This window comes from Polaromonas sp. JS666 (assembly GCF_000013865.1).
Classification (GTDB): Bacteria; Pseudomonadota; Gammaproteobacteria; order Burkholderiales; family Burkholderiaceae_C; genus Polaromonas.
Map to the genome: position 1 here is coordinate 283,172 of NC_007950.1, position 54,836 is coordinate 338,007.

A 54,836-nucleotide genomic window follows, 5' to 3' on the forward strand; every position below is an offset into this window, starting at 1 on the left:
CGAAGCATGAACACTACAGCCAGCGTGCCCTGATCGCCCAGCTGTTTGGCTACCGCCTGTGGTCCAGCGAGTTCCAGGACCACCTGGTTCCAGCAGGCCGAGCAGATCGCGCGCCGAGATGTCGGCCCTGCATTCATTGTCGCCGAACTCATCGACTACCTGCGCAGATTCAAGGTGGAGCGGCCCGGATACACGACCATGCAGACGGTGATCAGCCAGACCCTGACTGCCGAACGCCATCGTCTGTCCAAGTTGTTGTCCTCGAAGCTGGACGCCGCGACGACGACATCGCTTGCGCACTTGCTGGTGCGCGACGACACCCTGTCCGAACTGGCCGCGCTCAAGCAGGACGCCAAGAGTTTCGGCTGGCACCAGATGGTGCGAGAGCGCGAGAAGCGCGCCCGCCTGGAGCCCCTGTACCTCGTGGCCAAGAGCCTGCTGCCGACGCTTGCGATCTCGCAGCAAAACCTGCTGTACTACGCCAGCCTGGCGAACTTCTACACCGTCTTCGAGCTGCGACGGATGAAGCCGGAACAGGCAAACCTCTACTTGCTGTGCTACGCGTGGCAGCGCTACCGCCAGCTCACCGACAACCTGGTGGATGCGCTGGGTTACCACACCAAGAAGTTCGAGGATGAGATCAAGAATCTGGCCCAGCAGGCATTCATTGAGCAGCAGCTCAAGCGTCAGAAGGAATCGCCCCGGCTCGGGCGTTTGCTCCTGCTGTACGTCGACGACGCCTATGCCGACACGACACCCTTCGGTAAGGTTCGCCGGCGCGCGTTCAAGATCATGCCGCGTGCAAAACTGCAGCTCGTCGGCGAACGCATGAGCACCAGACGCAGCAGCCAGCTGACGCTGCGCTGGGAGGCCGTCGACAAGGTTGCTGCTCGCGTGCGACGCCATTTGAGACCGCTGTACGAGGCGCTTGAACCGACGGCCGCCAACCCCGAGAACCCCTTCCTCGCCGCTCTGATTTGGATGAAGGACGGGTTTGCGAAACAGCAACCGCTGTCGCAACGACCGGCCGAGGAGTTCCTTGAGAAGACCGTGCCCCCGAGCCTGCGCCTCTATCTACTGACCTTCGACGCCGCAGGAAATGCCACCGGGGTGCAGCCCGACCGTTACGAACTTTGGGTCTACCGCCAGTTGCGTCGGCATCTGCACTCGGGCGAAATCTATGTGGACGACAGCCAGCAGCATCGCCACCTGAGCGCCGAACTCGTCTCGGCCGACCAGCAAGCGGCGGCCTTCGAGCAGATGGACATCCCTTGGGTGCGTCGGCCGCTGGCCGAGCGGCTCACGGAGCTGACCACGGAACTGCACACCCAATGGCTGGCCTTCGATCGCGAACTGCGCACGGGCGAACTGGCACATCTCGACTACGACGAGGCCAGTGCAACATTGACGTGCCGGCGCCCCAAAGCCGAGAACGAGGACACGCCCGACGCCTTCTACGACCAGTTGCCATTCTGCGACGTGGCTGATGTCCTGCGCTTTGTGAACCAGGAGTGCCAGTTCCTGTCGGCGTTGACGCCGCTGCAACCGCGCTACGCCAAGCAGGTCGCCGACGAGAACAGCTTGCTGGCGGTCATCGCAGCGCAGGCCATGAATCACGGCAATTTCTTGATGTCGCGTACCAGTGACATTGCGTACCACGTGCTGGAAGCCACCCACCAGCAGTACCTGCGACTGGCCACGCTGCAGGCGGCCAACGACCGTATCAGCAACGCGATCGCCGAGTTGCCGATCTTCCCTCACTACTCGTTCGACCTGGAGACGCTGTACGCCAGCGTCGACGGCCAGAAGTTCAGCGTCGCACGGCCCACCGTGAAGGCGCGGCATTCGCGCAAATACTTCGGCCGCGGCAAGGGCATGGTCGCCTTCACGCTGCTGTGCAACCACGTGCCGCTACAGGGCGGGCTCATCGGAGCGCACGAGCTCGAGGCGCATCACGTCTTCGACATCTGGTACCGCAACACCTCGGACATCGTGCCGACCGCGATCACCGGCGACATGCACAGCCTCAACAAGGTCAACTTCGCCATCCTGGATTGGTTCGGGCCGCGCTACGAGCCGCGCTTCACAGACCTCGACAAGCAGCTCGGCGAGATCTATTGCGCGGGTGACCCGGCGCAGTACGCGCACTGTCTGATCAAGCCTGCTGGGCAGATCGACCTGCCGACGATCGTCAACGAAAAGGCGAACATCGACCGCATTGTCGCCACGCTGGGCCTGAAGGAAATGACCCAGGGCACGCTCGTCCGCAAGCTGTGTACCTACGACGCCGATCCAACGCGGCAAGCGGTCTTCGAATACGACAGGCTGGTTCGCAGCATATACACGCTGCGCTACCTGCGAGACCCGCAGTTGCAGCGCTTCGTGCACCGCTCGCAGAACCGCATCGAGTCCTATCACCAGCTGCGGTCAGCCATCGCGCAGGTCGGCGGCAAGAAGGAACTCACAGGACGCACCGACCTTGACATCGAGATCAGCAACCAGTGCGCCAGGTTGATCGCCAACGCGATCGTCTACTACAACTCCGCGATCCTGTCGCGCCTGCTGACCACGTACAAGGCCAGCGGGAACGAGACGGCGCTGGCGCTCATCACATCGACATCGCCCGTGGCCTGGCGGCATGTGCACTTGAATGGGCGCTACGCGTTCCGCGACGGCGGGCAAGCCATCGATCTGGACACCATCATCCGGGCGCTGAATCTATAGCGAACGCATCGGCCGCGCCATCTGGTCATGGGTCGCTCGGCGACGATGCCGCAGGGCCTCAGCCGAGGGAAATGAAGACCGGCGGAATTTTCTGAGGTTTGAGCTTAGACCCCCAGACTTCTGCGAAGAACCTCTATCCGTTTGAAAATCAAGGCCTGTCCGTGGGATAGAGTCAAGATCAACTTCATGACCCCAAATACCAAAAGCGCTCACCTATATTCATAGGCAGGCGCTAGCGATTTTCCAGATATCTGACATCCCTGCCCCCACTATGTTGCATTTCCACCCGGGGGCAGCGCACATGCTCGAGTTCGTTGTCGCCGCAGCGACTGACTACGACACTGATTGATCAGCCTACATGGCCCATTTGTATCTACACTTTGGCACATTTTCGATGCCGCTAATGGTGGGAGCGCCCTGTACCGTTGCTTACGCTGAATCTCCCACCGGCATAACAACTTACGCATCGGGATGTGGATCAATTGCCATGGGTCCTGGGGCAATAACATTCGCTATCGCGGCTTGAGTGCTTTCAAGCATTGCGCCAGGTCCATGGAAGACCATCTCAGCCTGGTGCCCGTGTTCATGACACTGACGGATGGCATCGCGGCATTTGCCCCGCAGGGCAAGGCCAAGCCTTACGGCATGGGATCATTGCCTGCTCGTGTTCGAAAAAAAGCCGTTCCAAAAATGCTCCCATACCCAGCAATTCAAAACGAGGTGCCCTCAGGGGTCTGGCCTTTCTCGGTCTGGACAGGCCCTATTTAAATTCGCCGATGCTGGTCCGGCCCGAGCCCTCAAGGAGGGCAAGTCATGAGGTCGCTGCAGGTTAAACAACCGGCATCCCTGTCCCTGCGCTACCTCTAGTTTGGTTCGACTACACATCGCGCGCGTGCCGCCAGATTGTTCAATGGGGAACAAAGTTTTGGGCGACGCGGATCCGGGCGGGGTCAAATCGAGCGGCAATTTTTGTCTGCCCACCCTTAACCCATTGGACCAACCCCATGTCAATAGTGACCAAGCCGACAGCCAAACAACTCGATAAACTCTCGGCGACGCAAGTGCTCGCGCTGGGCCAGGACTATCTGGGTATGCTGGGCGCCGCGCAGGCCGTGGGCCTGAAGGCCGGCAAGGACAGCTTCCTGGGCAGGCTAGGCAGCACGCCTCTTCTTTGCCCCAGGCGTTTGTGCAAGCCCTGAGCGGCGCGCAGCTCAACGCGTTAAGGCAACACTGAACAAGCCAGTGTTTTTGGACCACCCATCGATTTCTTTGCGTAATGTGGACTAGCCTGGGTTCAGGTGCGCGTCATTCGACGAATTACGCCCCGAATTCGAGGCCCTGGGCGCATTTCGCGCTCACTGCGGGCGGACTTATGCCGCCAAGCGTGCACGCGCCAAGTAGATGTTGGCCAGCCCGAGTGCAACAAACGCCCGCGTGGCGTTCTTCGCAAGGCCGCGATAGCGAACCTTGTTGAATCCCCACAGCCGCTTGACCACCGCGAACACGTGCTCGACGCGCGCTCGGATCCTGGACTTGTTTCGATTCTTTCCGCGCTCGACCTCATCGACCACGCCGCCCTTGCGGGTGCGCTGGTTGGTGAAGTCCTTGGCTTGCTGCGCCTTCGATTCGATCTGCGCCTTCTGGCTGGCGTAGGCGCTGTCGCCGTATACACGCTGCTCGTTGCCGTGCAGCAGATCGGGCAGCGGGTGCTTGTCATGCACGTTGGCCGGCGTCACCATGGCGCTGTGCGTCAGCCCCGTCTGGCTGTCCACCCCGATGTGCATCTTCATGCCGAAGTACCACTGCTGGCCCTTGCGTGTCTGGTGCATCTCGGGGTCGCGCGTTTTGTCGGCGTTCTTCGTCGAGCTTGGCGCCGCAATGATGGTGGCGTCAACGATGGTGCCTGTGCCGACTTTCATGCCCTGGGCTTGCAGCACCTCGCCCACCTTCGCAAACAGCGCCTCACCAAGCTTGTTGGCTTCGAGTTTGCGCCGAAACTTCAGCAGCGTCGTGCCGTCGGGCACCCGCTCACGGCCCAGGTCGATGCCCACGAAGCGCCGCAGTGCCGCGCTGTCCAGCAGCGCTTCCTCGCAGGCCTCATCGGCCAGATTGAACCAATGCTGCACGAAGTACATGCGCAGCATGCGCTCCAGACCGATCGGCGGGCGGCCATTGCCCGCCTTGGGATAGTGTGGTTCGATCACCGAGCACAACTCTTGCCACGGCACGATCTGATCCATCGTGCCCAGAAATGCATCGCGCCTGGTCGGCCTGCGGTACTGTTCGAATCCGGCCCCTTGATCGGCGGACATGGCGAGAGTTTGTTGCTTCATCGAACCACAACGCGCCACCCCGCCGACGCGTGGACTTAATCAGCGTTGCCTTAAGCCCTACGGCGACCTCAAGCCTGAGGTACGAGTGGCTCAGGTCATTGGGCAAGAAGCAGGCACAGGATTTGCTCAACGGAGACCAGACATTCCTGGGCGAGCTTGGCGGCGGCTTGGGGTATGGGTACCTGAGTGCTGAGTTTGTAGGTGCGCTGCAGGTGAGCCAACTGCTGCAAATCCGCCAACCCGCGCAATTGAGCAAGGAGGCACTGGCAGGCCTGAGTGCAGAGCAGGCTAAGGGGCTGGTCGGGAACATATCCTTTCTGTCCAACCTCTCCAGCAACGCAGCAGGCCTGACGGCAAAGTTCCTGCAGGCGCTGAGTCTGTCGCAAGTGGGCCAGATCACCGCGAGCATGAGCAGTGCGATGACGTCCGATCAGATCAAAGCGCTAGTGTTCCAACCCAAGGACCACAACTCCAACCCCAACGGCTACTTTCTGCTCAACGCATTGAGCGCAGCGGCGGCAGCGGCGTTGACGACAAAGGCGCTTGGCAACCTGGACGGCTCGGATGCGATCTTGCTCAGGGTGCGGACGGGGATGAGGACGACAACGTTGCTGTCTAACCTGCAGGGCAACGCACAGGGGCTCACCGCCGCCTTCATAGGGTCACTGGACACGGCGCAGCTGAACTTGCTGACACCAACTGCAGTGGCCGCGCTGACGCCATCGGCGCTGGGCGCGCTCGATGCAAACGATGCAGCGAACTTGCAGCAGGCCGCAGGGCCGACGTTTGTGGCAAGGCTGCAAGCCAATGCCAGCGGCCTGAGTACGGCCTTCCTGGGGGCGCTCACCACAGTGCAGATCGCGGCGATCAGCGCTACAGCCATGGCCGGCCTCACGGCTGCGCAGCTCGGCTCGTGGACCACCACCCAGATCAAGGCGCTCACCACAGTGCAGATCGCCGCGATTACCAAGGCGGCCTTTAGCGGCCTGACGAAGGCGCAGCTCGACTCCTGGAGCACCGCCCAGATCGGCGCCCTGTCTGCTGCTGTGGTGAGCGGTATCACAACCGATCAGTTCAAAGCCTGGTCAGGCGCGCAGATCAGCGCACTGTCTACTGATGCGGTGAGCGGCTTCACGGCCACGCAGCTCGGCTCGTGGAGCGTGACCCAGATCGATGCACTCAAGCCAGCGCAGATCGCGGCGATCACCCCCGCCGCCATGGCCGGTCTGATGGCCGCGCAGCTCGGCTCGTGGAGCGTTAGCCAGATCGATGCGCTCAAGCCAGCTCAGATCAACGCCCTCACGGTCGCCGCCATGGCCGGCCTCACGGCCACGCAGCTCGGCTCGTGGACCACCACCCAGATCAAGGCGCTCACCACAGTGCAGATCGCCGCGATTACCAAGGCGGCCTTTAGCGGCCTGACGAAGGCGCAGCTCGACTCCTGGAGCACCGCCCAGATCGGCGCCCTGTCTGCTGCGGCGGTCAGCGGTATCACAACCGATCAGTTCAAAGCCTGGTCAGGCGCGCAGATCAGCGCACTGTCTGCTGATGCGGTGAGCGGCTTCACGGCCACGCAGCTCGGCTCGTGGAGCGTGACCCAGATCGATGCGCTCAAGCCAGCGCAGATCAACGCCCTCACGGTCGCCGCCATGGCCGGCCTCACGGCCGCGCAGCTCGGCTCGTGGACCCCCGTCCAGATCAAGGCATTCACCACAGCGCAGATCCCGAAGATCACGGCCGCCGCCATGGCCGGCCTCACGGCGGCGCAGCTCGGCTCCTGGACCACCGATCAGATTGGCGCCCTGACAGCGACCCAGGTGCCGTTCCTGGGGGACGCGGTGCTCGCGGCCTCCGAAAGCCGGCTGAGCCCGGCGCAGCTGGGCTCGCTCAGCCTGGCCCGCCTGGCCGCCGTAGCGCAATTGCTGACGCCAGAGCGCCTGGCGCACTGGAGCGAGATCGGCCTGCTCCCCTACCTGGTCCCTCTGATGGGTCAGCCCGCCTTTGACGCGGTGGCCCTGAAGGCCCCGCAAGCGATGTTGGCCTATGCCCTGGCCGAGCAGATCCGCGGTGCCTCCGGCGCCGCCCTGCAGGCGCTGGCACCCTTGATCAACACCGCCGACAGCCTGGAGCCGCTCAAAGCCCTGCTGCAGGCGCCCAACATCACCAAGGCGTCCTTTCTGGCCATTGGCTATGACCTCGTTGCAGACGCCCTGCAGACCTATGATGACCTGGCTCTGTCGGTCACCGAGCAGGGCTGGTTCAATGCCTCTGGCCATGGCCGCATCCTCAAGGACATTGCCAGCCTCACCCAGGCCGATCTGGCCACCAAGAAGTACGAGTGGGTGGCCAAACACATCTCCGAGCTGAGCCATACGCAGCGCTCCTGGCTCACCATCGGGCAACTGGTCGATACTTCGCCGGCAACGATTGATCTGTATGGTCAGGCGGACAACTTTATTACGGCACTGGCCCTGGCGAAGCCCAAGCTGCAACAGCAGCTCACGAAATCGCCTTTGTACAAACTCACTGATGCGGAATTCCAGGCCCTGGACGGCAAGCTCCTGTTGCAGGACATCGCTGTCCACATCATCTTTACCAATCCAGCGGCAGGTACCTGGGATTGGCTGCGCGGAAATGACACTAGCCAAACCAACTCGCTTTTTGTGCTGAGCGGCATGCTCGATGACCGCCACATCACGCTGATCACGGCCGAACAGTGGGTGGGCAAAGATGCCGACGGCCAAACATTACTCGACCGCATGATTGGCAGCAACTTCAGCAGCGAGAAGCGTCCTCATTACCTGCCTCTAATTACCGCCGACACCTGGGCAGCTCCCGTGGCCGACCCCGCCAACCCGGGCTCGACCATCCCGCTGATTGATCTGCTGCCGGCAACGCCCGAGGTTATTCACCTGCTGTCCGCACAGTTGCTGGGCACTTCGGTGATAGATCCGTTTGATTCGCTCCCCATCCTGGGCAGCGAGGACGGTGATGACAACGATGCGGACGGTGATGCGTAATAGCGCGGTGAATACCGTACTTGACAGCGTAGGCGATCAGATGGTGATGCCGTCAAGGCGTTCCTGAGCTTCCATCGGGTCAAACTCGCTGGGGTCGAATGCGCCCCCACATCGTTGGAGCATGGCCTGATGTTCAGGGTGTTGTGGATCACGAATGGCTTCGAGGAATTCTTCATAGCCCGGTGCACCACCAATGTCTTCTGGTGGACAGGCGTTTCTGCCGGTCATGCACATCGCCGTGTCCAGCGGCACGCCCAGATCCACGATGCGCTCCAACTTGACCTTGTGAGCCCAGTAGTCGCCATAGTCATAGACCCAGGTGAATGAAGTCGAACCTGCCAGGGCCTTCACCAGGGATACGCGGGACTCATCCTCGACGCCGGGCTCCATTTCCTCATCGGCCTGCCCATACATGGCATCCGCAAAGATGAATTCATGCAGGTGCCCGCCTTGCCAGCCCATGACCGCCAGCAAGATGTGATGAAGCTTGGAGAGCTTGATGGTGCTCGGCACACCGATGCGTCGCCACACAGCAGGTTTGACGCCTTTGAGCTCTACCCGAAGTTGATACGACTTCGTTGACTTCGAACGAGTCTTTGCTGGAAGCTTAAAAAGTTGCGCAGTCATGCGGACAATTTTCGCATCCGTGCCAGATGCCTGGCAAATCGCAGAGTGCGCTCAGGCTGCCAACGGCAGGGGCTGCGCAACACCACGTCCCAGATGCTTGGCCACTGCCCAGGGAAGCAGTTCATCAATTCGGTTAATGGGATGGTCTGCAATGCGCTCCAGCACATAACGCAGGTAGGTCTGTGGGTTGATGCCGCACAGCTTCGCTGTGCCAATGAGCGTGTAGATCACCGCTGCCGTGTGCCCCCCGCCATCAGAGCCAAAGTGCAGATAGTTTTTTCTGCCAATCGCGACCCCTCTGAGGGAGCGCTCGGCAATATTGTTGTCCGCCTCAATGCGCCCGTCATCAAGGAACTGCGTTAACGCCCGCCAGTTGCTAAGGCTGTACCCAATGGCCAGCGCCATGGGTGATTTGGCCGATATTTGACTCAGCGCGGCGTGCAGCCACTCGTGCATTTCTTCCAGAACCGGTCGCGTTCGTAATTGCCGCTGACTTCGTCGAAGTTCGGCGCTCTGTCCCCGGATGTCAGACTCCACCGCATAGATTTTGGCAATCCGTTGCAAGGCCTGATGCGCCAAGGTGCCAGGTAAAAGCTCCTGCTGCTTGTGGATTTCAAAGTGCTTTCGTCTCGCGTGAGCCCAGCATGCAGCTTCTACAACGCTGCCATCATTAAAAAGCGCGTTGTATCCGGCAAACGCGTCGACCTGCAGCACACCGCGAAACCCTTTGAGATGTTGCCTGGGGTGTTCGCCCCGGCGATCCTCTGAGTATTGGAACCATACGGCTGGATGTGCGGTATCACCCCAACTGCGGTCGTCCCGGACATAAGTCCAGAGGCGGCCCAGGTGGGCCTTGCCTTTGCCCCCACCCAGTGCACGCGTGGGGGTGTCATCACTGTGGACCTTGTAGGCCTGCAGCGCATAGCGGCCGACCGCCTGCGCCAGGGGAGTCAGCAGCGCGCCCCCGCTGCCCACCCAGCCACACAGTGTGGAGGGGGCCAGGATCACGTCTTCGCGTGCACTAATTTGGCTTTGCCGGTACAGAGGGCAGTGGTCGGCGTATTTGCTGACCATCACATGTGCAATCAAACCGGCGCCGGCCATGCAGCGATCAATCGGACGGCTCGGTGCTGCAGCCTGGGTCACCGTGTGGCATTGGGTGCAGGCAAACTTCGGGCGGATGTGGCGAATGACTTTGAAGCTGCCGGGTTCATAGTCCAGCACCTCAGAGACGTCCTGTCCAATTTGCTGCAGACCTGTTCCACATGCACCGCATTTGCAATCGGCGGCGCAGGCACTGTGGATCACCTCTTCGCGGGGGAGATGCGCAGGCAATCCAGGCTGGACCGGCTTTGCAGATTTCGTGCGGCGCTTCTTGCGTTCATCTTCGAGGTCAGCAACATTGCTGCCTGTCGCACCGTCTTTTACATCGTCAGTTGGTGCACCGGCAGTCACCAGCGGTGCGAGTGCCGCGCTCAGGAGTTCAAACTGGGTCTGGGCGGCATCCATCTTCTCGCTGGAGCGGCCGTAGCGCATGCGCTTCAAGTGGGAGACTTCAATCTTGAGCTTCTCTATCATCTGGCGCAGTGCCTTGATCGTGACGTCGCGCTGTGTCACATCCTGCGTCAAGGAATCAATGGTTTGGAGCAGCGCCTGGGAACTCATAGGGCATGACTTTGCCAGCAAATTTGCCAATGGAACAGAGCACTTTCACTGTCAACCAAACCACTCATTCCTGCAGTGCAAAACGCCTACATCGCACGCGTCGGTTGCGTCGTGCGAACCGGCATTCGCCAGTCAATTCCTTCGAGCAGCATGGACAGTTGCGCTGGTGTCAGAACCACCGAACCGCTCAAGGCCTGTGGCCATATGAAGCGGCCTTTCTCAAGCCTCTTGGCAAACAGGCACAGCCCCTGTCCATCCCACCATAGCAACTTTACGATGTCACCGCGCCGACCCCGAAACACAAAGACATGGCCGCTAAACGGATCCTGCTCCAACGCGCCTTGCGCAAGGGCGGCCAGGCCATCAAAGCCACGGCGCATGTCGGTCAGTCCGCCAGCCAGCCAAATCCGCGTGCCCGACGGCAAGCCGATCACGCGGTCTCCCGAAGTGCCATCAGGACGCTGCGCACACTGGCGGGATCGACGCTGCCACGCAGCAGCAAGCGGGCACAACCAATCTCAACCTCGATGACGCTCTCCTTGCTCGCAGGCCTAGCGGTTGCGGGTGCAGACACGGCTAGAAACGATTCTTGATGTTCGACGGACACAGGCAGAAGCACGGGCTGGCGAGCTGCCATTGGGGAACGTTTGCGCTCTAGTTTGGCACGCCTCCACTTGAATACCAAATTGGCATTGAGGCCATGCTCCAGGGCAACGGCGGCCACAGATGCGCCGGGTTGTTCGATCAGTTCGAGAAGCTTGCGTTTGAAGGCCGCACTGTGCCTGCGCTTTGTGTTGATGACAGGGGATGAATTCGACTCTTGCATGGTGTGCACTCTGGACAGTTAAGTGCACACCTCCAATGGAGTGCATCTTCTGCCCATACTGCCCGCCACCTCAAATCTCCGCAAGAACGGTATTCACCGCGCTATTACGGTGATGCGGGCACCGATGGCCCCGCGCCCTCCGTCTACCACACGGCCCTGATCAACCTCTTGACCGATGCGCAGATCGCCGCTATTGATCCGCAGGCTTTGGTGACGCCCCTTGACGCCGCCGTCGATCCCGATGACCATGGGCGTCAGTTGGCGGGCAAGAAGTACCGCACGGTTCTAGACAAGATGAATCGCAAACAACTGCTCGCGCTCACAGCTCGAGAGCTAATGACAGAAGTGACTTTTCCGGATGGCACAACAAGGCCATTGATTACGGCCTTTCCTCTCGACAATGGCGTCGATTTGTCGTATCTCGAATCTTCGGTGTTGATCTATCGAGTTAATGGCGTTCGGCTCGTGGACAGATTGAACTCACAGCAATTTGCGATGGTTTCCTCGGCCCAGTGGGCGGATCAATTCGTCGCTTCCGACGAGATGCAGACCGGTTCCGCTATCAACTTCCTAGCCAAAGAGCAATTTGACCTTCTACTGGAGGCAAGAGGGGCTGCATTGCTGCTGGCCCCGGTAAGGAACCACACCACTTACCTCATTCGGCTACTCGATGATGAGCGATTCAATCAGGTTTTTCATTACCCATGGACCAACCCTCAGGATCTTCTGACCCTTTTTGCGGAGGCAGACACCCGGCAATTGTATACACTTGATCGTCAGGCATTGGAGTCTCTCATTGAGGCTGGATTGCTGAACCAGCTCGATGGTACCGGGCAACCTTTGTTAAGCGATGTCCGCTTCAATGCGCTCAATCGCCTTGCATTACTCGGCAATGAGGCTGCTTTCTATCCAGACGCCGGGCGGTTTGACGCTTATTTGCAGCAATTCAATGGGGCTGAAACCTTGGTCAACAGTGTTCTAGACGGACACATGGGCGCCAGCTCTCTTGCCCGGCAAGACGTGCAGCGCCTGACACCTGAACAGGCTGCAAAAATATACAAAAAGTTGGGGGCGAAAGAACGAAGCTACTTGACTGTCGCCCAAACCACCTATCTGCTAACTCAGCCAAGCACCGGCATCTCATTCGACATCATCAAGGATTTCGATCGAGCAGTTCAAGTTGCCACCATAGAGCTCTGGCTAGGAAAAATTTTTCAACAAAAGTATCGCCGAGAATCTTTCGAACGTTGGGTACAACAAATAGGGCTTACTTTTCAGGACGTCGCACACCTAGGGTATGCAGTAGAAATGCTGCCTATCGAAATGCGTACTATCTTAGTACGAAGCATGACCATTGACGATGTTCTTGCTAACCTGTGGTGGTTTACGCGGCAGGAAATTGAGGGAATACCCGTCCCCTTCTTCAGCCAGCAGATCGCGAGTGGAGAAACAAGCCTTTTACAGGCATTGGACACCGCTGGGGTTCTCAATATAGCCATGTGGATGATGCTTGGGAGCGATGTAGATGAAGATGAGATAGTCAGTGGACTGCGCCCAACACAAATCTCTCTCTTGGAGCCTAAAATTCTTTCGCGTATTGCAAACGACCTCGGGAATGCGCAAATTGCAGCATTAACTTTCTTTCAGATTGACCAGTTACAGCCCCGCACCGCACACCGATTAGCACCATTTCTCAGTGGGCCTCAGACCGTCCGGCTTTTCCAACGCGACGACGACGATTATGACAGCTATACACTGAACGCTGACTCTTTCGCATATGTAGTCAACCACAGAGTTGAGGTATCTGAGCAGATAAATCTTTGGTTGACGAGAGAGATTGAGGAGTTAAGCGATGGGACCTCCCCACATTTCAACCATCCGCCGTTGGTCGCCGCGTTGTATGAATACTTCAGCGACGCGCAGCGCTTGCTGGTTTCAGTGGCCGCCATTCAAGGCATGACCCGGGACGAGGTGGCCCAAATGCTCGACGCTGTCCCGCTGGCGCAGCACATCGCATCGCTGACACCGACGCAACTGGCCATGATGGACTCGCAGCGCCACTTGATCGTCAACACGCTGACCCCAGCGCAGTTCGCGGCCCTGACCGTGGATCAGCTCAGGGGAGTTGATAGCGAAAGCGGTCAACCGCTCGCGACCCTGTTGGATGCCGCGCATTTGCGCCTGCTGACGCCTGGAGTTCTTGCCGGGATATTTGACCAGTTGGGGATGGAGCAAATCACCATAGCGGTGGTGCAGCGCCTGGAGGTGGGACCTTGGCTTCTCGATCTCTTGACCCTGCCAGCGTTCCTCCCCGACTATGTTGCGTGGCTCTCGCCGGAGCAACTGCTAACGATAGTGCAGATAGTGGACTCTAACCAATTTGTGCTCGGACAGGCCCTGAGTCCTCAACAGATACCCTATCTCACCGTTGCGCAGTTGACGGCAAGACTGGATCGCACCACAAGCCTTCATCGGGCGGGGCCTTTGGTCCGCGAACTCCGCGAGGCACAGGTCACTGCGCTGACGCGGGCGCAGATTGCGAGTGGCGTGCTTTTTGAGATGATGCCCGCGCTTCAATTTAGAGACCTGACGTACCAACAGGTACTCGGCGCCCTGGAAGATGAACACTTTCCGATTGATTATTTTGGATCTTCGTTAATTCCACTGTGAATTTTTTCTAGGCCATCGCCAAGTTCAACTTGCCACAATGAAACAGAATCCTTGCCCGGTAGTTGGTGAAGTTGCGAAACCCACGGGCATTTGCCTTGATGAGTTGGATGGCGCTGTTGAAACCTTCCGCACAGGCATTGCTGATTCTGTGCTGGCTGAAGTTGAGTAGCCCTTCTTCGTGGCGCCTGAGCATCTTGACGACCTTTTTGACAGGCTCCAACTTGCTGCGCATCGCGTTGTTCGACCAGGCTTTGAAGAAGCGTTTGGCAGCACCCTTGTAGCTGTAGCTCCAGAACTGGGTGAAGTTTTCCTTGATACACCAAGCTCTGCTGGTTTTCAGATTGAGCTGGTTCAAGGCCCGAAACGAGATGGCTTCAGCGCTGCGTCCATCGGGGTACTTCTTGAGCCATGCCCATTTGCTGCCAGCCAAGGGGGAGGTTCCTGCTTGGGACAACTTGCGGTGCTCCTGCTTTCTCACCGCATCCACTGCCTCGCCGAGGTACTTGGAGATGTGAAACTTGTCATGCACGATGTCCGCCTGCGGCATGCATTGTCTGGCGGCACTCATGTACGCCGGCCACATGTCCATGGCCACCGCCTTGACCGACAGGCGCTGCGCCGGCGTGAGTGTTTCCAACAAACCAACGGCCGCTTCAAGCTTTCGCTCTGGCACCAGGTCCAGCACCCGCGAGCGGTCAATGTCGGTCAGAATGCTGGCGTAGGTGTGCCCCCTCTCGGAACTCTTCTCATCGATGCCAAGATGCGAAATCTCTTCTTCGGTGCGCCGCAGCATGCCTCTTTCCACGGCACTGACCATGATGGCGTTGACCGTGCTCCAGGACAGTCGTGTGAGCGTGCATACGGCTTGCGTGGTCGGACAGGCCTCAAGCAGTTTGATGACAAAGCCGGCCATCAGCGTGGTGACCCGGCTGTAGCGCTCGGCCCAGGGCACCGTCAATTCCTCGACCGTGCCGTCACCGTATTTGAGCTGGGGAATACGTGCCTTGATGACCGTCTCGAACTGGCAGGTATCGAGGTGGCGCCACTGGCGCTCGCTCCAACCATTGACGTGTGCTCTCTTGGTCGCATCAGTTGGGTCCGCCCACACCTGGCCCTTCTTCAAAACAACTTCGACCACCACACGCTGCTCCGCCAAAGACAGGTCCACCTTCTTCACCGACCAGGGCGACTTCAGTCCAAGAAGATGTTCATACAACGCGGTGTCCTTCATATTGATCTTGATAATTTTGAAAAAAAGGATTTTCCTGCAGCGAGCAAAAAATCACAGTGAAATTGATGAAGAACCATTATTTTTATGAGCTAAGCCCGCACGTTGTCGGTGATCTGAACAGCAATCCTGCAGCCGTCGATCAGTTCGGTCTGACCGAACCCATTCACACATACCTGCAAGGACTGGAAGTATTCAGGCTCTATGGAGATGACCTGGGCGCCGTCTACGAATTCCTGTCCTACGCACAGCAGCTACAACTGACGAGGGCGCAGGTGCAATCAATCCCGGCGCAGCGGCTGGCGCATATATTTCTGGCCCTGACGGATGACCACCTGGCGATGCTTACCCCTGCGCAACTGGGGGGGGCGAACGGTATGGTTAGCTACCTCAGTCCGCAGGAAATTGGCCAGCTCAAAGGGCCGCAACTCCTGGCTGTCGGTCATTTCTTGTCGCGAGATCAAATTGCATCACTTTCTCTCAGCCAGCTAACGCCAGCGTTTGTTGCCGCCATGACGACGGCGCAAATCGCAGGTCTGACAGTCAGTCAACTGAGCCAGCAAGTCGTCGCGGACATGCGGGGCGATCAGGTCGGTGCCCTCAGTGAAACCCAGGTGCTGCGACTGGCCGAGGCAGGGGTGATGCTCAACCAGGTGCAGTTCGACGAACTCGCGCCAAGCATAGTCGCCTACAACCTGACCGAGTTCGAGCAGGCCTATGGAGACGTGCTGCTGGACAACTATTTTGTTAATTTGGACGCATCCAGCTGGTCGACTTTGGAGCAAAGAGACGACTTGCGGTCCGATGCGCCGCATATGCTTGAGTTCCTCACCCACACACAGCAGCACAATGCAAGTTTCGTGGACGTCATCCGAACCTTCGACGTGCCCGCCTGGCTGGACCCGGTGCACACGAACGACGCGCCACCTGTGGCGCTGCTGGCCCCGGACCTTGTGAACAACATAAGCCCCACCGTGCTGACAGAGGTGGTGGAGATTGGCACTCAGTGGGAAGATGTGGCGCATCAGCTAACGCCAGATCAGTTGAGGGCCATGCCTCAGAACCTATTTATGACAATCAGTGCAACCTTTAACAATGACAACCTGCAATTCAGAGACCCGGCCAGCCAGGCCACCGTGCAGCAACTGTTCTCGCAGTATGGACCGCCTCCGTAGCAATCAGCCGTCACGGGCTTCACGTGCATCCGCATTGAGACCCGCTTCAGGGGTTCCACGGTTGGGTCGAGGACTGGCGCGCCGACCTTAGGCTCCGGTGGGTGATCCACGGTTTTCACCGTGGCCCTCAGTCCGGCTACCATCGTCACGTTTCCAGCCCGGTTCTGTCGCAATAAGCGTAAACGACAATCCAGCTCATGCTTGATTTCCGCAAGAGTTCGATTATTGGTGCCTTGCGCAAGGTGCTCATTCGTAAGCGGCCAGTTCTCCCACCTTGCTAGACGTACCGACGTGGGCGATGCTGTCCATCTAACTTTAGATGGGTGCGTATGGATATCAAAGAGAAGCCGCGCCGGCGGCACAGCAAAGAACTCAAGGCGCGGGTTGTGGCTGCGTGTGCGGTGCCGGGCGCATCGGTTGCTGCGGTAGCGCAGTCCAACGCGCTGAACGCCAATCTGGTGCATCAGTGGCGCCGAGGTCGAGGTTTCACCTTGGAACCGGCCGCTACGAAACCAGCGCCGGCCCCGCTGTTGCCGCCGACCGAAAACTGACCCACTTGAGGCTACTGTGCCGACTCAAAACTGACCCAGGTGTTTTACTTGCCTTGCCTATTTTTTGGGCAGGGAAAAAACAAGGTGATCACCATGGAAATGTTGGGAAGAATTCGACGCATGCATCTACGCGACAAGGTGTCGCTGCATGAAATAGCCAAGCGCACGGGACTGTCGCGCAACACGGTACGGAGCTGGCTGAGGATGCCACAGGAAGTGCAGGTTCCGACGTACAGCCGCACGGCTGGGTTTAGCAAGCTCAGTGGTTTTGTTGCCGAACTGGAGCAGTCGCTCAAAGCCGACGCACTGGCCCCAAAAAGGACAGACGTACAGCACGCGCATTGTTTGCGCAAATCAAGGTCAGTGGCTACGCCGGAGGCTACACCCGCGTCACCGACTACATCCGAGCCTGGCGCGCCAGCGCTGGCAAGGACGTCAAGGCATTCGTGCCACTGAAGTTCGACCTGGGCGAAGCATTCCAGTTTGACTGGAGCGAAGAAGGCATGGTGGTGGGCGGCATCTATCACCGCATGCAGGTCTCCCACATGAAGCTGTGTGCCAGCAGAGCCTTCTGGCTGGTGGCCTACCCCAGCCAGGGCCACGAAATGCTGTTTGACGCCCATACGCGGTCCTTCAGCGCGCTTGGAGGGGTTGCCCGACGTGGCATCTGGGGTGCTCTTGTTTTTAGTGCGTTTTAGGACGTTTCAGGAGCCCCTATCCATGCGGGTTTCCAGGGGTCGGTATCTCGCAACCCGCATGGATGCTTGATTCTCTGACCCCCTCACTCCGGAAACCCGCATGGGGCCTACATTCCGTGTTGGCGGCACGATTTCAAACAGTTTGTAACTGTCCCGGCCTTGACCGCCCGCAAGCCGATAATGCCCAGCTCAAAAGCAAAATCAAGGATTCCAGTGGAACATTGGAGAGCGCCCTTCCTGGGACTGCGTGACATCCCGGCAGCCCTGGACGACTTCGAACTCACGACCTTTTTCTCGTACAGCGCCGCCGAACTGGCGGTCATCCGGTCTTTACGTAAACCGCTGCATCGGTTCGGCCTGGCCATCCACATGGGGTTCATCCGCATGAGCGGACGCACCCTGGATGCGGTGGACAGAATCCCGAAAGCGCTGTGGAGCCATCTTGGCACCCAGCTCGGCATCGAACCGCCCGAGATGGGCACGCTGCGTTCCCTCTACATGGAGCGCATGCGCACGCTGTCCGAACACCAGCAACTGGCCTATAGGACCCTGGGGTTCCAGCAAATGACGGAACACCAACGACGCTACATGGTGCGCTGGCTGCGCGAAACCCTCACAAGAAACAGAATCGGTTCCGGCTGTTTTTATGCTGCCGAAGAAGTTGGATTGATCTGGAAGCCGAGCGCGGCGGCGCGGCGCTTGAGGGCGGCGATTGAACGCTGGCGCTGCTGTTCTTCGTAGCGTTGCTGCCCCTGGTCAACGAAGCCTTCACCGCGGGTCAGCATGAAATACACCATGCGCGCGAGCTTGTGCGCCGTGGCGGTATTGGCCCGAGGCTTGTCCATGCGGCTGCACAGTCGCCGATAGAACGCCCCAAGCGCGGAGCCGCTGTGCGACAGGCTCATCGCGGCCATCTTCAGGGCTTGGCGCACCCGGTTGGCTGATCGCTTGGTCTTGGCCGACAGCACTTTGCCCCCGCTGATCTTGGTGCCCGGGCACAGGCCCAACCAAGAGCAGAAATGCTTGACGTTGGCAAAGCGGCTCAAGTCCGGGCCAATTTCAGAAAGAATCTTCATCACCGCAGTCAAACCCAGCCCGTTGATGCGCGTGAGGTCCACCCCCGCCCAGTTGGCCAGGGTCTGGCGGGCGTCAAACTCCTGGCGCAGCTTGCTGCCAGCGCGTGGCACCTTGCCCAGATCGATCTTGCGCTGGCCCAACTCGACCAGCAATGACTGCAGCTTCACGTCGCACTCGGCCATGTGGCGTGCAATGTCGTCGTACATCGCCAATGCCTGGGCAAGCACGAACAGGTGCTCTTCGCGCCAGTTGCCGGTCAACGCCTTGGTGATTTCCTCAGCACTTGCCTTGATGCGGCTGTGGCGGTGCCGCGCCAGCGCCTTGGGGTCGCGCTCGCCGGCAACGATCTCGCGGATGATCGCCTGCCCGGTCATGCCCATGACATCGCTGAGCACCTCGGTGAGCTGGATGTTCATCTGCACGAGGGCCTTCTGCATGCGCTGCACCCAACTGGCCTGCTCGGTGAGCAGCACCTCGCGCTGGCGGGCCACGGCGCGCACGACGCAGACCTCCCTGTCAGGGCGCCAGGCTGCGCGCAGAAACCCCAGGCTCATCAGCTTTTGCAACCACTGGCAGTCCTGCACATCGCTCTTGCGCCCGGGTACGTACTTCATCTGCCGTGCATCGACCAGCCACACCTTCAGCCCGCGCTGCTCCAGCACCTCGTACACCGGAATCCAGTACACGCCGGTGGACTCCAGCGCCACCGTATCGACCCCGCACGCGAGCAGCCAGTCGGCCAGCGCACTCAAATCGTCGGTCATCGCCCCGAACTCGCGTACCGACTCCTCGGACAAATGCGCCGGTATCGCCACCCAGTGGCTTGATGCACCGCCATCGATCCCCGCAGCATTTGGAAACACCTCGTCTTCTCGCTTGCGAATTGCCATGGCTTACTCCAAAATTGTTGACGAACGGCAGCGCCATGGGAAGCGTCGAATTTGACTCGATCTCACAAACGGGATGCGCATCGCTGCGCTCACCAATGTCGCCGACGATTCCCGGACCATGCTCAATAACGGGCTCACTCAGCGGTGATGGCGATCACCGCAAGCTCGCACCAATGACTTGTCGGTCATCTCGGCGCTGCCGTTCACCTTGTAGCGCAAATCTGTTTCTTCGGGAACGCCTGGCCCGCGCGCGGGATTGGGATGCTCAATAGCCGCTCGGACCACACCTCGCTTCTTCCAGAGACCAAGCGCTGGTTCTACGACCACCGCATACTGCAAATTGCGCCCCGTGAACTCAAAAGCCTGATAGCTGGTGCACTCAAAGACCATGAAGCGCAACAGCTCAAGGCGATTGAGCATGCGTATGGCCAGCAAAAGCTTCAGGAGTGGGAGTTGGCCCTGAACTCCAAGACCAAGGATGGCACCCCATTGCAATCCTGGCTGTGGGCGGCACCGCTGAAGCAGTCCACGGTCCAGATCACCCAGTTTTTTGACAAGGTGGACCATTTGCGCACCATGGGTGTTGCCGACCATTGGCCCGCCACCGTGAATGACGCGGCCGTTCGCCACTATGCCCGGCGTTGCGCACACCGCGCGCCATCGGTCAGCAAGCGCATTACCCCGACACGCCGCAGTCTGGAAGTCGCGTGTTTTCTGCGCTATGCCCTGTGCACGTCCTCGGACCAGTTGCTTTTGATGCTGCGCCGCTGGATTCGCAAGATGGCCAACGATGCCGCGCGCGAAACCACGCCCAGCTATGCGGACGCCCACGCCAAACTGACGAAGTTTGCGCTGAGCGTCAAAAAGCTGGCCAACGAGGAAGCGCTTTCGCACGCCGATCTCAAATCCAAGCTGGTCGAAGTGACTACTGCGGTACTGACCGACCCCAAAATCAGCCGCTCTGCGCTGGCAAGAACCTACCTGGTTGATCATCCAAACCAGTCGCGTGCTTTGTTGGGCAGGCTGCTGACGCTGCCTCTGGCCGCCCAGGCAGATCATCCAGTGATGCAAGCGCTGGAAGTGCTGCGCAAAACCTACGCCGCCCGTGCGACATCCCTGGCCACGACACCAACCATCAAACTGGGGAACCGGTGGCAGAAGGTGATCGCTGGCGCCGACCGCCAGAAGGCCCTGGCCGCGTTTGAATGGGCGACGCTATTTGCCTTGCGCATGGCGCTGCGAAACGGTTCCGTGTACCTGGATCACAGCTTCGTGTTTCGCAGCCAGGCCACGCTTTTCATCACCAGGGAAGACTGGCAAAAGAGTCGGGACATGCACTATTCCCAACTGGGCCTCTCCATGGACCCCAAGGAAACCCTGGAGCCGTTGGCAGAACACCTGGAAAAGCGGCTGCAAGACTTTGCTGCGGCCGCGTCATCTGGCCAAATTCAGGTTGACGCTGACGGCATTCACCAGGAGCGCAAGGTGGCCAGTCCTGAAGAGGTTCGGGTGACCGCGTTGCGCCGCGCCCTGATGGAAGGCAGACCACTGGGCCAGTTGCCGGAAATCGTGTTGGAGATTGACAGCGCCGTGCGGTTTAGCTGGATGCTGTTGGGCCGCGAACCCAACAGCCGACGAGAGCTCCTGATGGTCTACGCGGCGGTCTTCGCCCATGGCACCTCGATGTCAGCGTCTGACGTATCGCGCATGATTCCGGAATTGCCGGTGGAGGCGGTACGCCAGACCATGAAGCGTCTGAGGGATGAACGCCGGTTGCGCCAGGCCAGCGATGCTGTCGTCCAGTACCTGCACCGGTTTGAAATTGCCAAGCACTGGGGCCGCTCGGATCTGGCGTCCTCGGACATGATGAGCCTGGAGACCGAGCGCGCCATTTGGCAATCGCGCGCCGATCCACGGCGGAAAACTGCATCCATTGGGATCTATACCCATGTTCGGGACGGCTGGGGCATTGTGTACGACCAGCCCATTGTGCTCAATGAGCGCCAGGTCGGGGTCGCCATCGAAGGTGCTATTCGGCAAAGCGCGGTGGAAGACGTGGGCCAACTTGCCGTCGACACCCATGGGTACACGGATTTCGGCATGGCGGTGGCCAAGCTGCTCAGGTTGGACCTGTGTCCCTGCCTGGCGGACATCAAGCACCGCAAGTTGTACGCGCTCAAAGGCTACACGGTGCCGGACGTTCTGGATCGAGTCGTGGCTTGCACTCTGGAGCTTTCTGTCATGGAGGCTGTGCTTGACGAATTGGTGCGCATTGCGGCGTCCATTCGCAGCGGTCAGTGCAGTGCCGTACAGGCGTTGACCCGGTTCGGATCTGCCGCGCGCGGCCAATCCGTTTATGACGGCGGCGTTCAGTTCGGGCAGTTGCTATGCACGATCTTCAAGGTGGACTATTTGTTGAATCCGCTGTTCAAATCTGAGATCCGTCATGCGCTCAACCGTGGGGAGTCCTCCCACACCTTGCAGCACGCCATCCATTCCGGGAAGATTCCAGCAGCGCTTTCCAAGCGCACGGAGTCGCTCGCGGCCGTGTCGTCGGCACTGAGCCTTTTGTCCAACAGCGTGATGGCGTGGAATGCGGGGCACATGCAACCCGCTTGGGAGGGGATCAAGGCTGCTGGCGGCGAGCCACTCACTGAGGATCTGCGCCGCGTTGCGCCCACCAACATTGAGGGGATCAACCTGCGCGGGACGTTTGATTTTCCGGTGGAGAAATTTGCTCAGCGAATTCTGCCCAGCTCTGTGAATCTCAAAGATTTGGGTAAGAGGCGTATCGCATGATGAGGTAGTCCGCTGGGACCGCCAAAAATTCCGCGGCTACCCTACTTGTTAATTTAACCTATTGGGTTATAATGACGACATGGAAAAAGGCACTCCTCACTGCAAGCTGCCAGTCGTTCAAGCCTTGATCGAAGCCGGGAGGGTCCAAGCAACGGCAAGCGCCTTCGGCGGTGCTCGTGACTTGGGTATCAATGACCTGACTGGGATGTGCGCTGTTGTCATGTCGCTCACGTTCGCCAACTTCTACAAGAGCATGACGACCCATGCCGATCACCGGATTTGGCAAGACGTGTACCACGCCAAGACAGCCAACAGTGCCGATGTGTACTTGAAGCTAACCGTCATTGATGACGTTTTAATTGTTTCTTTCAAGGAGCTGTGACCATGAAATGCCCATGCTGCGGTGCCGCAGAACTGATCCACGACACCCGCGATATGCCCTATACCTACAAGGGCGAATCCACCACCATCCCAGCTGTGACAGGCGACTTTTGCCCGGCTTGCGGTGAGATTGTATTGAACCGTGAACACGGTGACCGCTACAGCGAAATGCTGGGCCAGTTTCAGCGCCAGGTGAACGCAGCCTATGTCGATCCCGGCTACATTGCCACCATGCGTAAGCGGCTTGACCTAGACCAGCGTCAGGCCGCTGAAATATTCGGTGGAGGGGTCAATGCCTTTTCTCGTTACGAGAACGGCAAGACCAAGCCACCATTGGCCCTCGTCAAGCTGCTCAAGGTGCTTGAGCGTCACCCAGATCTGCTCAACGAAGTCAGAGTCGCCTGACCTCGATTGGACACTCCCTCAATGCTCGCTCCATTGCCAAAACCAGCTTCCACAAATTCCCGCAAATGCGCCAAGTCAGTCTTCGCATACGCGGCAGTAGTCTGTACCGATGCGTGGCCAAGTAGCGCCTGCGCGGCGGGCAGTGGAACACGTTTGTCCACAACCAGCGTTCTGGCATAGGCATGGCGTAACCAGTGCGGCGACACGGTGCGCAGCAGCGTGCCACTCTGTGGATCGCCTTGCTCAATTTCTCGGGCCACCGCCAGCAGCACTGCTTTGACTTCGTTGTAGAGTCCGCGTGCGCCAAGGTACCCGGCCTTTTCCCCATGGATGAGCGGTATCTGTTCAAGGGTATCTGGCAGTTCAGGCAGGCCTCTTGCCAGTCGATAGCTCAACAGCACATGGGAGCAAATGGTGGGCAATGGAATTTGGCGAATCTTGTTGCCCTTGCCAACCACGGTCAGGGTGACGGCGCCAACTTTGTCGGACTCAACGCGTGGCAAGGCCTTCGATGGATTCCAGGCAAGCTCGGCAAGCCGCGCCCCGCTAAACCGGAACAAATGCCAGATTGCACAGCGGCGCCAGACGTTGGCATCGGCTGTTTGTAATGGCGGCGACGTCTGCAAGCTGCGCTCGATAAACGCATCGCACCGCGCCAAAAGCTCCGAACTCACCATGCGCGTTGGCGCAAACCCGGCTTGTGCCCTGGAGCCACCGGTAAGGCCTGCCGCGGGGTTGCCCTGTAAATATCCGGTGTTGTGCCAGTAGCGGTAAAGACTCGCCACGACCGCGAGCGAGCGCGCCTGTGACTTTTCTGCCATGGGCCGCATCTGTGCCGGCGTATCCCCCTCGAGCGGTTTGTTGCCAGACTGCATTTTCTGCATGCGCGACTTGTATTTCAGCAAGTCCTGCCGCGTCAGATCTGAGAGCGGCCCCAGGTTCTGCTCTTGGCACCAGGTGACCAATCGTTCTAACTCTTTCGTGTACGCCCTCCAGGTGTGCCTGGAGCGGCTGGTACGCTCACGCAAGAATGCTGACAGCGCCGCATAGTCATCGCTGGCGCCCAAGGTGTTGGTGTGTTCATGGGGGTTATAGAGCCTGCCGGTTCTTTGCAGCCAGGCGCGCAGTGCGAATGCAAATGGAACTTGGCTGTCGTTCGGGCTGGTTTGGGTGGTCTTCGCCGGCATGCCCGCCGTCACCAAACGAAACCGCGTTTTGTGCGACTTGAGCACCGCCAAAACAATGCTGGCCGGATCCGGCGCATCTGGCCCCGCCACCACATGCAGTTTGCCCTTTTGCCAATACTCCACGACTGCCGGGGCATTCAACAGGAGTTTGCAAACCCGCGGCTTTGCGCGCCGAGCGTGCGGCAGTGCCCCGTAAACCTTGATCAGTCGCTGCCAATTCCAGTTTTCGTACACCGGGTGCATCAGTGCGTTGGCCAGGTACTGGGCGGCAAGTTCTGGGGTGGTCGGTACCGCATGTGCTGGCTCCACGCCATGGTCTACCCACAATTGAGACGATGCTGGCAAAGCCGTCCCACGCACGGTGACCTCGGAATGCGTGTCAATCACGCGGCGGGCCTTTTAACGGTCCTACGCCGCTTGGCCAGACCCGGCGGTGGCGCCGGTACCGTATCGTGCGTGCGGCTCTTGAGGAACCCATCGACCTGGACCTTGAGCGATGTATTGATGTATTTCAAGGCGGACACTTCACCGGCCGCCTTGTCACGCTGCGTGCGCACTTCCAGCAAATCGGCTTCCAGTTGTTCGATCCGCCCCGCCAATGTGGCCTCCCGTTTTTCGGCAAACTTGGACTGGCTGGCCATGCGACTGACCTCCACCTGGGCAGTTTGGCGCTGTTGGGCGGTTTCTTGCAGCAGTTGCTTGGAGAGACCGTCGTAGCGCTCCCGGGCGGCGGCGATGGCCTCCATCTTTTCATCTTCCAGTGCCGCACGCGCCGCCAGCAATTCGGATTCGCGCCCACGGCTTGCCTGCAACTCGGTTTGAAGCCCGGCATTGCGTTCAGTCAACACGGCATTTTGCGACTTCGCGTGCGCCAGCTGGGTATCGCGCTCAGCCGCTGCTGCCCGCAATTCGGCGAGTTCCTGCAGCAGGACCTGGCTGCGAAGCTTTTCTTCGACCAGTTCACTTTTGGCGGCGTCCGCAATGCCCTGGGCCTGCGATTTGAGCTGCAGGACTTCGGTGAGCTGAATCCCCACGGCGGCCTGCCACAGCTGACCCATGAGTGCCGCAATGTCGGCCGGCACTTCCGGAATGGGCGGGATTTGGCTGTCGGCACCCACGATGTCCTTTTCCAGGGCATTGATTTCGTGGGCGATGGTGGCGGGGTTGCCGCCACCCAGGCGCTCGCGAACCTTTCGCACGGAGACGGCCCGTCGGAAGGAAGGCGTTGACGCCGTGCCGGCGATCCCGGCCTCCCGGAGCAGGCTGGAGATGGTTTCACGCACTTGGGCAGGGGTGGCGACGGTGGGACGCGGCATGGTGAGCAAAAACAGGTTTGTATAACATTGAAATATAACGTTAGACAATTAATTTTTCAAGGCTTTAAATACATCAATATCTGATAATTCTTATTATCAGAGCTATTGAGGCGTTGAAACGAGTCAGGCGTCGCTCATGCGGCCAGGCGGGGCCTGAAAAGGCTACAAAAACGGGGAATGGAGGGGGTCAGAGAATCCAGTATCCATGCGGGTTACAAGAGACCGACCTCTGGAAACCCGCATGGATAGGGGCCTCCCAAACGTCCTAAACCGCATCAAAAACAAGAGGACCCCCAGTTAGAGTTGCCGGACACAATGAAAATTGGTGTTTAATAAACGTTCGTTAAGCTCAAGGCAAATGGCAGCTTTAAAACTTCAAGGTTAGCCATTCGGCACAGGCCGCCATCCGGGTAGGGTCAACCGCCCGGACACCGGTTTTTGCCAGTGTGCCAAGCTTTTAGAACGGCCCTGTCATGACCCACGGAATGCCCAATCGGCGGCTTTGTTGAATGCGGATTAACTGAATCACTTTTAGGAGGTAAAACATGTCACGTCTATTCTCAAAAACCACGCTGGGATCACTCCCGCTGCAAAATCATCTGCTCATGTCGCCGTTGACGCGCAACCGCGCCACCGGCAACATCCCGAACGCGCTCATGGCGCAGTATTACGCGCAGCGGGCCACGGCGGGGCTCATCATCAGCGAGGGCACCTCACCGTCGCCCAACGGACTGGGCTATCCGCGCATACCGGGCATTTTTTCGGCCGAACAGATAGCCGGCTGGAAACAGATCACCGATGCGGTGCATGCCCAGGGCGGCAAGATGTTCATGCAGCTCATGCACTGCGGACGCATCGCCCATCCGCTCAATCTGCCCCAGGGCGCACGCGTGCTGGGGCCGTCGGCCGTGGCCGCCGCCGGTGACATGTACACCGACGCCGAGGGCCTGAAACCGAACGCCCTGCCGCAGGCGATGACCGAGGCCGACATCAAAACCGCCATCGAGGAGTTCGCCCAAGGCGCGAAGAACGCGGTGGCGGCGGGATTCGATGGCGTCGAGCTGCACGGGGCGAACGGTTATCTGCTCGAACAGTTCATTCGCCCGAACTCGAACCAGCGCACGGACGGCTACGGCGGCGCCATCGAGAACCGGGCGCGCTTCGTGCTCGAAGTCGCTGACGCCGTGATTGAAGCCATCGGCAAAGACAAGGTCGGCATCCGTTTATCGCCCTTCGGCGTGTTCAACGACATGCCGCTGTACGACGCGATGCAAGCTGATTACACCTGGCTGGCGCAGCAACTCAACGCCCGCGGCGTGGTCTACATCCACCTGGTCGATCACTCGGCCATGGGTGCACCCACCGTGCCGGACGCCATGAAAGCGGCATTCCGCCAATTATTCAAGGGCACCCTGGTTCTCTCCGGCGGCTACGACGCCGCATGCGCCGAGGGCGACCTGGTGGCAGGCAAGGCCGATCTGGTCGCCGTGGGCAGGCCTTTCCTGGCCAACCCCGATCTGATCGCACGCTGGCAGGCGGGCGCGGCGGTGAATGCGCCGGACATGAGCACGTTTTACACGCCCGGTCCCGAAGGCTATACGGATTACCCGACGCTGGCTTGACCGTAAAAAGGACAGTTTCACTTTTGAATTGATGGGTCTCTAACCATGGCGAAACAAGCTTTCAGACATACACGCGAAGAGATACTCGGGCTGTCGGTGCCGCTTTTCGCAACGATCGGCTTCGACGGGGTTTCGATGCGGGCTATCGCGGCTGCCGTGGGTGTGACGCCTGCGGCCCTCTACCACCACTTTTCGGACAAGGAGCAGCTCTGTCTGGAGGCTGTCGGCTACGCTTTCATGGAAAAGGTGGGGCCCTTGAAATCCCTTTTGGTCAGCGCAGGAGAACCCTGGAGCCGGCTCGAAGCATTCGTCATCCAGTTCACGCGCATGCTGGCCAGGGAGAAAGACTTCCGGCGCCTGATGCAATGGGTGCTGCTCGACAGCAATGAACCGCGCCTGCAAAGCCTGGTGGACTGCGTCTTTCGGGACCTGTTCAACGCGCTGCACAAGCTCGCCTCAAAGCTCGCCCCGGAGCATGATGCCCACTTGCTGGTCATCTCCATCATCGGCCTGGTGAACTACCCTTTTGAAACCCAGTCGGTGCGGCGTTTCCTGCCGGGCTACACCGATCAGCAGGAAGACCCCGAGGTCATTGCGCGGCATGTCATCGGCCTGCTGCGCCATGGTCTTGGCGCGGGCCACGACGAAAAATCATAGCAATGCCCCGACCAGGGCAAACGTGCGGAGCAGACGTCCCTGCTCCATGACTGCAAGGAGAAGCAACGATGAAATTGAAAACATGCCTGATCCTGTCGGCACTGATCGTCGGCGCCAGCGTACAAGCGGCGCAAGATCCCGCAGCCAAGCCGGCCGAGCCGGCCAAGGTGTCCGTGCTGCAAAAAGCGGAGGAAGGCGCGAAGAAGGCGGCAGCAGAAGCCAGGGAGGCAACGCACAAGGCTGCAGAGGCCGCCCAGCGGGCCGCGGAGAAGGCCGAGCAGGCCGTCAGCGACACCTCGCAAAAAGCTGCGGACGCTGCCCGGCAAGCGGCGCAGGAGGCCGATGAAGCCGCTAAAAAAGCAGTCCGCAAGACGGCAGAGGCCACTAAAAAAGCGACCGTAGCGACCAAAGAGGCCGCCCAAAAAGCCGAGGAAGCGGCCAAAAAAGCAGCGGCAGCCACCAAGGAAGCTGCACAGAAAGCCGGGGAAGCTGCCAAAAAAGCGGCCAAGTCGGGCAAGGAGGCAGCGCAGAAAGCGGCCGAAGCCACGCGGGACGCCGCACAGAATGCCTGGGAAGCAACCAGGGAAGCCGCCGACAAGGCGCTTGAAACGACCAAGGAAACGGCGCGGGACATCAAGGATGCGGTGACGAAATAAGCCTTTCCGGGCGGGCAGACTGGCTGCCCGGAAAACTATCACATCGCTGTGCTTTCGTTTTTCATTTTTATCACTGATAGAGAGGTTTTCCATGTCCGAATCCAACAAACCCGGCGCCACGAGCAAAGACAAACTGATCGCCGACATGAAGCGCATCGTCGCCGATGCCGATGAGCTCCTGCGCGCCACCGCCGATCAAGCGGGCGAGAAGGTCGCCGGCTTGCACACCCGTCTTCAGGAAAATCTGAAGGCGGCCCAGGACCGACTTGCCGAGTTCGCGGCCACGGACGTCGACAAAACCAGGCAAGACCTCCGGGACGCGCTGCAAAAAATCTCGGACGCGGCCAATCAAGCGGCTGAAGCCGCTGGGGACGCGGCGCAGAAGGCCGAGGATTCGGTCAAAAAGGCGGTCGAGTCCGGTAAAGATGCCGCCCAGCACGCCGCAGCAGCCGCCAGGGATGCGACCCAGAAAGCAGTTGCAGCCACCAGGGACGCTGCCGACAAGGCACTCGATGCGATGAAAAATTGGATGTGATGAGGGGAATGGCCCATAAGGCCAAAAACGCCATCAACAAGTAGTTCATGGCAAGCACGACCCGCCCACCGATGCGGCCGGGTCGTGTGGAAGACATAGGCGCTGGCTACGCTTTCCCACCCGGCGACGGGTATTTGTGATGCGCGGTACCACCATGACATCCAGTTATTCAGGTCACCCCTTCAAGAGGATCACCATCATGCAAAACGAAACAGTCAACACCATCGGCGGCGGTAACGATGCAGCGATGCTCGAAGCTGAAGTGCGTAACGCCGTCGAGCAGGGACACGATGTGCAGAACATTGTGCGGCAACTCACCTTGCGCAAGATCAGCGCGCGCTCGCTCGATATCGAATCCCTGCGGCAGATCGCGAGTGCGGTTTTGCGCGGCGCGCGGGCAGGAGCGCAAAAGGAGTTGCAGCAGTCAGCGGCGCAAACCGAAATCATGCGGACACGCCTCAAACAGGCCGTCGCCGGGCTGGACGCGGCACTGGCACAGTTTGCCGAAGCCTCCAAACTGGCCCTAGAAGAAGCGGCGGCCCGGGCGCAGACATTTTCCAGTGAGGACCTCGCGCGCGCGCGCACCGACCTGGAAAGCCTGGAGGCGATGTTCCTGGAAACCCTGCAAAACTCGGCCTCGGGTGCCAAGGATGCCACAGGAGAAATCCTGTCCGATCTGGCAAGGCACGCCCGCCTCTATGGCTCCGCCGTGCGCGCACAGTTGAAGGAAACCCTGGCCGTCATCACGCACCAGCTTGGCACGACGGGACGCACTCAGGTTGTTGCCGGCCTGCATCTGGCACAAGCCACTTCCAACCTGGTGCGCCAGATCGCCGCCGGCGTGCTCACCGGTCTGGCCGATCACGTCAAACCCGGCCATCCCAAAGGCAAGGGAGACTGATGCTGTGGCAGGCACTGACGGCGGTGCGCGACATCGGCCGCCTGCACGACATCGCCTCGATCCTGATCCGCTACGGCTTTGGCGACATGGTGCGCCGGATGGGGCTGGCCAATGCGCTGGAGCGGGCCGGGCAGGCGCTGCACTGGAACGAAGCGCAGGAACTGGCGCACCTGGAGCCGCCCGCCCGGGTGCGCCGGGCGCTGGAGGAATTGGGCCCGACCTTCGTCAAGCTCGGCCAGGTGCTGGCTACCCGCATCGACCTGTTCGAGCCGGAATGGATCATTGAATTCGGCAAGCTGCAGGACAGCACGCCGGCCGCGCCCTGGGCCGACATCCGTCAGCAACTCTGCGAGGACCTGGGCGCACCGCCCGAGGAGGTGTTCGCCGCCTTCGATCCCGAGCCGCTGGCGGCGGCCTCCATCGCACAGGTGCACCGCGCCCGCCTCGAAGACGGCAGCGAGGTGGTGGTCAAGGTGCGTCGGCCCGGCATCCGGCCGATCATCGAGGCCGACCTGCGCTGGCTCGCCAGGCTGGCACAACTCATTGAAAGAGAAAGTCCGGAACTGCGCAGTTTCCGCCCGCAGGAAGTGGTGCGCCAGTTTACCCAGTCGTTGCGGCGCGAACTCGATTTCGCCGGCGAATGCCGCAACGCCGAGCACATCGCAGAGAATTTTGCCGGCTATGCCGACCCGGACTCGCCCGGTCTCCCGTCCAGCGGGGAAGTGGTGCAAACAGAGGCACCCGAGGAGCGGCCCGCCCTCATCGTCATTCCCCGCGTCTATTGGCAGTGGACCGGCGAGCGGGTGTGCGTGCAGGAATTCATCAATGGCATTTCCGGGCGCAAGCTTGCCGCCGTTGACCAGGCCGGCCTCGACCGCAAGATCCTTGCCCGGCGCGGCGCGCGCGCGGTACTGAAGATGATCGTGGAGGACGGTTTCTTTCACGCCGACCCGCACCCCGGCAACGTGTTCTACCTGCCCGGCAACCGCATCGCCTTCATTGACTTCGGCATGGTCGGGCGGCTCACCGAGGAGCGGCGCGACCAGTTGACCGGGCTGCTGCTGGGGCTGGTCAAGCACGAGCCGCGCCGCGTTGCCGACGTGATGCTCGACTGGACCGGCGACGGCGCCATGAACGAAGACGGCCTGCTGCTGGAAATTCAGACGTTTGTGCAGCAGTACCATGGCGTGGCGCTCAAGCAGCTCCGGCTCGGCGCCATGCTCTCCGACCTGGTGGCCATTTTGCGTCAGCACCAGCTGGCCTTGCCGCCCGATCTGAGTCTGCTGATCAAGGCCTTCATCTCGCTCGAAGGCATGGGCCGCGAGCTCAACCCCGACTTCGACATGGCTGGCGAGGCGCTGCCTTTGCTGGAACAGGCGCTGCGCGCACGTTATGCACCTACGGCGCTCCTGCAGCGCGGCTGGCGTGGGGTCAGCGAAGCGCTTTCCCTGGTGGCCGGTCTGCCCCAAGACCTCTCCCGGCTGCTGCGCGCGGCCCGGCGCGGGCGGCTGGAAATTCACATTGATGTCACGCACTTGAAACGTGTCGGCAACCAGCTCGACAACGCCGCCAGCCGGTTGACGGTCGGCATCGTTATCGCCGCGCTCATCGTCGGCTCCTCCATCGTCATGACCGTGCCCGGTGGCCCCACCTGGCTGGGCCTGCCCTTCTTCGGCCTGCTCGGCTTCATCGGCGCCGTCATCGGCAGCCTCTGGCTGCTGCTCTCGATCTGGCGCAGCGGGGGCAAGGAGTGAGCGGACCGCAGGCGTTTGGTCTGGATCCGCTCGTCACGCTCGCGCTGGCGGTCGCGTTCACCCTGTTCGTCGTCCTGGCATGGCTTGCGCTGCGACGCGGCCGGGCGCGGCGCAGGGCGGCGGAGGCGCCGGCAGCAGGCGATGCCGGGGCTGCCCAGCCCCGCAAGATCGTCATCTTCTACTCGTCCATCGGCCATGGCCACATCAGCGCCGCGCAGGCCATAGAGCAAGAAATTGGCCAGTTGGAGCCTGGTGCGCGCGTGATCCTGCAAGACATCCGCGAGTTCATGCACCCGCTCTGGCGCTGGGTGGATGAGCGGCTCTACTGGTTCATCGCCGGCAATCTTCCCGAAAGCTTCGACGCGCTGTTCCATGCCCTGCAGGCGCGCGGCAAGCGGGTGCCGTCGCTGGCCTGGCTGTCCAACGACTACCCGCAAGACAAGGTGCGCGCCTTCCTAGAGGCGCAGGCGCCCGACGCGATTCTTGCCACGCATTACGGATCGGCGCAGGTGCTCGGGACCTTGCGCGAGCGTGGGCTGCTGGCGCAGGTGAACATCGGCTGGCTGCACACGGACTTCTTCGAAGGCTATTTCCCGCGCATCTCGAAAATGATCGACCGCACCTTTCTCGCCCACCCCGAGCTGGAAGCGCGCTGGCTGGCCGCCGGCGTGGCACCCGACAAAGTCACCACCAGCGGGATGCCGGTGCGCGTGGCGGCCGCCGACTGCGGTACCCGGGAGATGGCGCTCACCGCGCTGGGGCTGGCCCCGGATGCGCCCACCGTGCTCATCACCTCGGGCAAGGAGGGGGTGGGCGACTACGCTGTCGTGGTGGAGAGCCTCGCCCGCCACCACCAAGGCCCGCTGCAGATCATTGCCGTCTGCGGCGCCAACGCGCGGCAGCAGGCGCTGCTCACTGCATTGCAAAAACGCCTGCCGGCGCCGGCAACGCTGAAGGTCTGCGGCCTGGTGCCGCACGCCGACCTGCTGGCCTGGATGCGCATGGCCGACCTGTTGATCACCAAGGCCGGGGGCATGACGCCGGCCGAGGCCTTTGCCATGGGCACGCCGACGATCCTGCTGGACGTGGTGAGCGGCCATGAGCGGGAAAACGCCGCCTTGTTCGTCCGGCTGGGGGTGGCCGAGCTGGCCGACACCCTGGCGCAGGCGGGCGAGCTGGCCGCCGCCGTGCTGGCCGACCCGCAGCGGCAGGCGGCGATGCGCCACGCCCAGCACGCCTTTCACGACAGTGCCGACCTCGGGCGCATCGCCCGCTTCGCGCTCGACCCGGCCCTGCCCGCGCCGGGTATGACGCCGGACTTCGGCGCCGAGCACGGCAGCGCCGTCACCGACATCGACGCGGCGCTGGCGCGGCTCCAGGCCGAGGCGCCCTGCGACATCGAGCTGCTGCTGTCCTACTCGACCGCCCAAACACCGCAGCGCGTGGTGCTGGAAAACCCGTTCGGGCACATTGCCATCCGCGTCGACGACACCGTCTACAGCGCCAACTATGTGGCCGTGCCGGGACACGACCCGAACCTGCTGCAGCACGTGACGCTGGCCGATTACCTGTACGGCGTGCAGCCGCCGTCGCAGGTGCACACCAACACCTACGGCATGGCCTACGGCCGCGAGACGCTCGGCTTGCGGGTGGCGGGCGTGGCGGCAGAGCGCAAGGCGGCGATGGTTGCCGAGGCGCACCGGATCGAAGATGAGTTTGGGCAAGGCCGCCTGCTGTGGGATCGCAGCGAGTTCAATTGCGCCGACGTGGTGGTGCGCCTCCTGCGCGCGGGCGGCTATGACCGCTCGCCACCGCTGGGGCGGCGGTGGCTGCCGGTCATGCCGCTGGACATTTTCGAGGAAGCCCGGCAGGCCTGCGAGGACGACGCGTCCTTGTACATGGAACTGGTGGCCTACCGGCAGATACCGGGCGCCAACGCAGCCTATCGCTTCTCGCGTTTTCCGCTCTCGCTCGGACAACCGCTACGCTCAATGGCGCGGGCGCTGCGCGAGGCGCCGCAAGAACCCCTCGAAGCGGCCGCGTCCAAACAACTGACCGGTTATTTCGGCGACCAACAGCTTTATTTCGAGGACCTGCGCGGCCACGGGGCTGGCGCCCTGGCCGACGATCCGGCGCATTTCAGCCGCGCGCAGCGGCGCCTGGCCGACGCCCTGGCGACCGACCTGCGGCGCCTGCTGGCGGCTCAGGCCAGACGGCCCCTGCGCGAGATCGGGCGCCTGGGTGAGCTTGACGGCGCCCAGGACATCCGGCGCCTGCTGGAGCGCAGCCTGGCGCTGGCGCGCATCGCCACCGAACGGGCCGACGAGGTGCTGCAAGACCGGGGGGCGCGACGCATGCGGGCGCTGTTCACCGAACTCGTGGACGGGTACGGCCGGATCGACGCCTGGCGCCTGCGGCGCCAGGAGATCGAGACCTATCTCAAACGCTTCCAGGTCTTCGAGGCCGCCGTAGGGCGTGAATTCCCGGCCCGCCATGGCGCGCGACATGCGCGCGCAACGACGCTTCAGCGATCACTGCGGTACGGGATTCGGCGTCTGCGCCGGCGCGTCGGTGGGCTGCACCGGCCCACGGGTCATGGGCCAGACAAGGGGGCAAGCCAGTGAACGAACCACAAACCAGCAAAGCCCCGGCCGCAGGCCTGACGCCGCCCAGGCGGCCCCGGATCGGCTTGGCGCTGGGCAGCGGTTCGGCGCGCGGACTGGCGCACATCGGCGTGCTGCGCGCCTTGAAGGAGGCCCACATCGAGGTCGATGTGGTGGCCGGCACCAGCATGGGGGCGGTCATCGGTGCGGTTTTCGCCGCCGGCAAGCTCGACGGCCTGAGCGCCAGACTGCGCAATCTCGACTGGCCGGGCATCGTCGCCTTGCTCGACCCGGTGTTCCCCCGCTCGGGGCTGATTGACGGTCAGAAAATCGCCGAATTCGTGCGCGCCCATGTGCCCAGCGCCCGCATCGAGGACCTGCTGCTGCCCTTTGCCGCCGTGGCCACAGACATCACCAATGGTGAGCAAGTCGTGGCCACGACGGGCGACCTGACCGAAGCGGTGCGTGCCAGCATCGCCGTGCCCGGCATCTTTACCCCGGTGCGCAGCAACGGCCGCATCCTGGTCGATGGCGGGCTAGTCAATCCGGTGCCGGTGAGCGTGGCGCGCGCCATGGGCGCCGACCTGGTCATCGCGGTCGACCTCAACCACGACATCGTGGCGGGCCGGCTGTCCCACCCCGCCGCCCACGCCAATGGCAACGGCCATGGCCCCATCATGGCGCGCCTGCTGGAGAGCCTGCAGGCCATCAACAGCCCGGTGCTGGCGCAGTTCGAGGACTGGCTGCACAAGCCCCCCCTGGAGCCGCTGCCCGGCATTTTCGAGGTGCTGCTGGCCTCGCTCTACATCATGCAGGCGCGCGTCACCGAAGCCGACCTGCGGCAAACCCAACCCGACCTCCTGATCCAGCCGCCACTGGGCGCGGTGCGCTTCATGGAGTTCGACCGCGCTGAAGAAATCATCGACATCGGCTACCACAGCGCGGCCGAGCAACTGGCCCGCTGGACAAGAACGCCAACCCATGACTGACACGCATTCCATGAACTTCCCCGAGACCGTGATCGCCGGCGTCCACGCCGCCGTGGCGAGCACCCTGACCTGCGAGGCCGTGCCGGTCCGCGGCGCCTTGCGCCTGCTGCTGTCGGACCAACATACGCCGATCCGGGCACTGGTGACCTGCAGCCTCCATGCAGGCCAGCCGGGCATCGACGCCGGCACGGCGCTGGACCTCATTCACATCGGCTTGCAGCAATTGCATTCACGCGTTGACGCGACAACTGGCGCGTCCGCGCTACTGGGCACCGGCGCCACCGTGCTGGCGGGTGACTACTTGACCACCGGGGCTTTTCGCTTGCTGGTGCGCTGCGCTGACATGCGCGTCCTGGCGCTGGTTTCCGAGGCGGTCAACCGGGCTTCGGAGCTGGAAACCACCCAACTGGGCCTGGATCCAGACGCCCGAGACGATCCGTCGCGGCTGTTGCAGACCCGGCAACAACTGGCGGCCCCGCTGGGTGAGGCGGCTGGTGCTGCGGGTGCCACCCTCGCGGGCTACCCGGAGCCACTCGCCGGCACGGCCCGGCGTTACGGCCAATACCTTGTTTCAAGCCACGTTTTGCAACAGGAAGCCGATGCCATGGACATCTCCGAGGCACGCACGGCCCTGCAGGACGCCGCGCTCGATCTGTGCCGCCAGGCGACGCAAGAAGCGCGGGCCATCGCCACGGCCACAGGCAACGGACGCCCGCTCGAACTGGCTGAACTGATCGCGGCCAGCCTTGGCGCCAAGGCATCGGCATGCAAACCCAAAACTATTACCTCGACATCATCATGAAAGACCCTCTTGTGGAAAAAAGAAAAAACCGCCTCCTCTACCTGGCGCCGCTGGCGCTGGCCGCACTCCTGGGTGCTTGCGGCAAAGCGCCGGAGGCCCCTGCCGCATCGACGACGATCAGCCGCCCCCTGCCGCTCATGACCGCGTCCGCCGGGGCGCCACTTGAATACACGGCGGTCGGCTCGGTGGTGTCGGACCAGCGCGTCGAGGTCGCCTCGCGGTTGAGCGGCTATATCCGCGACATCCTGGTGCAGGAGGGCGACCGGGTGCGGCGCGGGCAGTTGCTGGCCCGCCTGGACGCGTCGGACGTGGAAGGCGGCATTCGCCAGGGCCAGGCGGCGGGCGGCGCGGCAGAGGCGGCGCTGCGCGATGCACAGATTGACCTGGAGCGCTTCCAGCGTTTGTTCGAGCGCGGCAGCGTCTCGGACAACGAATTGCGCAAGGTGCGCCTGAAGTTCGAGGCCGCGCGCGAGGCCCGCAACCAGGCGCGCGCCGGTCTGGACACGGCGCTGGCCCAGCGCGCCTACGCCGAGATCATCAGCCCGGTGGACGGCGTGGTGGTGGCGCGCCACAAACGAACTGGCGATCTCGCCCTGCCCGGCATGCCGCTGCTGACCCTGGAGTCGGGCCGCGGCCTGTTGTTCGAGACCTTCGTGGCGGAGGGCCAAGTCGCCGCCATCGCGGCCGGCCAGCCGGTGCAAGTCAACATCGACGGCGTGCCCGCGCCGCTCAAGGGCACGGTGAGCCGGGTGGTGCGCTCGGGCGACCCGGTCTCGCGCAGCTACCAGGTCAAGATCGCCCTGCCCGAAACGGCGGGGCTGATGCCCGGCATGTTCGGGCGCGCGGCGTTCGGGCTCGGTGCGAGCCAGGCGCCATTGGTGCCCAGACAGGCCTTGGTCGAGCGCGGCGGGCTCACCGGCGTTTTTGTGGTGGACGGCGAAGGCCGGGCACGCTTTCGCTGGCTGCGCATAGCCCGCGAGTGGCCCGATCAGGTCGAGGTGAGTGCTGGTCTGGCCGCCGATGAGCGCTTCGTGGCAGCGGCTACACCGGCCCTGCGCGAGGGCGACCGCGTCACCGCCGCGAAGGAGGCGCAATGAGCCAGCACAAGCTCAACAGCGCCGGCCGCCTGGCGAATCTCTTTGTCACCTCCAAGCTGACCATTTTGTTCATGCTGGCTTGCATCCTGCTCGGGCTACTGGCCGTGACGCTGACCCCGCGCGAGGAAAATCCGCAGATCGTGGTGCCCGGCGCCCAGGTATGGGTGACACTGCCCGGCGCCTCCGCCGAGGAGGTGGAGGAACTGGTGATCCGCCCGCTGGAGGGCATCGTCAAGCAGATTGCCGGCGTTGATCACACGTATGCGACCGCCGTGAATTCGATGGGCGTGCTGATGGTGCAGTTCAAGGTCGGCGAGGACAAGGAAAAATCGCTGGTCAAACTCTACGACCGGGTGCTGGGGCAGCGCGAGCGCCTGCCTGCGGGCGCGGGCGAGCCGCTGATTCGCAGCGTGGATGTGGACGACGTGCCCATTGTCACCGTCACGCTGGCCTCCGAGATCTACGACGATTACGCCCTGAAGCGTCTGGCCGACCGCCTGATGGAAGGACTGCGCAGCCTGGACAAGGTCTCTGCCATTTCCGTCAAGGGCGGGCGCGACCGGGAACTGCGCATCGAGCTGGACCCGCAGCGCCTGCAGGCCTTCGGCGTCACGCTGGACCAGGTGCATGCCACCCTGCGCGCAAGCAATGTTGCCGCGCCCCTGGGAACGGTCGTGCAACAGGGCCAAAACCGCCAGGTGTTCCTGGACGGCTTTCTGAGCTCGGCGCAAGACCTCAAGCGCCTGATCGTGGGCAGCCACGCCGGACGCCCGATTTACCTGGGAGATGTGGCGCAGGTGATCGACGGCCCGCCGCAAGAGCGCACGCACCTCAGCCGTCTCGCTTTCGGCCCGGCGGACGGGCGTTTTGGCAAGACGCAGCAGGCGGAGATGCCGGCCGTCACATTGGCAGTGGCCAAGAAAGCCGGTAGTAACGCCGTCTTTGTTGCCAACGATGTGCTTGAGCGCATCGAACGCATGAAGGCGCAATTCGTGCCGACGGGAGTCGAACTGGTCGTTACCCGCAACGATGGCCAGAAGGCGGATGCCGCCGTCAGCGGGCTGATTGAGCACCTGGGTATCGCGGTGCTGGCCGTGTTCCTGGTGACTGCCGCGTTCCTGGGACTGAAGGAAGCACTGATCGTGGGCGTGACCGTGCCGCTGATCCTGGCCCTGACCCTGGGCGCGGCCTATCTCTTTGGCCTGTCCATCAACCGGGTTTCGCTGTTCGCGCTCATCCTGTCGCTGGGGCTGCTGGTCGATGGCGCGATTGTCGTGATCGAAAACATCCACCGCAACTACAGCCGTCTTGGCAAGCAGGACAAACGGCTGGTCACGGTGCAGGCCACCAACGAAATCGGCAACCCCACCAACCTGGCGACGCTGGCGGTCATGCTGGTGTTCGGCTCGCTGCTGGTGGTCAGCGGCATGCCGGGGCAGTATTTCTACCCCGTCGCTTTCAACGTGCCGGTCGCCATGGCGGCCTCGCTGCTGGTGGCCTACGCGGTGGTGCCCTGGGCCGCCAACCGCTGGCTCAAGCTCGGTGAAGGGCACGATCTGGAAGACCACGATACCAAGGACCGCCTGCATCGTTTCTACCGTCATCTGATGTCGCCGCTGGTGGATCGCTCGCGCAGCCGCTGGCTTGCGTTCCTGTTGGCGGGATTGGCCATTGCCGTATCGCTGTTGCAACCGGCCTGGCAATTCGTGCGCCCGGCCGGTTTGGGTGGGCCGCAGTCCTGGTTCGGCGTCGAGCTGGCCATGATGCCCAAGGACGACAAGAACACCTTCAACATCACCCTGGACATGCCCGCGACCGCGCCGGTGGAGGCGACTGATCGGTTCGCGCGCGAAGTCGGTGCGCTGCTGCGCGAGAACGCCTACGTTCGCAACTACCAGAGCTGGATCGGCGAGGCCGGCGTGATCGACTTCAATGGCTTGCTGCGTGGTTCCGGCAATAAGCAAGGGCCACACGTCGCCGAGATCCGCGTCAACCTGCTGAACAAGGCTGATCGGAGTAAGACCTCGATCGCCATCGTGCGCGAATTGCGGCCCACACTGCAGGCTATGGCCGCGCGTTACCCCGGCAGTACGGTGCAGTTGGTCGAGGACCCGCCCGGGCCGCCGGTGCGCGCCACCGTGCTGGCCGAAATCTACGGCAAGGACTTGCAACAACTGCGCACGCTGTCCGCGCAGGTCAAGGCGGCCTTCCAGCAGACGCGCGACATGGTGGAGGTGACCGACTCCGAGGCCCAGGACGTCTACCAGTACCGCCTGACGGTGGACCGGGAAAAGGCCGCGCTGTCCGGGCTGAGCGTGGCCGAAGTAGCGGTCGCGCTGCGTCGGCTCATCGACGGCGAGGAAATGGGTCGGGCCCGTATCGCTGGCGAGAAGAACCCCGTGCCCATCCGCTTGCAGATTCCCCGGCGCCACCAGATCGATCCCGCACTGCTGGCACGCGTGTCCGTGACCAACCGGCAGGGCCAGCGGGTGCCGCTGTCCGAGGTGGTACAAGTCGTCCCCGGCGCAGTCGACCGAACGATTTCGCACAAGGATGGCGAGCGCGTCACCTACGTCGGCGGCGAACTCGAATCCACCGCCCCCGTCTATGCCGTGCTCGACCTTGACCGGCGATTGGACGGCTTGCTGCTCGCCGATGGCAGCCGACTCACCACCGGCAACCTGCGCCTGAACCCGGTCGCGCCCGACACCCTGGAGGGCCCCCGCCTGCTATGGGACGGCGAACTGCGCATGACGCTGGATACCTACCGCGACATGCTGGGTGCGCTAGGCCTGGCGCTGACCTTCATCTTTCTGGTGCTGGTGGCCTACTACCAGTCCTTCAGCCTGCCGCTGGTCGCCATGGCGGCGATCCCGCTGGGGCTGGCGGGCATTTTTCCGGGGCACTGGCTCATGGGGCAGCCCTTCACGGCCACGTCCATGATCGGCATCATTGCGCTGGCCGGGGTGGTGGTACGCAATTCGCTGCTCATCATCGATTTCGTGCTGGATTACCGGCGCCAGGGCATGGACTTGCGCGAGGCCATTCTCGAAGCCGGCGCGGTGCGCCTGCGGCCCATCCTGCTGACGGCACTGGCCATCATGCTGGGCAGCGCCGTGATGCTGTCCGACCCGGTGTTCGGCGGACTGGCGATCTCGCTGATCTTCGGCACATTGGCCTCCACCGCGCTCACCCTGGTCGTGGTGCCGCTGTTGCTGTATCTGCTGCTGCGCTACAAGGACCGGAAAGAAGCCATCATGGAAAAAGGAACCTTATGAACCGCTCGATAAAAGTTCGCCGCCTGTTGCCGCTGGCGGCTCTGGCCGCTGCGCTGCTGGCCGGCAACGCCGCCGCTGAGTCCCTGCAACAGGCATGGGACACCGCGCTGACCGTTGACCGTGGGCTCAAAGCGTCACGTGAAAGCAGCGCCGCCGCTGCGAGTCTGCTGGAGGCGGCGAAATCCGCCCGTCTGCCCAATGTGGCGCTGGAGGCGGGCTATACCGCCCTCGGTGAGACACCGGCGGCCAAAGTTGATTTTTTTGGCCAGTCGCTGCAAATGCCGCTGGCGCAGAAGGGCAGCGCCGCCTACCGCGCCATGGCAACGCTGCCGCTCTACACCGGCGGGCGCATCACGCGCGGCATTGATGCCGCCACGGCGAGCCTGGACGCGGCGCGGCTGGGCGAAAGCGCCGACACCCAAAACCTCAAACTGCGCGTGGCGGATGCCTATGTCAACGTGCTGCGCGCCAGCCGCATGCTGAAGGTCACCGAGAGCCACGTCGCCAGCCTGCAGGCCCATGCACGGGATGTGGGCAACCTGCATGAGCAGGGCATGGTGGCCAAAAGCGACCTGCTCTCGGTGCAGGTGGCCCTGGCCGATGCGCGCCAGCGCCACCTGCAGGTGGCCAATGGGCTGGATCTGGCGCGCGCCGCCTACAACCGCCTGCTGGGGCGGCCGCTGGAGCAGCCCGTCGCGCTCGACGACCTTTCGCCCGAGGCGACGCAAGAGCCGCTCCCCGCCCTGAGCGAGCGGGCACTGGCGCAGCGCAGCGAGCTGGCGGCACTGGCGCAACAGATTGAAGCGATGCGCCACCAGGCCGCCGCCGTGCGCGGCGAAACCGCCCCGCAGGTCGCGTTGTCCGGCGGCTACGGCTACCAGGAGAACCGCTACCAGGTACACCCGGGGCAATGGATGATCACGCTGGGAGCCAAATGGAACCTGTTCGACGGTGGCGTGGTCGGCCACCGCGCCAACGCGGTTGAGCGCCAGGCCGCGGCATTGACGGAGCAACGCGACGAGCTGGCCTCCGTCATCGCCTTGCAGGTGCGCCAGACCTGGCTGGACGTGCAAGAGACCCGCAAGCGCCTCATCGTCACCCAGTCGGCCATCGCCCAGGCCGAGGAAAACCTGCTCGTGGCGCGCGACCGCTATGCCAACGGCCTGTCCACCCATACCGAGGTGCTGGATGCCGAGACCTTGCGTACCGGCAGCGAGGGCAACCATGCCAATGCGCTGTCTGATGCCGCACTGGCGGGGTTGCGGCTCAAGCGCGCCACGGGCGAGCTCTGAATTCGAGGACACTGATGCCATCAAAACACCCCCAAAACGCCTGCTCGTTCCGGCGGCGGTGGCCTTGCTTGCTGTCATGGGCCTCGCCGCCGGGTGGTGGCTGCTGCGCCAGCCGCCGCTGCCAGAAGGCCTGATCCAGGCCAACGGCCGCATCTAGGGCGATCATTACCTCGTCGCCGGCAAGATGCCGGGGCGCGTGGCCGAGCTCTTCGCCAGAGAAGGCGACGCGGTGCAAAAAGACCAGTTGCTGCTGCGGCTGGATGCCGCCCAGGTGGACGCCAGGGTGGTGCAGGCACGTCAGGCGGTGGTCGCGTTAGCGCATAGCCCATGATCAGTCTTCGCACCAAACCGTCGACTGCCAGGTGGTCATGATCACCCCTACAATTTGTAGTGTCAATGCCTCGCGGCACAACCGGTCACGATCAACAGGAATGCGCCGCGCTTCAAACACCTCAAGGAAAACCATGCCCACTTACCACATCGAGATGATGGCAGCTTGCACTGCCGAAGCCCTACTCTAACTTTCATGCTTCGGAATGCGAAGCAGCCCGAGCCATGAAAGTTCGTTCTTTCACGTTAATCCGTGCAGTTGATGAATCCAGGCGCCCAAGCAACACGGCAAAACACCCCTTGAGCACCCCTTCCACCCTTGACGAAATGCAGGCGCACTACGGCCCGCATTATCGCTGGCTCCTGCTGCTGTCGGTCATGGTGGGAACGATGGCGTCCATCATGTCCTCGACCATCGTCAACGTGGCCATTCCCGACTTAAGCCAGCACTTCGCGCTCGGCCAGGACCGCGCCCAATGGGTCTCCTCCGGCTTTATGGTGGCGATGACGGCTTCCATGCTGACCACACCCTGGCTGCTGGCGCGTTACGGCTACCGCCGCACTTATGTGGACACCATGGTCCTGCTGCTGGCTGGCGGCATCGTTGGCGGATTCTCCAGCAGCTTCGCCCTGGTGCTGTCTGCACGCGTGGCCGAAGGGCTGGCGGCCGGCGTGGTACAGCCGATTCCAGCCATCATCATCATGCGCGCCTTTGCACCGCACGAACAAGGGCGAGCCAGCGGCATCTTTGGCATGGGCGTGGTGCTGGCGCCCGCCATCGGACCCAGTATCGGCGGCGTGCTGGTCGATCTGTTTGGCTGGCGTTCGATTTTTTTCATGGTCGTGCCCTTTTGCCTGGCCTCGCTGTGGCTGGCCTACCGCAAAGGCGCGACGCTGGACTGGCGCGGCCTGCTGCTGGGCAGCGCCGGTACCTTGTGCCTGCTCAACGGCATGGTGGCACTGCACGGCGGCGCACCGCTTGAAGCCGCCCTGCTGCTGGGCGCGGCCGTACTGGCGCTGGTCGTTTTTATTGTCTGGCAGCGGCGCCTGGCCAACACCGGCCGGGAACCCTTGATGAACCTGGCGCTGTTTGGCTACCGCCAGTTCGCCAGGGGCAGCATCGTCGCCTTTATTTACGGCACTGCGCTGTTTGGCTCGACCTACCTGCTGCCGGTTTACATGCAGCTGGGGCTGGGTTTGTCAGCCTCGTATGTCGGCAGCATCTTGTTGCCGTCCGGTTTTGTGCTGGCCGTCACAATTGCGCTGGTTGGCCGTCTGGCCGACCGCCATCCCACCTACCTGCTGGTCAGCATCGGACTGGCCTTGCTGGCCCTGTCTTTTGCCCTGATGCTGACGGTGACCCTGAGCACCGGGATAGGGGTATTGGTGGCCTGGGCCATATTGGGGCGCATCGGGCTCGGTTTCATTTTGCCTTCGCTCAACCTCGGCTCGCTGCGGGCGCTGGGCAAAAACCTGATTTCGCAGGGCTCCAGCACGATCAGTTTTGTGCGCATGCTGGGCGGCGCGATTGGCGTCAGCCTGTGCGGCATCGTGCTCGAATGGCGGCTGAGCGCGCATGGTGATTCGCTGGCGCAAACTACCAGCAGCCCGGCACGGCTTGCGGCCTTCAACGAGTCTTTCATGCTGCTGGCGGCACTGTGTGCGCTGGCGCTGGCGGCAGCATGGCAGGTTCGCGACGCCCCTGCGGCTGCACCCGGCAGTCCAAAAGGCTGAGGCGCAAGCCATGTGCCAACGGCTTGCGCCTCAGCCGGCCCGCACCCTCACCCGCTCCGGCGTCTTCAAGGCTGCAGCACCACGCGCCCAATAACCCGCCCGTGCGCCAGGTCGTCCAGCGCCTGGTTGACGCTGGCCATCGGCCGCAACTCCAGCGGAATCTGCGGCAGGTCCACCCGCTGCGCCAGCGCCACCAGCTCACGCAAGTCTTCCAGGCCGGCCACATAGGAGCCGGTGATCTGCAGCGACTTGATCGCGAACATGGGTAGCGGCATGCGGAACTCGCCGCCGAACAAGCCGACGATCACCACCTGCCCGGTGCGGCGCACCAGATTGACGGCCAGCGACGATGTGGACTCAGCGCCGACAAAATCCACCACGCCTGCGATGTCGTTGTTACAGGCCTTGCCGATGGTGCGCAGTGCGCCGGCTTCATTCGGGTCAAAAGCCAGCACGGCGCCGTAACGCAGGGCGGCTTCGCGCTTGGCCGGGTCGGGGTCGATGGCGACGATGCGGGCCTTGGAAGTGGCCGACAGCAGTGCCACTGCGGTCATGCCCACCCCGCCACAGCCGATGATGGCCACATGGTCCTCGGCCGTCATCGGGTTGAGCTTGCGGATGGCGCCGTAAGCCGTGATACCGGCGCAGGCAAAGGTGGCGGCACGGGCCGGCTCCAGCGTGCCGATCGGCACCAGGTAACGGCTGTGCGGCACGCGCACCATGTCCGCATAACCGCCCGGTAACTGGATGCCGAGATTGCGCGCGGCGCGCGGGCACAGGTGGTCGTCGCCGCGCAGGCACACGGCACACTGGCCGCAACCCAGCCAGGGGTAGACAATGACCTTGTCGCCCAGCGCCAAACCGGTGACCTCGGGCCCGATTTCCACCACCTCGCCGCCGATTTCATGACCCATGGTCAGCGGCAGCGTGGCCCCGGCGCGCTCCAGCGAGGTGAGCTTGCCCCCGCCCATGTCAAAGCCTCCGGCCTGGATGTGCAGGTCGGAGTGGCACATGCCGCAGTGCGTGACACGGATGCTGACCTCGTGCCCGCTGGGCGCGGCCAGCTCGTCGGTGTGTTCGCTCAGGGCAGCGCCCCAAGTTGGAAAGGCCCAGCGATGGGCGCAGCGGTAATTCATGTGGGTCTCCATTCGCCGTTTAAAACCGGCGAGTGTTGTGAATAACGATGTATGGCGCGGACGGCTTCGCACGGCCAAAGGGCGACCTGCTGGCTTGCACCAGCGTCTGCTCGCTCAGTTGGCGGTGTAACCGCCATCGACCACCAGCTCGGCGCCATGCACGAAGGACGATTCGTCCGACGCCAGGAACAGCACCGCCTGCGACACCTCGATCGGCTGGGCCGCCCGTCCGAGCAGGGTGGGGCCGAGCAGGGCCGGGCGAATGGCCGGATCGGCCAGCAAGTCCTTCGTCATCTCGGTCTCGATGACGCCCGGATGAACCGAGTTGACACGGATGTTGAAGGGCGCCAGGTCGACCGCGCAGGACTTGGTGAACAGGTGCACCGCCCCTTTGGAGGCCTCATAGGCGCTGGCGCCAGGGGCGCCAACCAGGCCGTAGATCGAGGAGATGTTGATGATGTTGCAGCCGCCGTTTTTCTGCATCAGCGGGATCACCGCCCGGGTGCCCAGGAAGAGGCCACGCACGTTGACGTTGAACACCCGATCCCATTCCTCGTTGGTGGTGTCTTGCACCGGTTTCAAGACCAGAATGCCGGCGTTATTGACCAGCACGTCGATGCGTCCGGCCTTCTCGATGATCTGGGCATAGGCGGCGCTCCAGTCGGCCTCCTGCGTCACGTTGAGCGACAGAAAATCGGCCTTGCCCCCGGTTTTGCGAATGCCGTCCACCGTGGCCTGGCCCCCGGCGGCATCCATATCGCCGACGAACACCCAGGCGCCCTGGCTGGCCAGCAGCTCGCTGTGCGATTTGCCCATGCCCATGGCACCGCCGGTGACGAGAATGACTTTGTCTTGTACGCGTTTCATATTGACTCCTGTAACTTGCTTGCTTGCTTGCTTGCTTGCTTGGTTTGTTGGTGCTTGCCTGAACGTTGAACTGGCGTCGGCTTAGCGGATCTCAAAACCTGGGTAGCCGGTGCTCGTCACCTCGTTCAGTTTTTGAGTGTAGGCTCCCAGGCCGGCCAGGTAAAACATCACTGTCCTGGCTTTGCCCGGGATGTTCGCGCCGAAGATCCACGAATCGGCTTTCGGGAACAGCGTGTAGCCGGCAATTTCGTTGCAGGTGGCGGTCCAGCCGTCTTCGCCTTCGTGGGTGGCTTCAACGAGCTGGCGGCCGGTGTCGTTCATGTGCTTGATCAGATCGGAGATCCACTCGACCTGCGTCTCGATGCTCGGCGGGAGGTTGGTGAAGGGGCCGTTGGGTCCGAGGATCATGAACAAGTTCGGGTAGTCCGCGCTCGCCACGCCCAGGTAGCTGGTCGGGCCGGCTTTCCACTTGTCCTTGATCGTCTTGCCGTTGCGCCCGCGCAGGTCAATTTTGGTGTAGTTGCCGTCCACCGCGTCAAAGCCGGTGGCGAAGATCAGCACGTCCAATTCGTGTTCCACGCCGTCCGACGTCTTGATGCCCCTGGGCGTGATTTCGGTAATCGGGGTCGCCTTGACATCGACCAAGGCGACATTGTCACGGTTGTAAATGGCGTAGTAGCCGCTGTCACACAGCGGCCGCTTGGCATACAGGTCGGTCGGTGTCAGCTTGCGGGCAGTTTCCGGGTCTTTGACAATCTCGGCGATCTTGCCGCGAATGAACGCAGCGGCGGTTTCGTTGGCTTCTTCGCTGGTGGCAATGTCGCAAAAGGTTTCAAACATGAAGCGAAAGCCGCCGCCGGTGTCCCAGGCTTTCTGGTAAACGGCGCGGCGCTCTTCTTCCGACACGCTCATGGCCGGCACGCTGCTCTCCTTGAAGCCGAAGGCCACCACCGAGCTGCGCACGTCCTTCCAGATCTGCTCGTAGTTCTGTTTGACGGACTTGACGTAGTCCGGGCTGACCGGGCCGTTGCCGACCGGCACACTGTACTGCGGCGAGCGCTGGAATACCGTCAGGTGGCTGGCCTGCGGGGCGAGAGCCGTGATCACCTGAAGGCCGGTGGAGCCGGTGCCAATGACGCCGACCCGCTTGCCCTTGAAATCAACGCCTTCAGGCCAGGCGCCGGTATGGTATTGCGCACCCTGGAAAGTCTCGATGCCCTTGATGTTGGGCACGTTGGTGGCCGACAGCAGGCCCAGTGCCGTGATCAGGTATCTGGCCGTGACGGTTTTATCGGTATCGGTCTGGATTTCCCAGAGATTGCGCTTTTCATCAAACCGGGCGCCCGTGACGCCGGTGTTGAACTCGATGTCGCGGCGCAGGTCCAGCCGGTCCGCCACGTGGTTCAGGTAAGACAGAATCTGCGGCTGCGTGACGTAGCGCGTGTCCCACTGCCATTCCTGCAGCAGGGCTTTGTCGAATGAGTAGCAGTACACAAAGCTCTCGGTGTCGGACAGGGCGCCGGGGTAGCGGTTCCAGTACCAGGTGCCGCCGACGTCGCCGGCCTTGTCAAAGACGCGAACGTTCATGCCGAGCTCGTTGCGCAGTTTGTGCAGCATGTAGAGTCCGCCGAAGCCGGCACCCACGACCACCGCGTCGTAGTCGGTCTGGGTTGGGTGGCTGTCTTGTGTTGCCAGGGTCATTATTTGTTTCCTTTATTGTTCAAGTTTTCCCCGTCTGGATGGGGTCAGGTGTTGTCGGAAGGTCGCTTCAAGCAGCCTTAAACCATTGGGCGATGCGGCGCAGTTCGTCATCCGCTTCGACCGCCCGGCCAGCCAGGAACGGGAACACATGCTGCATGCCGTCCACCACCGAGAGGGTGACGTCCACACCTGCGGCTTTGGCGATCCCGGCCAGGTCGGTGGCGTTGTCGAGCAGGGTTTCCTGGGAGCCGGCATTGAGGTACAGGCGCGGAAAACCCTGGTAGCTGGCCTTGAGCGGATTGGCCAGCGGGTTGGTGCGCGAGCCTTGCTCGCCCAGGAACATGCCGGACATGGCCTCCAGCACGGCCTTGCTCACCAGGGCGTCGGTGGCGGCGTTGGTCTGCAGCGTCTTGCCGACGTGCTCCATGTCGAGCCAGGGCGAGAAAGCGATGACCGCGCCCGGCAGCGCCACGCCGTCGTCGCGCAGCTTGAGCACGGTGGCGATGGCCAGGTTGCCGCCGGCCGAGTCGCCGCTGGTGGTGATGTTGTTTGCCTTGAAGCCGCGCGCCAGGAGTGCACGGTACACCGCGGTCGCGTCTTCGAGCTGGGCCGGGAAGGGATGCTCGGGCGCGCGCCGGTAGTCCAGCACGATGGCCGTGACGCCCAGGTGTTTGGCCAGGTGCCCGGCGAGCTTGCGGTGGCTGGCGGCTGAGCCGACCGCGAAACCGCCACCGTGGGTGTAGAGGATGACTTTGCGGGGGTCGGCGTCAAGCGGTAGCGCCCAGAGGGCCTCGACCCCGGCGACGGTCTCGAACTTGTAGGTCACGCCTTCAGGCTCACGGGTCGGTTGGTGCCACTCGTCGAAGAGGCCGCGCAGATCGGCGATGGTCAGCGCCGGGTTCTCCGCCATGCGGTCGGACCAGCTCTGGTAGAGCACGCGAAGAAAGTCCGCCTCGGTTGAAGGTTTCATGTTGTCTCCTGCTAAAAATAATTGTTGCAGGCTTCATTCTGCAGAATTCGGACGCTCAAAGTATTGAACCGCCTGTGCATATCTCTTGTCCAGAATTGCGGACTCGCTTTAACCTTGCAACAGGAACCTACGGTGCACGCGAACCATTGAGCAATCGGACGCCGATTGTGGGGACGATGGAGGATTTAGACATGCCGGTCTCCCGAGACGGGGCCGTTGAGGTGTACCCGAAGACAGACTGGAGATTTTGAAAGGGGTAAAATGACCCTCCAATGGGCTGCAAAACTGGTTATATTTGCACAATTTTTTAGTGAAATTTCACTTTTATAAAGTTAGTGACTTGTTACTACACGTTGCAATGTGTTATTCAGACTGTCCATATTGCAGTAGGTCAACCAGATCAAGAGGCCCAATGTGACATACCGTCAATCTTCAGCACTCCTTCAGACGCAACCGTTCTTCGCTACAGAGCAGCAACGACTCGCACTCGCACGCGAGCGCTTTTTCGAGGAAGGGACTCGTCCGTCGGGACTGGTCAGTGAAGGCGTCATTCAGTCCTGGTACCGTTGCATGCAGGCCCACCGTAACCCGAACGAGCCCACCAGCTTCAACACGGTGACCCGCAACCGCGTCCACTCGGTGCTGTCGCGCAACCGCATGTTCCTGGATGCCGCTACCGACGAGCTAATGCGACTCGAAACCATGCTCGCTGGCACCGCCTGCCGAGCCATGTTGACAGACGCCCATGGCGTGGTGGTGCACGCCACGCGATCGACCGCCAGCCATGACAGGTTATTACAGCTGGCAAGCCGCGTCGGTGTCAACCTGGCCGAGGAAAGTGTGGGAACAACCGCACCCGGAATCGTGGTGCGAACCGGCCAGCCCTGCATCGTGAGGTCAGCAGAACACTTCTTCGAGTGCATGCAGATAATCCAGTGCGCAGCCGCACCGATCCGCAACATTCATCAGCAGGTGGCCGGTGTGCTGAACGTGTCGATCGAATCGCATTCGTTCGGCTTTGATGCCGCTTCGATGGTTGCCCTGCATGCCACCTCTATCGAAAACCGGCTACTGCAAGCCCAGTCCCGCGAGCACATCATCGTCCGCCTGCAAACCATGCCCACCCTGCTGGGTACGCCGATGGAGGGGTTGGCAGGCGTGAACAGCGACGGCATGGTAACTTGGATCAACGGCGTGGCGGCGCGCCTGCTCGGCGTGTTGCAAGTCGGCCCGTGGACACAGTTGAGTGAGGTGTTCGGGCTCAAACCCCGGGAACTGGCCGCATTGACCCGGCGGGCCGACGCCACGCTGCATCAGCTCCCGAACGGGCTCGCCGTCTGGTTGCTCGCGCACATGCAGTGCGCTGATGGTGCGAAAGAAGTGTTCAGCCTGGGCAGTCACCAAGAAGACGCGCAGACCACGGCGGAACCAGAACCGGCCACTGCAGCACCGGACATAACACCGGCTTCACCCACCAACCTGCGCCAATCTGAGTTGCAACTGGTTGAACGGACGCTCGCCGAGTACGGCGGCAATGTTTCAAAAGCGGCACGCGCACTGGGCGTCTCTCGTGGTTTTGTCTACCGTCATCTGAATCGCCCGCCTCCGGCCCCAGCGGATGTGAGCACCCCCTGAGCGTGAGCTGGCACCCCTACCGGCGAGGCCGGTCACCCGCCAGCGTGATACGGTGCATGACCCGGCGAAAACCGTGGTAATCGTTGACCGGGTAGTGGTGCGTACAGCGGTTGTCCCAGAGCGCGATCGAACCCACCTGCCAGCGGAAGCGGCAGGTGAATTCTTCCTTCTTTTGATGCCCGAATAAAAATTGCAACAGCGGCGCGCTTTCCTCTTCGGCCATGCCGACAAAGCGTGTTGTGTGGGCGCAGTTGATGTACAAGGCTTTGCGGCCGGTTTCCGGATGGGTCCGCACCACGGGATGTTCGGCCTCGTAATCACTGTGCTGGTCGGCGCGACCGGCTTCGGCCAGGCGGTCTTCGCGGGTGCGCGACACGTCGGCCTTGGCCGAGGTGTTGACCGCCACCAGGGGATCGAGCAGCCGCTTCATGCCATCCGACAAGGCCTCGTAGGCCAGCACCTGGTTGGCAAACAGCGTGTCGCCTCCGTACAGCGGCACCTCGCGCGCCAGCAGCAGCGTGGCCATCGGCGGCTGCGCCAGGTAGGCGGTATCGCTGTGCCAGACACCGCCGAAGTTGACTTTTTCATGCGCCAGTTTCTTCACCTCAATGATGACCGGAAATCCCGCAATGCCGTTGACGAACGGGTATTCCACCGGCGTGCCAACGGCTTGGGCGAAGGCCAGGAACTGCCCGGACGTGATACCAATCCCATGTCATGAGATAACCGGAGCCGAAGGCAGCACTGCCCAGCTGCGCGAGCACAAAGAGCGGATGGCGCCGGGGATTTGCGTGAAGACGTTCCAGGCGTCGCAGCAGGCGTCAACAATCTGCTCATAGCCGTCGTAGCAGCGATTGGCCAGGTGCCGGTCGCGCAGTTGCTGCCACACCTGCTCGGCCGGGTTGAGTTCAGGTGAGCCCGCCGGCAGTGGCAACAATGAAACGTTGGGGAACTGCGGCAGTTTGGGCGTGGTGTGCCAGCCTGCACGATCGAGCACCAGCACGGCGTGGCGCCCCGCAGGCACCGCCTCGCTCAGGGCCTGCAGGTGGTGGGCCATTGCCTCGGTATTGGCGTGCGGCATGACCAGACCGACCGCGCTACCGTGCTGTGGACAGACGGCGCCAAAGATATACGCCGATTCGGACTGCTGCTGGCGCACCACCCGGGGCCGCGTTCCCTTGCGCGCCCACAGGCGCGTTTGCGTGCCGCGCTGGCCGATGCGCATTTCATCCTGAAACCACACATCGACCTGCTCAGACGCAACGCCTGGCGGCAGCGTTGCCGCGACTTCCTGGACAAAGTTTTTTTTTGAATTCGGCTTGTGCAACCGGATCCGCGTACGGACTGACGGCGCGCGCCGAAATCCACACCATGCCCAAGCGCTTTATCAAGTCATACACACCGTTCAGGCTGTAGGCCACGCCAAACTGCCCGGCCAGCAACTGGCGGATGTCTTCGCCCCGCACCCGCCCGCCGCCGCGTTCGCGCTGGAGTTGCTCGACGGCCTGGCGAAACGCTTCTTCGTGCTCTTTGGCAAGGCGCTGCGTACTCCAGTCGTGCGGCAGGCCGGCCAGACGCGCGACGCCGCCGGCGCTAAACCACTGCACCCAGCGCATGACCGCATGACGGGTTACGCGCAGTGCAGCGCCCACTTCGCTGCAGCTCTTGCCGTCCTTGAGGTGTGCCAGCGCGATCAGGCGCAGTCGCCGGCGTCCATCGGGTTCCTTGCGGGCCAGCCGGTCGAAATCATAGGGCTGCAGCTGATCAATGATGTGCTGAGATAACATTTTTGCAACCTCCATCAAGAGCCAAGTCTGTTCAGACTCCGATGCCTGGCTTTGGTTCTTTCTCTGTCGGGATTGGTATGAGGTGCTGGTCGCGCAAAAAGACGACGCCATGCGCCAGCCAGGCACTGCGCAGCGCCGCTAGGTCATCCTGACGCAGCGGCTGGGACAGGTCGAGCCCGGAGAGTTCCGCACCCAGCGCGCCGGCCAGTCGGGTCACGGTCAATGCCGGGGCGCTCATGCTGACACCTCCGCATCGGCGACGACCGGAACCGCTGCGCCACTGGCCAGCAAGGACGCTAGCGCGCTTGCATCAAAGCCGCATTCGCGCAGCACCGATTCGGTGTGTTCCCCCAGTCGCGGCGCGGGCGCCAGCTTGCCGACGTCATAGCCCTCCCAGCGCGCCGGCGCGCCAAAGGTGCGCATCGTCCCTTCGCTCGGGTGCTCGACCTGCTGGAAGAAGCCCACCGCCGCCAGGTGCGGGTCATCGAGCAGGGATTCTATGGTGTTCAAAGGCACCGCCGGCACGTCGATCTGCTCGAACAGCGCCAGCCAGTGCGCGGTACTTTGCCCGCGCAGCGTCTGGCCCAGAAAGCCGTACACCTCGTCGATGTGCCGGGTGCGGCTGGACAGGTTGGCGAAGCGCGGGTCCACCCACAAATCATCGCGCTCGATGGCGCGCAGAAAACGCTGCCAGTGGCCGTCGTTGTAGACCAGCGCGCAGATGTAGCCATCGCTGGTTTCATAGGGCCGGCGCCCGGGCGACAGCAGCCGCACGTAGCCGGCGCCACCACTGGGCGGCTCGAAGGTGTGCCCGTAAATATGGTCCGACAGCACCACGCTGGCCATGGTCTCGAACATCGGCACATCAATGCGGCAGCCGCGCCCGGTGCGTTCGCGCCCATACAGCGCCATGGCCACGCTGTGCGCCGCATGCAGGCCGACCATGCGGTCGGCAATCGTCAGCGGCACGTAGCGCGGCTCACTCGCCCCGCTGCGTTGCTGCAGGGCAGCGATGCCGACCGCGCCCTGGATCAGGTCGTCATAAGCCGGGCGGCCGGCGTAGGGACCGTCCTCGCCATAGCCGTACACGCCGCACCAGATGATGCGCGGGTTGATGGCCGACACGCTCTCGTAGTCCAGCCCGAGCCGGGCGATGGAGGCCGGGCGCAGGTTGTGGACGAAGACATCGGCGCCTTCGATCAGGTGCCGCATCGCGGCCGCGCCCTGCGGCGACTTGAGGTCTAGCGCCACGCTGCGCTTGTTGCGGTTCAGGTGCAGGAACAGCGGGCCCATGCCGGGATGGCGTCCGGGACCGATCCAGCGGGTCGAGTCGCCCTCGGGGGATTCGATCTTGATCACGTCGGCGCCATGGTCGCCAAAAATCTGGGTCGCGTAGGGACCCATCAGCACTGCACTGAGGTCAATCACCCGCACGCCCGCGAGTGGCCCCCCAAGTGCCGCCTGGTCTTGTTGGCTTGTCATCTTTGTCTCCTCTGATTTTTTTGATGCCAGGCGGCCTCAGCGCCGCGTGCTGAGGAAAAACCCGGTTGACGACAGTGCATCCTAACGAATGAAAGGGGCGTTCCCCTGGTTCCGGGTTTTATCGCATTGTGCCGCTGAGCCGCCTGGTGCCACGATGGGAAGCGCAAACTTTTCATCAACTCACTGCAAGGGGAAAGACCATGAGCATCGTCTTTGTTGGCATTGACCTGGCCAAGAATGTCTTTGCCGTCCACGGCGTCAATGAAGCAGGCAAGCCGGCGCTGGTCAAGCCGTCGGTGGCTCGCGGCAAACTGCTGGAGCTGGTGGCTTCGCTGGCGCCCTGCACGATTGGCCTGGAGGCCTGCTCGGGCGCCCACCACTGGGCGCGGCAGTTCACGGCCCATGGTCACACAGTGCGGCTGATGGCGCCCAAGTTCGTCGCGCCCTACCGCCTCTCGGGCAAGCAAGGCAAGAACGACGCGGCCGATGCCGCGGCCATTTGCGAGGCCGTGCAGCGGCCCAACATGCGTTTTGTGCCCATCAAGAACCTGGCCCAGCAAGGCCAGCTCGGCATTCACCGGGTTCGCCAAGGATTCATCGAGCAGCGCACGGCCACCATCAACCGCATCCGCGGCCTGCTGGCCGAGTTCGGAATGGTCCTGCCGCTCAAGGCCTCCACCGTGCGGCGCGAGGCCGCCAGATGCCTGGAGGACTTGCCGGGCTGGGCCAACACGGCCGTGGGCGACTTGCTGAGCGAATTGCACCACCTGGATGAACGCATCGGGCAGTACGACAAGCACATCGCGCAGATGGCCCGCGAGGACAGCCGGGCGCAGCAGCTCATGCGCTTCAAGGGCATTGGCGAAACCACGGCCAGCGCCATGTTGGCCATGATTGGCAACGGTCATGAGTTCAAGTGCGGCCGTCAGTTTGCCGCCTGGCTGGGCCTGGCGCCGAGCCAGTACAGCTCGGGTGGCAAAGCGCGGCTGGGCCGCATTACCAAGGCGGGCGACCCTTACATGCGCTCCCTGCTGGTCCTGGGCGCGCGTGCCGTCCTGAATAAAGCCAAGGACCAGACCGACAGCCTGAGCCGCTGGGCGCTGGCCCTGGCCGAGCGGCGCGGCTACTGGCGCGCCATCGTGGCCATCGCCGCCAAGAATGCCCGGATGTGCTGGGCCATGCTGGCGCGGGGCGAGCGTTTTGCCATGCCCGCCTGAGCGCAAGCCATTGGCATCGGCCAGCACGCTTTCAGGAGACACGAAAGAATTGATGACTACCGCCGCTTGACGGCTTTCAGTGATGAAGCAAGGGTTGGACCTGCGCGGGGAGTGCCTGAATAAAGCACGGAGGTGGTCACTGATCACTTCGACTAACGAATGAGGCCCCCGCGTGCGTCTTTCATCAGGGTTCGCTGCAGTGAATGCAGCAACAAATAA

At 62.2% G+C, this 54,836-nt stretch carries 44 protein-coding genes and 2 pseudogenes (1 of these 46 cut by a window edge); 28 read left to right on the forward strand and 18 right to left on the reverse strand.

Annotated features, from left to right (window positions below):
- The 3 genes and pseudogenes from BPRO_RS27650 to BPRO_RS27655 form a co-directional block, all read left to right on the forward strand.
- Window positions 1-2,724, forward strand: a pseudogene (locus BPRO_RS27650) (Tn3 family transposase) (it extends 301 nt beyond the left edge of the window).
- A gap of 552 nt (window positions 2,725-3,276) precedes the next feature.
- The gene (locus tag BPRO_RS29225) at window positions 3,277-3,492 is read left to right on the forward strand and encodes a hypothetical protein (RefSeq protein ID WP_157046081.1); all 216 of its coding nucleotides are present in this window, start codon (window positions 3,277-3,279) and stop codon (window positions 3,490-3,492) included.
- Between the two features lie 236 nt (window positions 3,493-3,728).
- The gene (locus BPRO_RS27655; RefSeq protein WP_041390737.1) at window positions 3,729-3,923 is read left to right on the forward strand and encodes a hypothetical protein; all 195 of its coding nucleotides are present in this window, start codon (window positions 3,729-3,731) and stop codon (window positions 3,921-3,923) included.
- 171 nt (window positions 3,924-4,094) lie between these two features.
- Here BPRO_RS27655 and BPRO_RS27660 read toward each other — a convergent pair whose 3' ends face one another.
- Entirely contained in the window at window positions 4,095-5,057 is a 963-nt protein-coding gene (locus tag BPRO_RS27660; RefSeq protein WP_011486360.1) for an IS5 family transposase, read from the reverse strand.
- A gap of 98 nt (window positions 5,058-5,155) precedes the next feature.
- Between BPRO_RS27660 and BPRO_RS27665 the strand changes: the two genes are divergently transcribed.
- The gene (locus tag BPRO_RS27665; protein WP_041390739.1) at window positions 5,156-8,077 is read left to right on the forward strand and encodes a hypothetical protein; all 2,922 of its coding nucleotides are present in this window, start codon (window positions 5,156-5,158) and stop codon (window positions 8,075-8,077) included.
- 36 nt (window positions 8,078-8,113) lie between these two features.
- Here BPRO_RS27665 and BPRO_RS27670 read toward each other — a convergent pair whose 3' ends face one another.
- The 4 genes from BPRO_RS27670 to BPRO_RS27685 all read right to left on the reverse strand — a co-directional run bounded on the left by BPRO_RS27670 (window position 8,114) and on the right by BPRO_RS27685 (window position 11,195).
- On the reverse strand, window positions 8,114-8,704 hold the full coding sequence (locus BPRO_RS27670) for a plasmid pRiA4b ORF-3 family protein (protein WP_011486362.1): 591 nt from the start codon (window positions 8,702-8,704) through the stop codon (window positions 8,114-8,116).
- 51 nt (window positions 8,705-8,755) lie between these two features.
- Window positions 8,756-10,369: an IS66 family transposase gene (locus tag BPRO_RS27675; protein ID WP_011486363.1), complete on the reverse strand. Its 1,614-nt coding sequence runs from the start codon at window positions 10,367-10,369 to the stop codon at window positions 8,756-8,758.
- Between the two features lie 86 nt (window positions 10,370-10,455).
- The gene (tnpB, locus tag BPRO_RS27680; protein ID WP_011486364.1) at window positions 10,456-10,803 is read right to left on the reverse strand and encodes an IS66 family insertion sequence element accessory protein TnpB; all 348 of its coding nucleotides are present in this window, start codon (window positions 10,801-10,803) and stop codon (window positions 10,456-10,458) included.
- Window positions 10,800-11,195 (reverse strand): IS66-like element accessory protein TnpA, encoded by a 396-nt coding sequence (locus tag BPRO_RS27685; protein WP_011486365.1) that lies wholly within the window; start codon window positions 11,193-11,195, stop codon window positions 10,800-10,802. Before BPRO_RS27685 ends, tnpB begins: the two co-directional genes overlap by 4 nt.
- A 168-nt stretch (window positions 11,196-11,363) precedes the next feature.
- Here BPRO_RS27685 and BPRO_RS27690 point away from each other — a divergent pair, with 168 nt between their 5' ends.
- Window positions 11,364-13,865, forward strand: a complete 2,502-nt coding sequence (locus BPRO_RS27690; protein ID WP_041390741.1) for a hypothetical protein — start codon at window positions 11,364-11,366, stop codon at window positions 13,863-13,865.
- A gap of 7 nt (window positions 13,866-13,872) precedes the next feature.
- Here the strand turns inward: BPRO_RS27690 and BPRO_RS27695 are convergent, their stop codons facing one another.
- Window positions 13,873-15,096: an ISL3 family transposase gene (locus tag BPRO_RS27695; protein ID WP_011486367.1), complete on the reverse strand. Its 1,224-nt coding sequence runs from the start codon at window positions 15,094-15,096 to the stop codon at window positions 13,873-13,875.
- Between the two features lie 65 nt (window positions 15,097-15,161).
- Between BPRO_RS27695 and BPRO_RS27700 the strand changes: the two genes are divergently transcribed.
- The 4 genes and pseudogenes from BPRO_RS27700 (at window position 15,162) to BPRO_RS27715 (ending at window position 18,258) form a co-directional block, all read left to right on the forward strand.
- Window positions 15,162-16,268 (forward strand): hypothetical protein, encoded by a 1,107-nt coding sequence (locus BPRO_RS27700; protein ID WP_011486368.1) that lies wholly within the window; start codon window positions 15,162-15,164, stop codon window positions 16,266-16,268.
- A 329-nt stretch (window positions 16,269-16,597) separates the two neighbouring features.
- Window positions 16,598-16,819, forward strand: a complete 222-nt coding sequence (locus tag BPRO_RS27705; RefSeq protein WP_041390742.1) for a transposase — start codon at window positions 16,598-16,600, stop codon at window positions 16,817-16,819.
- A 93-nt stretch (window positions 16,820-16,912) separates the two neighbouring features.
- A pseudogene (gene istA, locus BPRO_RS29230) lies at window positions 16,913-17,490 on the forward strand (IS21 family transposase); the annotation flags it as partial.
- Window positions 17,491-17,676: 186 nt separating this feature from the next.
- Window positions 17,677-18,258, forward strand: a complete 582-nt coding sequence (locus BPRO_RS27715; RefSeq protein WP_081430613.1) for a DUF4158 domain-containing protein — start codon at window positions 17,677-17,679, stop codon at window positions 18,256-18,258.
- Here the strand turns inward: BPRO_RS27715 and BPRO_RS27720 are convergent.
- Window positions 18,162-19,484: an IS110 family transposase gene (locus tag BPRO_RS27720; protein ID WP_011486371.1), complete on the reverse strand. Its 1,323-nt coding sequence runs from the start codon at window positions 19,482-19,484 to the stop codon at window positions 18,162-18,164. The two genes, BPRO_RS27715 and BPRO_RS27720, sit on opposite strands and share 97 nt — an antisense overlap.
- A gap of 261 nt (window positions 19,485-19,745) precedes the next feature.
- On the opposite strand from BPRO_RS27720, the gene BPRO_RS27725 reads away from it, so the two are divergent.
- The 3 genes from BPRO_RS27725 to BPRO_RS27735 all read left to right on the forward strand — a co-directional run bounded on the left by BPRO_RS27725 (window position 19,746) and on the right by BPRO_RS27735 (window position 23,069).
- Entirely contained in the window at window positions 19,746-22,283 is a 2,538-nt protein-coding gene (locus BPRO_RS27725) for a Tn3 family transposase (RefSeq protein ID WP_011486372.1), read from the forward strand.
- A 79-nt stretch (window positions 22,284-22,362) separates the two neighbouring features.
- Entirely contained in the window at window positions 22,363-22,665 is a 303-nt protein-coding gene (locus BPRO_RS27730; protein ID WP_011486373.1) for a type II toxin-antitoxin system MqsR family toxin, read from the forward strand.
- Between the two features lie 2 nt (window positions 22,666-22,667).
- Window positions 22,668-23,069, forward strand: coding sequence for a type II toxin-antitoxin system MqsA family antitoxin (locus BPRO_RS27735; protein WP_011486374.1), 402 nt, complete (start codon window positions 22,668-22,670; stop codon window positions 23,067-23,069).
- On the opposite strand, the gene BPRO_RS27740 is transcribed toward BPRO_RS27735, so the two are convergent.
- Window positions 23,033-24,643 carry a tyrosine-type recombinase/integrase gene (locus tag BPRO_RS27740; RefSeq protein WP_232291617.1) on the reverse strand — a complete coding sequence of 537 codons (1,611 nt, stop codon included), beginning with the start codon at window positions 24,641-24,643 and terminating at the stop codon, window positions 23,033-23,035. The two genes, BPRO_RS27735 and BPRO_RS27740, sit on opposite strands and share 37 nt — an antisense overlap.
- On the reverse strand, window positions 24,640-25,572 hold the full coding sequence (locus BPRO_RS27745; protein ID WP_011486376.1) for a DNA-binding protein: 933 nt from the start codon (window positions 25,570-25,572) through the stop codon (window positions 24,640-24,642). The genes BPRO_RS27740 and BPRO_RS27745 overlap by 4 nt, the downstream gene beginning before the upstream one ends.
- Window positions 25,573-26,117: 545 nt before the next feature.
- Here BPRO_RS27745 and BPRO_RS27750 point away from each other — a divergent pair.
- The 14 genes from BPRO_RS27750 (at window position 26,118) to BPRO_RS27810 (ending at window position 43,822) form a co-directional block, all read left to right on the forward strand.
- Window positions 26,118-27,194 (forward strand): alkene reductase, encoded by a 1,077-nt coding sequence (locus tag BPRO_RS27750; protein ID WP_011486377.1) that lies wholly within the window; start codon window positions 26,118-26,120, stop codon window positions 27,192-27,194.
- A 45-nt stretch (window positions 27,195-27,239) separates the two neighbouring features.
- On the forward strand, window positions 27,240-27,851 hold the full coding sequence (locus BPRO_RS27755; protein WP_011486378.1) for a TetR/AcrR family transcriptional regulator: 612 nt from the start codon (window positions 27,240-27,242) through the stop codon (window positions 27,849-27,851).
- Between the two features lie 68 nt (window positions 27,852-27,919).
- Window positions 27,920-28,507 (forward strand): hypothetical protein, encoded by a 588-nt coding sequence (locus tag BPRO_RS27760; RefSeq protein ID WP_011486379.1) that lies wholly within the window; start codon window positions 27,920-27,922, stop codon window positions 28,505-28,507.
- 91 nt (window positions 28,508-28,598) lie between these two features.
- Entirely contained in the window at window positions 28,599-29,042 is a 444-nt protein-coding gene (locus BPRO_RS27765) for a DUF883 domain-containing protein (protein WP_011486380.1), read from the forward strand.
- A 199-nt stretch (window positions 29,043-29,241) separates the two neighbouring features.
- Window positions 29,242-29,943, forward strand: coding sequence for a DUF6781 family protein (locus BPRO_RS27770; protein WP_041390829.1), 702 nt, complete (start codon window positions 29,242-29,244; stop codon window positions 29,941-29,943).
- Entirely contained in the window at window positions 29,943-31,697 is a 1,755-nt protein-coding gene (locus BPRO_RS27775; protein WP_011486382.1) for an ABC1 kinase family protein, read from the forward strand. Before BPRO_RS27770 ends, BPRO_RS27775 begins: the two co-directional genes overlap by 1 nt.
- On the forward strand, window positions 31,694-34,321 hold the full coding sequence (locus BPRO_RS27780) for a UDP-N-acetylglucosamine--LPS N-acetylglucosamine transferase (protein ID WP_011486383.1): 2,628 nt from the start codon (window positions 31,694-31,696) through the stop codon (window positions 34,319-34,321). Before BPRO_RS27775 ends, BPRO_RS27780 begins: the two co-directional genes overlap by 4 nt.
- A complete protein-coding gene (locus BPRO_RS27785; RefSeq protein WP_011486384.1) occupies window positions 34,318-35,289 on the forward strand; it encodes a patatin-like phospholipase family protein in 972 nt (323 codons plus the stop codon). Before BPRO_RS27780 ends, BPRO_RS27785 begins: the two co-directional genes overlap by 4 nt.
- Entirely contained in the window at window positions 35,282-36,091 is an 810-nt protein-coding gene (locus BPRO_RS27790) for a polyprenyl synthetase family protein (protein ID WP_011486385.1), read from the forward strand. The genes BPRO_RS27785 and BPRO_RS27790 overlap by 8 nt, the downstream gene beginning before the upstream one ends.
- Window positions 36,055-37,188 (forward strand): efflux RND transporter periplasmic adaptor subunit, encoded by a 1,134-nt coding sequence (locus BPRO_RS27795; protein WP_232291618.1) that lies wholly within the window; start codon window positions 36,055-36,057, stop codon window positions 37,186-37,188. The genes BPRO_RS27790 and BPRO_RS27795 overlap by 37 nt, the downstream gene beginning before the upstream one ends.
- Window positions 37,185-40,466 (forward strand): efflux RND transporter permease subunit, encoded by a 3,282-nt coding sequence (locus BPRO_RS27800; RefSeq protein WP_011486387.1) that lies wholly within the window; start codon window positions 37,185-37,187, stop codon window positions 40,464-40,466. Before BPRO_RS27795 ends, BPRO_RS27800 begins: the two co-directional genes overlap by 4 nt.
- Window positions 40,463-41,758: a TolC family protein gene (locus tag BPRO_RS27805; protein ID WP_011486388.1), complete on the forward strand. Its 1,296-nt coding sequence runs from the start codon at window positions 40,463-40,465 to the stop codon at window positions 41,756-41,758. Before BPRO_RS27800 ends, BPRO_RS27805 begins: the two co-directional genes overlap by 4 nt.
- A gap of 184 nt (window positions 41,759-41,942) precedes the next feature.
- Window positions 41,943-42,089 carry a biotin/lipoyl-binding protein gene (locus tag BPRO_RS30705; protein WP_255349061.1) on the forward strand — a complete coding sequence of 49 codons (147 nt, stop codon included), beginning with the start codon at window positions 41,943-41,945 and terminating at the stop codon, window positions 42,087-42,089.
- Between the two features lie 326 nt (window positions 42,090-42,415).
- Window positions 42,416-43,822 (forward strand): MFS transporter, encoded by a 1,407-nt coding sequence (locus tag BPRO_RS27810; RefSeq protein WP_157046092.1) that lies wholly within the window; start codon window positions 42,416-42,418, stop codon window positions 43,820-43,822.
- A gap of 65 nt (window positions 43,823-43,887) precedes the next feature.
- On the opposite strand, the gene BPRO_RS27815 is transcribed toward BPRO_RS27810, so the two are convergent.
- The 4 genes from BPRO_RS27815 to BPRO_RS27830 all read right to left on the reverse strand — a co-directional run bounded on the left by BPRO_RS27815 (window position 43,888) and on the right by BPRO_RS27830 (window position 48,496).
- A complete protein-coding gene (locus BPRO_RS27815) occupies window positions 43,888-44,958 on the reverse strand; it encodes an alcohol dehydrogenase (protein WP_011486390.1) in 1,071 nt (356 codons plus the stop codon).
- 114 nt (window positions 44,959-45,072) lie between these two features.
- Window positions 45,073-45,825, reverse strand: coding sequence for a glucose 1-dehydrogenase (locus BPRO_RS27820; RefSeq protein ID WP_011486391.1), 753 nt, complete (start codon window positions 45,823-45,825; stop codon window positions 45,073-45,075).
- A gap of 81 nt (window positions 45,826-45,906) precedes the next feature.
- Entirely contained in the window at window positions 45,907-47,526 is a 1,620-nt protein-coding gene (locus tag BPRO_RS27825; protein ID WP_011486392.1) for a flavin-containing monooxygenase, read from the reverse strand.
- A gap of 67 nt (window positions 47,527-47,593) precedes the next feature.
- Entirely contained in the window at window positions 47,594-48,496 is a 903-nt protein-coding gene (locus BPRO_RS27830) for an alpha/beta hydrolase (RefSeq protein WP_011486393.1), read from the reverse strand.
- 414 nt (window positions 48,497-48,910) lie between these two features.
- On the opposite strand from BPRO_RS27830, the gene BPRO_RS27835 reads away from it, so the two are divergent.
- Window positions 48,911-50,131, forward strand: coding sequence for a GAF domain-containing protein (locus BPRO_RS27835; RefSeq protein WP_011486394.1), 1,221 nt, complete (start codon window positions 48,911-48,913; stop codon window positions 50,129-50,131).
- A gap of 16 nt (window positions 50,132-50,147) precedes the next feature.
- Here BPRO_RS27835 and BPRO_RS27840 read toward each other — a convergent pair whose 3' ends face one another.
- Genes BPRO_RS27840 through BPRO_RS27860 form a run of 5 tightly spaced genes read right to left on the reverse strand, consistent with a single transcriptional unit; the run spans window position 50,148 to window position 53,400 of the window.
- Window positions 50,148-50,840 (reverse strand): TauD/TfdA dioxygenase family protein, encoded by a 693-nt coding sequence (locus tag BPRO_RS27840; RefSeq protein ID WP_081430614.1) that lies wholly within the window; start codon window positions 50,838-50,840, stop codon window positions 50,148-50,150.
- Between the two features lie 6 nt (window positions 50,841-50,846).
- A complete protein-coding gene (locus BPRO_RS27845; protein WP_198141071.1) occupies window positions 50,847-51,458 on the reverse strand; it encodes an IS630 family transposase in 612 nt (203 codons plus the stop codon).
- Entirely contained in the window at window positions 51,385-51,918 is a 534-nt protein-coding gene (locus BPRO_RS27850) for a helix-turn-helix domain-containing protein (RefSeq protein ID WP_011486396.1), read from the reverse strand. Before BPRO_RS27850 ends, BPRO_RS27845 begins: the two co-directional genes overlap by 74 nt.
- 31 nt (window positions 51,919-51,949) lie before the next feature.
- On the reverse strand, window positions 51,950-52,156 hold the full coding sequence (locus tag BPRO_RS27855; RefSeq protein ID WP_041390746.1) for a TauD/TfdA dioxygenase family protein: 207 nt from the start codon (window positions 52,154-52,156) through the stop codon (window positions 51,950-51,952).
- Window positions 52,153-53,400 carry a CaiB/BaiF CoA transferase family protein gene (locus tag BPRO_RS27860; RefSeq protein ID WP_011486397.1) on the reverse strand — a complete coding sequence of 416 codons (1,248 nt, stop codon included), beginning with the start codon at window positions 53,398-53,400 and terminating at the stop codon, window positions 52,153-52,155. Before BPRO_RS27860 ends, BPRO_RS27855 begins: the two co-directional genes overlap by 4 nt.
- Before the next feature lie 200 nt (window positions 53,401-53,600).
- Here BPRO_RS27860 and BPRO_RS27865 point away from each other — a divergent pair, with 200 nt between their 5' ends.
- Window positions 53,601-54,617: an IS110 family transposase gene (locus BPRO_RS27865; protein WP_011486398.1), complete on the forward strand. Its 1,017-nt coding sequence runs from the start codon at window positions 53,601-53,603 to the stop codon at window positions 54,615-54,617.
- Window positions 54,618-54,836: the final 219 nt, after the last annotated feature.

Excerpts from the sequence above, each read along its gene's own strand:
- BPRO_RS29225 (WP_157046081.1), top strand. The coding sequence starts at position 3,277 with ATGGAAGACCATCTCAGCCTGGTGCCCGTGTTCATGACACTGACGGAT.
- BPRO_RS27655 (WP_041390737.1), top strand. The coding sequence starts at position 3,729 with ATGTCAATAGTGACCAAGCCGACAGCCAAACAACTCGATAAACTCTCG.
- BPRO_RS27660 (WP_011486360.1), bottom strand. The coding sequence starts at position 5,057 with ATGAAGCAACAAACTCTCGCCATGTCCGCCGATCAAGGGGCCGGATTC.
- BPRO_RS27670 (WP_011486362.1), bottom strand. The coding sequence starts at position 8,704 with ATGACTGCGCAACTTTTTAAGCTTCCAGCAAAGACTCGTTCGAAGTCA.
- BPRO_RS27675 (WP_011486363.1), bottom strand. The coding sequence starts at position 10,369 with ATGAGTTCCCAGGCGCTGCTCCAAACCATTGATTCCTTGACGCAGGAT.
- BPRO_RS27685 (WP_011486365.1), bottom strand. The coding sequence starts at position 11,195 with ATGCAAGAGTCGAATTCATCCCCTGTCATCAACACAAAGCGCAGGCAC.
- BPRO_RS27695 (WP_011486367.1), bottom strand. The coding sequence starts at position 15,096 with ATGAAGGACACCGCGTTGTATGAACATCTTCTTGGACTGAAGTCGCCC.
- BPRO_RS27700 (WP_011486368.1), top strand. The coding sequence starts at position 15,162 with ATGAAGAACCATTATTTTTATGAGCTAAGCCCGCACGTTGTCGGTGAT.
- BPRO_RS27705 (WP_041390742.1), top strand. The coding sequence starts at position 16,598 with ATGGATATCAAAGAGAAGCCGCGCCGGCGGCACAGCAAAGAACTCAAG.
- BPRO_RS27720 (WP_011486371.1), bottom strand. The coding sequence starts at position 19,484 with ATGGCAATTCGCAAGCGAGAAGACGAGGTGTTTCCAAATGCTGCGGGG.
- BPRO_RS27725 (WP_011486372.1), top strand. The coding sequence starts at position 19,746 with ATGCTCAATAGCCGCTCGGACCACACCTCGCTTCTTCCAGAGACCAAG.
- BPRO_RS27730 (WP_011486373.1), top strand. The coding sequence starts at position 22,363 with ATGGAAAAAGGCACTCCTCACTGCAAGCTGCCAGTCGTTCAAGCCTTG.
- BPRO_RS27735 (WP_011486374.1), top strand. The coding sequence starts at position 22,668 with ATGAAATGCCCATGCTGCGGTGCCGCAGAACTGATCCACGACACCCGC.
- BPRO_RS27745 (WP_011486376.1), bottom strand. The coding sequence starts at position 25,572 with ATGCCGCGTCCCACCGTCGCCACCCCTGCCCAAGTGCGTGAAACCATC.
- BPRO_RS27750 (WP_011486377.1), top strand. The coding sequence starts at position 26,118 with ATGTCACGTCTATTCTCAAAAACCACGCTGGGATCACTCCCGCTGCAA.
- BPRO_RS27755 (WP_011486378.1), top strand. The coding sequence starts at position 27,240 with ATGGCGAAACAAGCTTTCAGACATACACGCGAAGAGATACTCGGGCTG.
- BPRO_RS27760 (WP_011486379.1), top strand. The coding sequence starts at position 27,920 with ATGAAATTGAAAACATGCCTGATCCTGTCGGCACTGATCGTCGGCGCC.
- BPRO_RS27765 (WP_011486380.1), top strand. The coding sequence starts at position 28,599 with ATGTCCGAATCCAACAAACCCGGCGCCACGAGCAAAGACAAACTGATC.
- BPRO_RS27770 (WP_041390829.1), top strand. The coding sequence starts at position 29,242 with ATGCAAAACGAAACAGTCAACACCATCGGCGGCGGTAACGATGCAGCG.
- BPRO_RS27775 (WP_011486382.1), top strand. The coding sequence starts at position 29,943 with ATGCTGTGGCAGGCACTGACGGCGGTGCGCGACATCGGCCGCCTGCAC.
- BPRO_RS27790 (WP_011486385.1), top strand. The coding sequence starts at position 35,282 with ATGACTGACACGCATTCCATGAACTTCCCCGAGACCGTGATCGCCGGC.
- BPRO_RS27795 (WP_232291618.1), top strand. The coding sequence starts at position 36,055 with ATGCAAACCCAAAACTATTACCTCGACATCATCATGAAAGACCCTCTT.
- BPRO_RS27800 (WP_011486387.1), top strand. The coding sequence starts at position 37,185 with ATGAGCCAGCACAAGCTCAACAGCGCCGGCCGCCTGGCGAATCTCTTT.
- BPRO_RS27805 (WP_011486388.1), top strand. The coding sequence starts at position 40,463 with ATGAACCGCTCGATAAAAGTTCGCCGCCTGTTGCCGCTGGCGGCTCTG.
- BPRO_RS30705 (WP_255349061.1), top strand. The coding sequence starts at position 41,943 with ATGCCGGGGCGCGTGGCCGAGCTCTTCGCCAGAGAAGGCGACGCGGTG.
- BPRO_RS27810 (WP_157046092.1), top strand. The coding sequence starts at position 42,416 with ATGCAGGCGCACTACGGCCCGCATTATCGCTGGCTCCTGCTGCTGTCG.
- BPRO_RS27815 (WP_011486390.1), bottom strand. The coding sequence starts at position 44,958 with ATGAATTACCGCTGCGCCCATCGCTGGGCCTTTCCAACTTGGGGCGCT.
- BPRO_RS27820 (WP_011486391.1), bottom strand. The coding sequence starts at position 45,825 with ATGAAACGCGTACAAGACAAAGTCATTCTCGTCACCGGCGGTGCCATG.
- BPRO_RS27825 (WP_011486392.1), bottom strand. The coding sequence starts at position 47,526 with ATGACCCTGGCAACACAAGACAGCCACCCAACCCAGACCGACTACGAC.
- BPRO_RS27830 (WP_011486393.1), bottom strand. The coding sequence starts at position 48,496 with ATGAAACCTTCAACCGAGGCGGACTTTCTTCGCGTGCTCTACCAGAGC.
- BPRO_RS27850 (WP_011486396.1), bottom strand. The coding sequence starts at position 51,918 with ATGTTATCTCAGCACATCATTGATCAGCTGCAGCCCTATGATTTCGAC.
- BPRO_RS27855 (WP_041390746.1), bottom strand. The coding sequence starts at position 52,156 with ATGAGCGCCCCGGCATTGACCGTGACCCGACTGGCCGGCGCGCTGGGT.
- BPRO_RS27860 (WP_011486397.1), bottom strand. The coding sequence starts at position 53,400 with ATGACAAGCCAACAAGACCAGGCGGCACTTGGGGGGCCACTCGCGGGC.
- BPRO_RS27865 (WP_011486398.1), top strand. The coding sequence starts at position 53,601 with ATGAGCATCGTCTTTGTTGGCATTGACCTGGCCAAGAATGTCTTTGCC.